58 protein-coding genes and 1 tRNA gene (1 of these 59 cut by a window edge) are annotated in these 53,939 nt (G+C 70.1%); 26 read left to right on the top strand and 33 right to left on the bottom strand.

Going from position 1 to position 53,939, the window contains the following annotated elements:
• On the top strand, nt 1–86 hold the 3' portion of the coding sequence (gene xerC / locus ACIBI9_RS55165) for a tyrosine recombinase XerC (RefSeq protein WP_397235455.1). Its footprint begins 1,150 nt before the window's first position; 86 of the gene's 1,236 nt are visible here — the last part of the coding sequence; its start codon lies off the left edge, out of view; its stop codon occupies nt 84–86.
• A gap of 697 nt (nt 87–783) precedes the next feature.
• Here xerC and ACIBI9_RS55160 read toward each other — a convergent pair.
• The 6 genes from ACIBI9_RS55160 to ACIBI9_RS55135 all read right to left on the bottom strand — a co-directional run bounded on the left by ACIBI9_RS55160 (nt 784) and on the right by ACIBI9_RS55135 (nt 6,346).
• A tRNA-Thr gene (locus ACIBI9_RS55160) sits at nt 784–856 on the bottom strand.
• Nucleotides 857–876: 20 nt separating this feature from the next.
• Nucleotides 877–1,839: a 23S rRNA (guanosine(2251)-2'-O)-methyltransferase RlmB gene (rlmB, locus tag ACIBI9_RS55155; RefSeq protein WP_397235454.1), complete on the bottom strand. Its 963-nt coding sequence runs from the start codon at nt 1,837–1,839 to the stop codon at nt 877–879.
• A gap of 31 nt (nt 1,840–1,870) precedes the next feature.
• Nucleotides 1,871–2,551, bottom strand: coding sequence for a winged helix-turn-helix transcriptional regulator (locus tag ACIBI9_RS55150; protein WP_397235453.1), 681 nt, complete (start codon nt 2,549–2,551; stop codon nt 1,871–1,873).
• Nucleotides 2,552–2,555: 4 nt separating this feature from the next.
• Nucleotides 2,556–3,485 (bottom strand): alpha/beta fold hydrolase, encoded by a 930-nt coding sequence (locus tag ACIBI9_RS55145; protein ID WP_397235452.1) that lies wholly within the window; start codon nt 3,483–3,485, stop codon nt 2,556–2,558.
• On the bottom strand, nt 3,482–4,486 hold the full coding sequence (locus tag ACIBI9_RS55140; protein WP_397235451.1) for an LLM class flavin-dependent oxidoreductase: 1,005 nt from the start codon (nt 4,484–4,486) through the stop codon (nt 3,482–3,484). The genes ACIBI9_RS55145 and ACIBI9_RS55140 overlap by 4 nt, the downstream gene beginning before the upstream one ends.
• Before the next feature lie 1,137 nt (nt 4,487–5,623).
• Nucleotides 5,624–6,346, bottom strand: a complete 723-nt coding sequence (locus ACIBI9_RS55135) for a TetR/AcrR family transcriptional regulator (RefSeq protein ID WP_397235450.1) — start codon at nt 6,344–6,346, stop codon at nt 5,624–5,626.
• A 139-nt stretch (nt 6,347–6,485) separates the two neighbouring features.
• Here ACIBI9_RS55135 and ACIBI9_RS55130 point away from each other — a divergent pair, with 139 nt between their 5' ends.
• Together ACIBI9_RS55130 and ACIBI9_RS55125 are read left to right on the top strand one after the other, a co-directional pair.
• Nucleotides 6,486–7,229: a siderophore-interacting protein gene (locus ACIBI9_RS55130; RefSeq protein WP_397235449.1), complete on the top strand. Its 744-nt coding sequence runs from the start codon at nt 6,486–6,488 to the stop codon at nt 7,227–7,229.
• 16 nt (nt 7,230–7,245) lie between these two features.
• Complete coding sequence (locus ACIBI9_RS55125; protein ID WP_397235448.1) at nt 7,246–8,349, top strand: FAD-dependent monooxygenase; 1,104 nt, start codon at nt 7,246–7,248, stop codon at nt 8,347–8,349.
• Nucleotides 8,350–8,405: 56 nt separating this feature from the next.
• On the opposite strand, the gene cysS is transcribed toward ACIBI9_RS55125, so the two are convergent.
• Both cysS and ACIBI9_RS55115 read right to left on the bottom strand, forming a co-directional pair.
• The gene (gene cysS, locus ACIBI9_RS55120; protein ID WP_397235447.1) at nt 8,406–9,797 is read right to left on the bottom strand and encodes a cysteine--tRNA ligase; all 1,392 of its coding nucleotides are present in this window, start codon (nt 9,795–9,797) and stop codon (nt 8,406–8,408) included.
• 64 nt (nt 9,798–9,861) lie between these two features.
• Nucleotides 9,862–10,248 (bottom strand): PPOX class F420-dependent oxidoreductase, encoded by a 387-nt coding sequence (locus ACIBI9_RS55115; RefSeq protein ID WP_397235446.1) that lies wholly within the window; start codon nt 10,246–10,248, stop codon nt 9,862–9,864.
• Nucleotides 10,249–10,306: 58 nt separating this feature from the next.
• Between ACIBI9_RS55115 and ACIBI9_RS55110 the strand changes: the two genes are divergently transcribed.
• The gene (locus ACIBI9_RS55110; RefSeq protein ID WP_397235445.1) at nt 10,307–11,248 is read left to right on the top strand and encodes a DUF2637 domain-containing protein; all 942 of its coding nucleotides are present in this window, start codon (nt 10,307–10,309) and stop codon (nt 11,246–11,248) included.
• 62 nt (nt 11,249–11,310) lie between these two features.
• Here the strand turns inward: ACIBI9_RS55110 and ACIBI9_RS55105 are convergent, their stop codons facing one another.
• From ACIBI9_RS55105 to ACIBI9_RS55090, 4 genes are all read right to left on the bottom strand, one after another.
• Nucleotides 11,311–11,580 carry a GlsB/YeaQ/YmgE family stress response membrane protein gene (locus ACIBI9_RS55105; RefSeq protein ID WP_397235444.1) on the bottom strand — a complete coding sequence of 90 codons (270 nt, stop codon included), beginning with the start codon at nt 11,578–11,580 and terminating at the stop codon, nt 11,311–11,313.
• Between the two features lie 97 nt (nt 11,581–11,677).
• Complete coding sequence (locus tag ACIBI9_RS55100; protein ID WP_397235443.1) at nt 11,678–11,965, bottom strand: GlsB/YeaQ/YmgE family stress response membrane protein; 288 nt, start codon at nt 11,963–11,965, stop codon at nt 11,678–11,680.
• A gap of 185 nt (nt 11,966–12,150) precedes the next feature.
• Nucleotides 12,151–12,621, bottom strand: coding sequence for a 2-C-methyl-D-erythritol 2,4-cyclodiphosphate synthase (gene ispF / locus ACIBI9_RS55095; protein WP_397235442.1), 471 nt, complete (start codon nt 12,619–12,621; stop codon nt 12,151–12,153).
• Nucleotides 12,622–12,638: 17 nt separating this feature from the next.
• Nucleotides 12,639–13,121, bottom strand: coding sequence for a CarD family transcriptional regulator (locus ACIBI9_RS55090; RefSeq protein WP_043624891.1), 483 nt, complete (start codon nt 13,119–13,121; stop codon nt 12,639–12,641).
• 275 nt (nt 13,122–13,396) lie between these two features.
• On the opposite strand from ACIBI9_RS55090, the gene ACIBI9_RS55085 reads away from it, so the two are divergent.
• A complete protein-coding gene (locus ACIBI9_RS55085; RefSeq protein ID WP_397235441.1) occupies nt 13,397–13,978 on the top strand; it encodes a copper chaperone PCu(A)C in 582 nt (193 codons plus the stop codon).
• Between the two features lie 64 nt (nt 13,979–14,042).
• On the opposite strand, the gene ACIBI9_RS55080 is transcribed toward ACIBI9_RS55085, so the two are convergent.
• Together ACIBI9_RS55080 and ACIBI9_RS55075 are read right to left on the bottom strand one after the other, a co-directional pair.
• Nucleotides 14,043–14,735, bottom strand: a complete 693-nt coding sequence (locus tag ACIBI9_RS55080) for a response regulator transcription factor (protein ID WP_185070431.1) — start codon at nt 14,733–14,735, stop codon at nt 14,043–14,045.
• The gene (locus ACIBI9_RS55075) at nt 14,732–15,904 is read right to left on the bottom strand and encodes a sensor histidine kinase (protein WP_397235469.1); all 1,173 of its coding nucleotides are present in this window, start codon (nt 15,902–15,904) and stop codon (nt 14,732–14,734) included. The genes ACIBI9_RS55080 and ACIBI9_RS55075 overlap by 4 nt, the downstream gene beginning before the upstream one ends.
• A 133-nt stretch (nt 15,905–16,037) precedes the next feature.
• Here ACIBI9_RS55075 and phoU point away from each other — a divergent pair, with 133 nt between their 5' ends.
• From phoU to ACIBI9_RS55060, 3 genes are all read left to right on the top strand, one after another.
• Nucleotides 16,038–16,682 (top strand): phosphate signaling complex protein PhoU, encoded by a 645-nt coding sequence (gene phoU / locus ACIBI9_RS55070; RefSeq protein WP_397235440.1) that lies wholly within the window; start codon nt 16,038–16,040, stop codon nt 16,680–16,682.
• Nucleotides 16,683–16,801: 119 nt separating this feature from the next.
• Nucleotides 16,802–17,239: a tyrosine-protein phosphatase gene (locus ACIBI9_RS55065; RefSeq protein WP_397235468.1), complete on the top strand. Its 438-nt coding sequence runs from the start codon at nt 16,802–16,804 to the stop codon at nt 17,237–17,239.
• Nucleotides 17,236–18,042: a carbon-nitrogen hydrolase family protein gene (locus ACIBI9_RS55060; RefSeq protein ID WP_397235439.1), complete on the top strand. Its 807-nt coding sequence runs from the start codon at nt 17,236–17,238 to the stop codon at nt 18,040–18,042. The genes ACIBI9_RS55065 and ACIBI9_RS55060 overlap by 4 nt, the downstream gene beginning before the upstream one ends.
• A 368-nt stretch (nt 18,043–18,410) precedes the next feature.
• On the opposite strand, the gene ACIBI9_RS55055 is transcribed toward ACIBI9_RS55060, so the two are convergent.
• From ACIBI9_RS55055 to mshA, 4 genes are all read right to left on the bottom strand, one after another.
• On the bottom strand, nt 18,411–18,686 hold the full coding sequence (locus ACIBI9_RS55055) for a hypothetical protein (protein WP_397235438.1): 276 nt from the start codon (nt 18,684–18,686) through the stop codon (nt 18,411–18,413).
• A gap of 225 nt (nt 18,687–18,911) precedes the next feature.
• Nucleotides 18,912–19,655, bottom strand: a complete 744-nt coding sequence (locus ACIBI9_RS55050) for a phosphoglyceromutase (protein ID WP_397235437.1) — start codon at nt 19,653–19,655, stop codon at nt 18,912–18,914.
• Nucleotides 19,656–19,678: 23 nt separating this feature from the next.
• Complete coding sequence (locus tag ACIBI9_RS55045; protein ID WP_397235436.1) at nt 19,679–20,158, bottom strand: YbjN domain-containing protein; 480 nt, start codon at nt 20,156–20,158, stop codon at nt 19,679–19,681.
• A gap of 37 nt (nt 20,159–20,195) precedes the next feature.
• Nucleotides 20,196–21,434, bottom strand: coding sequence for a D-inositol-3-phosphate glycosyltransferase (gene mshA, locus ACIBI9_RS55040; protein WP_397235435.1), 1,239 nt, complete (start codon nt 21,432–21,434; stop codon nt 20,196–20,198).
• 162 nt (nt 21,435–21,596) lie between these two features.
• On the opposite strand from mshA, the gene ACIBI9_RS55035 reads away from it, so the two are divergent.
• Nucleotides 21,597–22,340 carry an SDR family NAD(P)-dependent oxidoreductase gene (locus ACIBI9_RS55035; RefSeq protein ID WP_397235434.1) on the top strand — a complete coding sequence of 248 codons (744 nt, stop codon included), beginning with the start codon at nt 21,597–21,599 and terminating at the stop codon, nt 22,338–22,340.
• The gene (locus ACIBI9_RS55030) at nt 22,333–23,157 is read left to right on the top strand and encodes a class I SAM-dependent methyltransferase (protein WP_397235433.1); all 825 of its coding nucleotides are present in this window, start codon (nt 22,333–22,335) and stop codon (nt 23,155–23,157) included. Before ACIBI9_RS55035 ends, ACIBI9_RS55030 begins: the two co-directional genes overlap by 8 nt.
• Here the strand turns inward: ACIBI9_RS55030 and ACIBI9_RS55025 are convergent.
• From ACIBI9_RS55025 to ACIBI9_RS55015, 3 genes are read right to left on the bottom strand one after another with little or no spacing between them, the layout of a single operon-like run.
• The gene (locus ACIBI9_RS55025; protein WP_397235432.1) at nt 23,154–23,657 is read right to left on the bottom strand and encodes an O-acetyl-ADP-ribose deacetylase; all 504 of its coding nucleotides are present in this window, start codon (nt 23,655–23,657) and stop codon (nt 23,154–23,156) included. The genes ACIBI9_RS55030 and ACIBI9_RS55025 overlap by 4 nt on opposite strands.
• 16 nt (nt 23,658–23,673) lie before the next feature.
• The gene (locus ACIBI9_RS55020; RefSeq protein WP_397235431.1) at nt 23,674–25,428 is read right to left on the bottom strand and encodes a cytochrome c oxidase assembly protein; all 1,755 of its coding nucleotides are present in this window, start codon (nt 25,426–25,428) and stop codon (nt 23,674–23,676) included.
• Between the two features lie 3 nt (nt 25,429–25,431).
• Nucleotides 25,432–25,905 carry a DUF305 domain-containing protein gene (locus ACIBI9_RS55015; protein ID WP_397235430.1) on the bottom strand — a complete coding sequence of 158 codons (474 nt, stop codon included), beginning with the start codon at nt 25,903–25,905 and terminating at the stop codon, nt 25,432–25,434.
• A gap of 104 nt (nt 25,906–26,009) precedes the next feature.
• Between ACIBI9_RS55015 and ACIBI9_RS55010 the strand changes: the two genes are divergently transcribed.
• The 6 genes from ACIBI9_RS55010 to ACIBI9_RS54985 all read left to right on the top strand — a co-directional run bounded on the left by ACIBI9_RS55010 (nt 26,010) and on the right by ACIBI9_RS54985 (nt 29,475).
• Entirely contained in the window at nt 26,010–26,366 is a 357-nt protein-coding gene (locus ACIBI9_RS55010) for a BlaI/MecI/CopY family transcriptional regulator (RefSeq protein WP_185070420.1), read from the top strand.
• The gene (locus ACIBI9_RS55005) at nt 26,363–27,268 is read left to right on the top strand and encodes a M56 family metallopeptidase (RefSeq protein ID WP_397235429.1); all 906 of its coding nucleotides are present in this window, start codon (nt 26,363–26,365) and stop codon (nt 27,266–27,268) included. The genes ACIBI9_RS55010 and ACIBI9_RS55005 overlap by 4 nt, the downstream gene beginning before the upstream one ends.
• A 63-nt stretch (nt 27,269–27,331) precedes the next feature.
• Nucleotides 27,332–27,823: a helix-turn-helix domain-containing protein gene (locus ACIBI9_RS55000; RefSeq protein ID WP_394506456.1), complete on the top strand. Its 492-nt coding sequence runs from the start codon at nt 27,332–27,334 to the stop codon at nt 27,821–27,823.
• Nucleotides 27,824–27,826: 3 nt separating this feature from the next.
• Nucleotides 27,827–28,228 carry a hypothetical protein gene (locus ACIBI9_RS54995; protein WP_397235428.1) on the top strand — a complete coding sequence of 134 codons (402 nt, stop codon included), beginning with the start codon at nt 27,827–27,829 and terminating at the stop codon, nt 28,226–28,228.
• Between the two features lie 118 nt (nt 28,229–28,346).
• Nucleotides 28,347–28,715, top strand: a complete 369-nt coding sequence (locus ACIBI9_RS54990; RefSeq protein ID WP_397235427.1) for a DUF2516 family protein — start codon at nt 28,347–28,349, stop codon at nt 28,713–28,715.
• 25 nt (nt 28,716–28,740) lie between these two features.
• Entirely contained in the window at nt 28,741–29,475 is a 735-nt protein-coding gene (locus tag ACIBI9_RS54985; protein ID WP_397235426.1) for an alanyl-tRNA editing protein, read from the top strand.
• On the opposite strand, the gene ACIBI9_RS54980 is transcribed toward ACIBI9_RS54985, so the two are convergent.
• Complete coding sequence (locus ACIBI9_RS54980) at nt 29,472–30,383, bottom strand: TetR/AcrR family transcriptional regulator C-terminal domain-containing protein (RefSeq protein ID WP_397235425.1); 912 nt, start codon at nt 30,381–30,383, stop codon at nt 29,472–29,474. The genes ACIBI9_RS54985 and ACIBI9_RS54980 overlap by 4 nt on opposite strands.
• A 108-nt stretch (nt 30,384–30,491) precedes the next feature.
• On the opposite strand from ACIBI9_RS54980, the gene ACIBI9_RS54975 reads away from it, so the two are divergent.
• Both ACIBI9_RS54975 and ACIBI9_RS54970 read left to right on the top strand, forming a co-directional pair.
• Nucleotides 30,492–31,580 (top strand): FAD-dependent monooxygenase, encoded by a 1,089-nt coding sequence (locus tag ACIBI9_RS54975; RefSeq protein ID WP_397235424.1) that lies wholly within the window; start codon nt 30,492–30,494, stop codon nt 31,578–31,580.
• A 28-nt stretch (nt 31,581–31,608) separates the two neighbouring features.
• Nucleotides 31,609–33,216 carry a DUF2207 domain-containing protein gene (locus tag ACIBI9_RS54970; RefSeq protein ID WP_397235423.1) on the top strand — a complete coding sequence of 536 codons (1,608 nt, stop codon included), beginning with the start codon at nt 31,609–31,611 and terminating at the stop codon, nt 33,214–33,216.
• Nucleotides 33,217–33,276: 60 nt separating this feature from the next.
• Here the strand turns inward: ACIBI9_RS54970 and ACIBI9_RS54965 are convergent, their stop codons facing one another.
• Nucleotides 33,277–34,185, bottom strand: a complete 909-nt coding sequence (locus ACIBI9_RS54965; protein ID WP_397235422.1) for an asparaginase — start codon at nt 34,183–34,185, stop codon at nt 33,277–33,279.
• 126 nt (nt 34,186–34,311) lie between these two features.
• Between ACIBI9_RS54965 and dtd the strand changes: the two genes are divergently transcribed.
• Nucleotides 34,312–34,737 carry a D-aminoacyl-tRNA deacylase gene (dtd, locus tag ACIBI9_RS54960; RefSeq protein WP_397235421.1) on the top strand — a complete coding sequence of 142 codons (426 nt, stop codon included), beginning with the start codon at nt 34,312–34,314 and terminating at the stop codon, nt 34,735–34,737.
• A gap of 89 nt (nt 34,738–34,826) precedes the next feature.
• Here the strand turns inward: dtd and ACIBI9_RS54955 are convergent, their stop codons facing one another.
• The 5 genes from ACIBI9_RS54955 to ACIBI9_RS54935 all read right to left on the bottom strand — a co-directional run bounded on the left by ACIBI9_RS54955 (nt 34,827) and on the right by ACIBI9_RS54935 (nt 38,633).
• On the bottom strand, nt 34,827–35,765 hold the full coding sequence (locus ACIBI9_RS54955; protein WP_397235420.1) for a YgfZ/GcvT domain-containing protein: 939 nt from the start codon (nt 35,763–35,765) through the stop codon (nt 34,827–34,829).
• Between the two features lie 476 nt (nt 35,766–36,241).
• Nucleotides 36,242–36,655 carry a Fur family transcriptional regulator gene (locus ACIBI9_RS54950; RefSeq protein WP_397235419.1) on the bottom strand — a complete coding sequence of 138 codons (414 nt, stop codon included), beginning with the start codon at nt 36,653–36,655 and terminating at the stop codon, nt 36,242–36,244.
• A 621-nt stretch (nt 36,656–37,276) separates the two neighbouring features.
• Nucleotides 37,277–37,573, bottom strand: coding sequence for a DUF2470 domain-containing protein (locus ACIBI9_RS54945; RefSeq protein WP_397235418.1), 297 nt, complete (start codon nt 37,571–37,573; stop codon nt 37,277–37,279).
• A 6-nt stretch (nt 37,574–37,579) separates the two neighbouring features.
• Nucleotides 37,580–38,068 carry an FABP family protein gene (locus ACIBI9_RS54940; protein ID WP_394506437.1) on the bottom strand — a complete coding sequence of 163 codons (489 nt, stop codon included), beginning with the start codon at nt 38,066–38,068 and terminating at the stop codon, nt 37,580–37,582.
• Entirely contained in the window at nt 38,055–38,633 is a 579-nt protein-coding gene (locus tag ACIBI9_RS54935; RefSeq protein WP_397235417.1) for a class IV adenylate cyclase, read from the bottom strand. The genes ACIBI9_RS54940 and ACIBI9_RS54935 overlap by 14 nt, the downstream gene beginning before the upstream one ends.
• Nucleotides 38,634–39,033: 400 nt before the next feature.
• Here ACIBI9_RS54935 and ACIBI9_RS54930 point away from each other — a divergent pair, with 400 nt between their 5' ends.
• The 3 genes from ACIBI9_RS54930 (at nt 39,034) to ACIBI9_RS54920 (ending at nt 42,059) form a co-directional block, all read left to right on the top strand.
• Nucleotides 39,034–39,396, top strand: coding sequence for a DsrE family protein (locus ACIBI9_RS54930; protein ID WP_397235416.1), 363 nt, complete (start codon nt 39,034–39,036; stop codon nt 39,394–39,396).
• Nucleotides 39,397–39,934: 538 nt separating this feature from the next.
• Nucleotides 39,935–40,801 carry an RNA polymerase sigma factor SigJ gene (gene sigJ / locus ACIBI9_RS54925; protein ID WP_397235415.1) on the top strand — a complete coding sequence of 289 codons (867 nt, stop codon included), beginning with the start codon at nt 39,935–39,937 and terminating at the stop codon, nt 40,799–40,801.
• A gap of 70 nt (nt 40,802–40,871) precedes the next feature.
• Complete coding sequence (locus ACIBI9_RS54920; protein ID WP_397235414.1) at nt 40,872–42,059, top strand: NAD(P)/FAD-dependent oxidoreductase; 1,188 nt, start codon at nt 40,872–40,874, stop codon at nt 42,057–42,059.
• Here ACIBI9_RS54920 and ACIBI9_RS54915 read toward each other — a convergent pair.
• Entirely contained in the window at nt 42,011–42,724 is a 714-nt protein-coding gene (locus tag ACIBI9_RS54915) for a type 1 glutamine amidotransferase (RefSeq protein ID WP_397235413.1), read from the bottom strand. The two genes, ACIBI9_RS54920 and ACIBI9_RS54915, sit on opposite strands and share 49 nt — an antisense overlap.
• Complete coding sequence (locus ACIBI9_RS54910; RefSeq protein ID WP_397235412.1) at nt 42,714–43,943, bottom strand: MurT ligase domain-containing protein; 1,230 nt, start codon at nt 43,941–43,943, stop codon at nt 42,714–42,716. The genes ACIBI9_RS54915 and ACIBI9_RS54910 overlap by 11 nt, the downstream gene beginning before the upstream one ends.
• 181 nt (nt 43,944–44,124) lie before the next feature.
• On the opposite strand from ACIBI9_RS54910, the gene ACIBI9_RS54905 reads away from it, so the two are divergent.
• Complete coding sequence (locus tag ACIBI9_RS54905) at nt 44,125–44,538, top strand: YjdF family protein (RefSeq protein ID WP_397235467.1); 414 nt, start codon at nt 44,125–44,127, stop codon at nt 44,536–44,538.
• A gap of 58 nt (nt 44,539–44,596) precedes the next feature.
• On the opposite strand, the gene ACIBI9_RS54900 is transcribed toward ACIBI9_RS54905, so the two are convergent.
• Nucleotides 44,597–47,647 (bottom strand): ATP-binding protein, encoded by a 3,051-nt coding sequence (locus tag ACIBI9_RS54900; protein WP_397235411.1) that lies wholly within the window; start codon nt 47,645–47,647, stop codon nt 44,597–44,599.
• Nucleotides 47,648–47,718: 71 nt separating this feature from the next.
• Nucleotides 47,719–49,659 carry a hypothetical protein gene (locus ACIBI9_RS54895; RefSeq protein ID WP_397235410.1) on the bottom strand — a complete coding sequence of 647 codons (1,941 nt, stop codon included), beginning with the start codon at nt 49,657–49,659 and terminating at the stop codon, nt 47,719–47,721.
• A 170-nt stretch (nt 49,660–49,829) separates the two neighbouring features.
• Between ACIBI9_RS54895 and ACIBI9_RS54890 the strand changes: the two genes are divergently transcribed.
• From ACIBI9_RS54890 to ACIBI9_RS54880, 3 genes are read left to right on the top strand one after another with little or no spacing between them, the layout of a single operon-like run.
• Entirely contained in the window at nt 49,830–50,498 is a 669-nt protein-coding gene (locus ACIBI9_RS54890; RefSeq protein WP_397235409.1) for a hypothetical protein, read from the top strand.
• Nucleotides 50,495–51,139 carry a hypothetical protein gene (locus tag ACIBI9_RS54885; protein WP_397235408.1) on the top strand — a complete coding sequence of 215 codons (645 nt, stop codon included), beginning with the start codon at nt 50,495–50,497 and terminating at the stop codon, nt 51,137–51,139. The genes ACIBI9_RS54890 and ACIBI9_RS54885 overlap by 4 nt, the downstream gene beginning before the upstream one ends.
• Nucleotides 51,140–51,146: 7 nt before the next feature.
• A complete protein-coding gene (locus tag ACIBI9_RS54880) occupies nt 51,147–52,646 on the top strand; it encodes a hypothetical protein (protein WP_397235407.1) in 1,500 nt (499 codons plus the stop codon).
• Between the two features lie 36 nt (nt 52,647–52,682).
• Here ACIBI9_RS54880 and ACIBI9_RS54875 read toward each other — a convergent pair whose 3' ends face one another.
• Nucleotides 52,683–53,873: a hypothetical protein gene (locus tag ACIBI9_RS54875; protein WP_397235406.1), complete on the bottom strand. Its 1,191-nt coding sequence runs from the start codon at nt 53,871–53,873 to the stop codon at nt 52,683–52,685.
• Nucleotides 53,874–53,939 lie beyond the last annotated feature (66 nt).

Here is a 53,939-nt window from a genome sequence, read left to right as displayed (position 1 = left end):
ACGTCTACACCCAGATCCCGAGCCCGGAGACCCGCAAGGCGCTCAACCGCCTGAACGCTAGCCTCGACAGTACACACATTCCCTAACTGACCATGAGAATCAGAAGGCCCTCGCGGACACCCACCCGCAGGGCCTCTTACTCATTCGCAGACCCCTCAGGTGGGCCACTATGCTCCGGCATCGTGACAGCGCTCGCCATCATGGCTCTATTCGGTGCAACAGGCGGGATCGGGCCCTTACGCTGCGGCGCCTCTTTGAACGGCATCGCCGAGACACTCGGCCCGCCATGGGACATCGGTCGTATCAGCCAGCGGAGAAGGTGGCCCCATCTCTTCTCATACGGACACGTCGAACTATGCGTCTGCCACTGCCGCACCGTAACAATGATCAGCGTTCAAGCTCGACACGACCCCATTGAGCTTCCCGAGCCAGGAACGAACGCACTCACCGCCTATCCCTCTCGCATGACCTTGAGGGAGATCACGGCATCGTTGAGCGAGGCAGGCAGTCGTTGGCATACAGATCCGAATGACTCGCCCGACAGGCTTGAGCTTCGCACCGAACCAGCGGGGGTGGGCTTCGTGTTCCGCACCGGCCATGCGCCCGAACCCCTCCTAGAACAGGCTGGCCTCGGGATCAGCGGTCACGAGTGCGCTTCGCCGTCACATGGACTCCCCGACGATGGCTTCGGCATGTGACGAGCGGAACGGTTGCTGTACGACGCTGCTGTATGGAGATCAAAAAAGGCCCCTCCCGAATCCCGGAAGGGGCCTTCTACCTGCGAGCCGACGAGGGGAATCGAACCCCTGACCTTCTGTTTACAAGACAGATGCTCTGCCGATTGAGCTACGTCGGCGCGGCCTACCAGTGTAGACGCTAGAGGCGCCTGTGACGAGCGACTTCGTACAGCGCCACTCCGGCCGCCACTCCCGCGTTCAGCGACTCCGCGGCCGCCTGCATCGGGATCCGGGTCACCACGTCGCACTGCTCCCGGACCAGCCGCGAAAGGCCCTTGCCCTCCGAGCCCACGACCACCACCAGCGGCTCGGTGAGCAGGTCGACGTCGCCGATGTCGGTCTCGCCGGCGCCGTCGAGGCCGATGACGAACAGGCCCGCCTCGCGGTATTCGCGCAGCGCCGCCGTCAAGTTGGCCGCGCGGGCCACGCGCATGGTCGCGAGGGTGCCCGCGGAGGTCTTCCAGGCCCCGCCCGTGACTCCGGCCGAGCGGCGGGAGGGGATGAGGAGGCCGTGGGCGCCGAAGGCGGTGGCGGAGCGAGCGATGGCGCCGAGGTTGCGCGGGTCGGTGACCGAGTCGAGGGCCACGATCAGCGGGACCTCGGCGGCGTCGTGCGCGAGCTCCACGAGGTCGGTCGGGTGCGCGTAGTCGTACGCGGGGATCTGGAGCGCGATGCCCTGGTGGACGGCGCCCTCCGTCAGGCGGTCGAGCTTGTCGCGGCTGACCTCGAGCAGGGCGATCCCGCGCTCGGCCGCGATCCTGATGGAGTCGCGTACGCGATCGTCGTTGTCGATGCGCTGGGCGACGTAGAGGGCGTTGGACGGGACGCCCGCCTGCAGGGCCTCGAGTACGGGGTTGCGGCCGCCGATGTACTCGGGCGCGTCCTCGGAGCGCCGCTGCCGCGCGGGAGCGGGACGCCGGACGCCGCCGCGATCCTCGCGGGCGATGCGCTCGGCGCGCGCCTTGTCCTTGTACCAATGCCGCATTTCGGCAGGCGGGGTCGCGCCCTTGCCCTCGAGCGACCGGCGGCCCTGCCCTCCGGCGCCTTTGGACGGGCCCTTTTTCTTCGCGGGCCTGCCCGAAGCCCTACCGCCTGCTGCCATGCCAATAAGGGTACTCGGGCCGCCGGGCGCCTTATCCCACACCGGGAATGAGGCGTTCCTCCGGGGCCGGGATGCGGAAGATTCCGTACAGAGCGCCCAGCGCCGCCGGGTCGCCGGACGCCTCGGCGCGACGCTCCTTGACCGCCTCCGCGAACGTCGTACGCCCGGCCGCCAGGTCCACCAGCACCTCGTCGTCGGTCTCGATGACGGCGTCGGGACGCTGTGCCGGACCGTGCTGGGTGTCGATCGTCCCGTCCTCGACCAGGGCGTGGAAGACCTCGTCCCCAACCCGGAACTCGTACATCGCCCGCACGCCCCGCGCCGCCTCCGGGTCGAAACAGGCCCTCAGCCCCAGAACCGCCCAGCCGCCGTGGAACGCCTCACCCTCCCGGCGCTCCCCCATGGCCCATTTCATGCCCCAGCGCGCCAGGGCCAGCACGGCGGGGGCGAGTTCGGCGCCGGCCTCCGTGAGCGTGTACGCGGGCGTGCGGGCGGGCGCCGGGAGCGTGACCTTCCGTACCAGTCCTTCGCGTTCGAGATGTTTCAGGCGCGCGGCCAGCAGGCCGGTGCCGAGCCCGCGGAGGCTGTTCTGGAAGTCGGAGAAGCGCTTGGGGCCGGTCAGCAGGTCCCGCACGATGAGCAGCGTCCAGCGCTCCCCTACGAGGTCGAGCGTCCGCGCTGTGGCGCAGAACTGGTTGTACGTCCGATCCACTTCATCAGCTTAATCCCGGACTTCCGCTTTTCGAACCCTCGGCTACATCGACGAGGAGTTGGGTAAGCAGTTCCGGATGTTCGAGCATCACGTCGTGCGGGCCGTCGATCGGGATCGTCCGGTAGCCCAGCGACTTGGCGAACTGCTCGAACGGGAAGGTCTGGGGGCGGCAGAAGATGCCGGTCCCGGGGATCCGGTCGATCGCTCCGCCGAGGCGCGTCGTGTCCGTGAACGTACGCAGCGGGTGCGGGCGTAGTCTCTCGCGGAGCCAGGCCGCGTCGTCGGGGTCGGTGATGCCGAAGCGCTCCGGCGCGGGGGCGGGGATCAACCCGCCGTCGCCGGTCGCCCCGCCGTCACCAGTGGCCCCGCCGTCACCGGCGACCTCGCTGTCACCGAACACCTCGCGGCCACCGATCGCCCCGCCATCACCGTTCTCCCTTCCATCACCGCTCGCCACGTCGTCACCGCTGGCCACACGGTCACCGATCGCCTCTCGGTCACTGGTTGCCCCGGCGTCACCGGTGGCCCCGCTGTCACTCATCGCCTCGCGGTCACCGGTGGCCCCGCCGTCACTGGTCGCGGAGGCGCGAATGGCCTGTACGAAGGCGTCGGGGGCGAGGGTGAACATGCCGGCGCCGTCCCGGCCTGCCCAGCCCTCCACGAGTACGACATGGTGTACGCGTTCCGGCCGGAGGTCGGCCGCCTGGCGTACCACCAGGCCCGCGTAGCTGTGTCCGACGAGCACCATGCGGTCGTCGGGCGCGGTGTCCAGGGCGGTGAGCACCTGTTCGACGTGGTCGTGCAGGCCGGTGTCGGGGGTGCAGGCCAGGTCCGGGGTGATCGTGCGGGCGCCGGATCGTTCCAGGAGAGGTACGACGCGGTCCCAGGCCCATGGCCCGTGCCAGGCGCCCGGCACCAGGACGAACGTGGTCATCTCGCCCCCGTCCTGGGCAGCACCTGCGCGGCGAACTCCTCCATGGCCGCCCGATGATCGTCCACGGCGAGCCTGATCACCACATGCTGGGCGCCTGCCTCGATGTAACCGTTCAGCCAGTTCGCGGCCTCTTCCGGGGTTCCGGCGAACATGGCCTGGATGCTCTCGACGAACTCCAGCGGCGCGTTGTAGTAGCGCTCGATGCTGGTGCGGAGGCGGAGACGGGCGCGGTCGGGGTCCTCGTCCAGGCAGATGGTGGCGTACAGGGCTGGGGTGAACGGGTGGGCCGCCGAGGTTCTGGGGGATCCGTACTCGCTCGGGGGTGGGGCTTCGGGGGTACCGGACGAAGCGTGGGGCGTGCCGGCCGACGTCAGCACGTTCAGGTCTTCTGCGTAGGCCTTCTGCGTCGGCGGGTACGGCAGCCAGCCGTCGGCCAGGCGGGCCGCCCGCCGCAGCGCCCGCTCACCGCTGCCCGGCAGCCATATCTGCGGCCCACCAGGCTGTACGGGCTTGGGGGCGAGCGTCACATCGTGGAACGTGAAATGTCCGCCCTGGTGAGAGACCGTTTCGCCGGTCCAAAGACGTCGCATGATGTCGATCGACTCCTCCATGCGGCTGATCCGGCGCTTGAAGCCGACTCCGATCGCCTCGAACTGGGCCTCGGTGTTCGGGTGGGCGAATCCGCCGCCCATTCCGACGATCAGCCGTCCGTCCGCGATGCCGTCGAGTGTCGCCAGTTGGTGGGCGAGGAGGAGCGGATGGCGGAGGGCGGGGAGCAGTACGGCGGTGCCGAGCGTGATGCGGTTCGTGGTGGCGGCGGCTGCGGCGAGCATCATCAGCGCGTCGGCTCTGGGGCGCGTCACCGGGCTGTCGCCCGCCCACACCGAGTCGAACCCCAACTCCTCGGCCAGCTTCGCCTGATCGATGAGCGCGGACAGGTCATGGTTGCCGAGCACTGTCCAGTCGCGCGTCGGGAGTAAGTAGCCGATCTTCGGGCTCATGGCATCGCCTCCGGGTGGTGGATGGGGGTCGGGGTCGCCAGATGGCGGTGGTCGGGATCTTGTGAGTGGTCGAAATCGCAGGGATGAGGGATGGGAGGCGCCCGGACGAGGACGGTTGAGGTCGCGCTGACCCTGCTGCCGCGTTGGATAGCGGCTGAGCGGGGTTGTTGGGACCGGGTCTGAGGACGTCAGCGGGTTGGCCGCAGCAGTCTGGACCGCGTGCCACCGACGGGCTGTGCTGGCTCGGTACGTCTGCGGGCGTGAGTCTGGATGCCACCTCTCTTTCAGCATGTGGTGGTACCGCAATATTAACCATGCACTTCCTGATTTTGAAGTAGCAGATTTAACTTAAGAAGTGAGGGATGGTTCTCTAATGAGCTGGCACCGAGCGGTACGAGGCACAGGCGGCCAGAAGGCGACACGCTCCGGCACGGCGTACCAGCCACGGCTCTTCTGGACGCCGACCCGCGAGTGTTTCCTGGTCGCCGCGGGGCGCAGTTGAGGGTCCTCGCCGCGTGGAAGCGATCTCGGAGATGCCGGGCTTTCGAGGGGAGCGGCGACCTCTCAGAGACGGCTGAGCCATGCAGAGGTCACGAGCCTTGATACGGCGTCGGCGCAGATAGACGCGGTTGCCGCGGGAAGAGCACGCCCTATTGGCGATCACCGCGCCCGGGCGCCGGCGGCGGACCGACAACCGGGCCGGTAGCCGGGCCGGTAGCCGGACCGGTAGCCGGACCGGTAGCCGGACCTTGACATCGGCCAGGACGCGCGTAACTGCGGGCTGTCTCCAGCCTGGTCTGAAGTGAGGATGAAGGACAGCGGATGGCATCGCCGGTCGGCGGACAGGTGGATTTTGCTGCTCAGCCCACCCCGCGAGTGGCCAGCGTGGCCGCCTTCAGCCGCGGGCTGCGCCGCACTCGTAACCAACAGCGTCCGCCCCGGTCCTCGCCTCCGCCCTCGCCTCCGCCCTCGCCTCCACCCTCCTCCCCGCCCTCGTCCCCGCCCTCGTCCCCGCCCTCGTCCCCGCCCTCGTCTCCGCCGTCACCGTCGCCGTCGCCTCCGGTCCTCGTCTTCGCCCTCGTCTCCGTCTCCGCCCTCGCCTCCGTCTCCGCCCCCGTCTCCGCCCCGTCTCCGCTCTTAGGTGTTCGGGCGGCCCGGGTGGTCCAGGGCGAGGGTGGTGGCCAGGTCGCGTAGGCATTCCTCGAAGACGGGTTCCATGTCGGTGTAGGCGAAGTCCAGCTGGTGCAGGACTTCCATGCACAGCAGGCCGTACAGCCGGGTCCAGCAGGTCAGGAAGACGTGCGCGGCCTCAGGCGGCAGCTGTCCGTCGATGGCGGCGGAGTACGCGGTCAGTTGCTCGCTCAGGGAGGCGGGCAGATCGGCCAGGTCGGGCGCCGGGAACGGCCGCGTCCGCCACAGCTCGACCGTCAGGTCCAGCAGGACCCGCTCGAACCGCAGGGCGGCCTGGTGGCGCTCCGAGTCCGATCGGCGGTTCGGCGGGGTGATCGGGCTGGCGAAGATCCAGCCGAACTCGGCGGGATGGGCAATGGCCCAGGCGCGCATGGCGCGGCAGGCCGCCAGCAAGCGGTCGCCGATCGGCTCGTCGGCGCGCGCGTCTCGAGCCTGTTCCATCGCGGCGGCCAGCTCGCGGAAGAAGTCCGCGGTCACCGCGCCGACCAGCTCGTCGTGACCGGCGTAGTAGTGGTAGAGGGCTGGGCCGCTCATGCCCACCTGCCGGGCGACCGCGTTGATGGTGACCGCGGCCGAACCCTGCTCGACCAGCAGCCTGCGCGCGGCCGCGTGGATCTCCTCCAGGGTGGCCCGGCGGAGCCTCTCCCGTCTGCTGGTCTGGGCGGACATCGTCCTCCTCTTCTCGCTGCTTCGGCGCCGTTGACATCTTAGGGCATCTATGTTTCCTTAATGCCTCTAAGTAATCTAGAGGCAGTAGGAGGAGTTATGGAGCATCAATGGCCAGGCGGACGGCGGGAGGAGTCCTGACATGGCCCGTACCATGCGCGACCGCTTGTTCGGCAAGTACGCCATGGAGGCGGCCGTCACCGTCGTCGAGCAGGTCACGCCCACGATGCGGCGGATCCGGCTGGAGACCGACCAGCCGGTCGCCTTCCCCTACACCCCCGGCCAGCACATCAGGATCCAGCTGATGGACCCGTTGTCGGTGGCGGGCATCCTGCGCCCGTCCGAGACGCTGCGCACCTACACGATCTGGGACCTCGACCCCGGCAGGCGGGCGATCGAACTGCGTGTCCACCTGTACGAGGGCGACGGCATAGGGCTGAACTGGGCGCGTACGGTCCGGCCCGGCGACCGGGCGACCTTCTGGTGGCCGCAGGGCGACTTCTTCACCCGCGAGGCGGGCTACCACGTGTTCATCGGGGAGGAGACGGCCAGCGCCGCCTTCGGGCCGATGCTCCGGGCGCTGGACGCCTCGGCCGAGGTGTACGGCGTCCTGGAGGGCGAGACCCCCGAGCACGATCTGCCCATGCCCGGAGCCCGGCGCCTGCGGCGCGTCCACCGCCATGGGGCACCGGCGGCCTCCTCACAGGTGTTGCTCGGAGCCGTGGCCGAGCTCGATCTGCCGGGCAACGCCGGAGCGGCCTACGTGGCCGGGGAGGCGAGGACCTGCCGGATGGTACGCGACTTCCTGGTACGCGAACGCAACTGGCCGCGTACCTCGATCAAGGTCAAACCGTTCTGGACCCCGGACAAGCGGGGCCTCCACTGATCCAGGAGAATCGGCAATGAAAGCGATCATCGTGGGCGGCGGCATCGGCGGGCTCGCCGCGGCCGTCGCCTTCCACCGGCGTGGCTGGCTGGTGGAAGTACTCGAACGCGCTCCGGAGTTCACGGAGGTGGGCGCCGGACTGGCGATCCAGCCCAACGGGCTGCGCGCCCTGGACGCCCTCGGCCTGGGCGATTCCCTGCGCGCCGGCGGACTGGCCGATCCACCCGCGGGCGTCCGCAGTTCGGGCGGCGACTGGCTGATCCGCAACGACATCGACGGCCTGAAACGCCGCTTCGGCCAGTGGGTGACGGTGCATCGGGCCGACCTGATCGACCTGCTGCGCTCGGCCGTGCCCGGTCAGGCGCTGCGGCCCGGCGCCCACGTGCACCAGGTACGGCCCGACGGCACGGTCCTGCACAGCGGCGGCACCTCCACCGCGGATCTCGTGGTGGGCGCCGACGGCCTGCACAGCGTGACCCGGCGCTCCCTCTGGCCCCACGTCCCCGGGCCGCGCTACGTCGGCTACACCACCTGGCGCTTCATCGCTCCGCCCCAGCCCGTCGAAGGGAGCGTGGAAACGTGGGGCAGAGGCCAACGATTCGGGCATGTGCCGATGCCTGACGGCCGCGTCTACTGCTACCTGATGGCCAACGCCCCGACCGCCTCCCGCGCCGGCCTGGCGGAGCTGCGCGAACGCTTCGCGCGCTGGCACGACCCCATTCCCGCGCTGCTGGCCTCCGCGCGCGAGGACACAGTGCTCCAACACGACACCTACGAACTGCCGAACCTGCGCACGTACGTTCGCGGAAAAGCCGCCATCCTCGGCGACGCCGCGCACGCCATGGCCCCCAACCTGGGGCAGGGCGCCTGCCAGGCACTCGAGGACGCCGTCACCCTCGCGCACGCGGTGGACACGCTCGGCGTGAGCGCGGGGCTGGCGGCGTACGACCGCGCCCGCAGGCCGCGTACCCAGATGATCGTCCGCCGCTCCCGCCAGGTCGGCGCCTTCGCGCACTGGACGTCTCCGTCGCTGACCGCCCTGCGGGACGCGGCCATCCCGCTCCTGCCCAGATCGTTCTTCGACCGCTCGCTCGCCCCTGCTTACTCCTGGACGATCTGACGCGCGACTCAGCCCGGCTCAAGCGGCGCAACGCCTGGGCCGGGCTGAAGGACGGTCTAGCGGGTGAGCTCCCAGCGGGCCCCGTGCGGGGTGTCCTCCACCGTGATCCCCGCCGCCGCCAACTGGTTTCTGATCGCGTCCGCCGCCGCGTAGTCCTTGCGCTCCCTGGCCGCCTTGCGCTGTTCGAGCGCGACCGCCACCAGCGCGTCGACCACCGGCGAGAGGTCCGAGCCGGCACCCCGCCACTGGGGCGATCGGGGGTCGAGGCCGAGGACGTCCAGCATGTTCTGCGTCTCGGCGAGCAGCCGGGCCACGGCCTCCTTGTCGCCGCGCGAGAGCGCCACGTTGCCCTCGCGCACCACCTCGTGCACGACCGCCAGCGCCTGCGGCGTGCCAAGGTCGTCGTCGAGGGCGTCCACGAACGCCTGCGGCAGCGGCGCGTCCGCGTCGACGTCGTGGATGACCTCGGCGGCGCGCGTGACGAAGCCTTCAATGCGCTGGTACGCGGCGGCCGCCTCCAGCAGGGCCTCCTCGGAGTAGTCGATCGAGGAGCGGTAGTGCGGCGCCGCCAGGTAGTAGCGCAGCTCCACCGGCCGGACCTTCTGCACCATCTCGGGGATCAGCAGCGAGTTCCCGAGCGACTTGCTCATCTTCTCCGCGCCGATCTTGAGCATGCCGTTGTGCATCCAGTAGCGCGAGAAGCCGTCGCCCGCTGCCTGGGACTGGGCGATCTCGTTCTCGTGGTGCGGGAAGATCAGGTCGATCCCGCCGCCGTGGATGTCGAAGGCCGGGCCGAGGTACTTCGTCGCCATGGCCGAGCACTCCAGGTGCCAGCCGGGGCGGCCGGGGCCCCAAGGGGTCGGCCAGGTCGGCTCGCCCGGCTTCTCGCCCTTCCACAGGGCGAAGTCGCGGGAGTCGCGCTTGCAGGACTCGTCGTCGGTGTCGGCCGCGGCCCGCATGTTCTCCAGCTTCTGGTTGGAGAGCGAGCCGTAGCGATCGGCGTAGGACCGGACGTCGAAGTAGACGTCGCCGCCGGAGGCGTAGGCGTGGCCGCGGGCGATCAGCCGCTCCATCAGCGTGATCATCTCGGGCACGTGGCCCGTGGCCCGCGGCTCGACGGTCGGCGGCAGGCAGCCGAGCGTGTCGTACGCCCAGGTGAAGGCCCGCTGGTTGCGCTCGGCCACGACGAACCAGGGCACGCCCTCCTCGGCCGCCACCCTGATGATCTTGTCGTCGATGTCGGTGACATTGCGGCAGAACGTCACGTCATAGCCGGATCGCGCCATCCAGCGCCGGAGCACGTCGAAGTTCACGCCCGAGCGGATGTGCCCGATGTGCGGAGGAGCCTGCACGGTCGCCCCACAGAGGTAAATCGACGCCCGGCCGGCTTCGACCGGAACGAATTCACGGATGGCGCGCGTACTGGTGTCGTAGATGTGCAGGCTCACGAAGGCAAGGCTAACGCCTCAGAGGGCTAGTCACGCCGATAAATCCCGCCGTCACGTCGATAAATCAGCCTCGCAACGTTACTCTCTCCGGCGAGATCCGTACGATTACGCGCTCGACGCCCGGTTTGTCCTCCCATGGGAGTCCTCGGTACTTGTGCGAGAGCTCCTGAATGAGCGCCCCTTCCGGATCGGGCGTCATGGTCACGCGTCCGCGTACCTCCACATACCTGTATGGATTGTCCGGATCGATGACCAGCAGGCTCGCCCGCGGATCACGTTCGAAATTCCGCGGCTTCCTGCGCCCCCGCACGGTCGAGAACAGCACGTCGTCGCCATCCGTGCGCACCCACACGACCGTCGACTGCGGCCCGCCGTCAGGGTTGAGGCTGGTCACCGTCGCATAATTCGGGGCATCCAAGAGTTTGCGCGCATCTTCCGACAGCTCGGCCATGTGTCTCCCTTGATCGGTCCTGCCCCTCATTCTTCTGTAGGCTCGAACCGCCATGGACGTGACTCCCCCCTCTATGCTGCGCCGCCTGGGCATCGCCCTGGCCGGGCTCGCGGTCGCCGCCCTCGCCGGGGCCGCGTGCGCGCTCTCCTTCGACGACCTGCGCGCGCTGGCCATCACCGGCGAGGCGGGCCAGGATCTCGCCTTCCTCTATCCGGCGGCCTTCGACGCGCTCCTGGTGATCGCGCTGATCGACGTGCTGCTGCTGCGCTCCGCCCGGTTATTGGTACGCGTGCAGGCGGCGTTCGTGCTGGTCGTGCTCATCGTGGCGGCCGCGGCGGCCAACGTGGCGACGGCGGTGCGGTTCCCGTTCGACGTGCGGGCGACGGCCGTGGGCGTGGCCCTGGCGCCCTGGGTCATGCTGGCCGTGGCGCTGTGGCTCTGGCTGCTGCTGATCAAGCACGTACAGGCGCATCGGGCGGAGGCCGTGGAGAGCGCGGCCGAGCGGGACATCGTCCCCTTCCACCCGGATCCGGAGCCGCCGCCCGTCGAGATCTACTCGGAGCGGCTCTCCGAGACGCCGCCGCCCGAGCCGGTCCAGGAAGTCCCCGAGCCGGTCCAGGAGGTCCCCGAGCCGGCTCAGGAGGCTCCCGAGGCCCCTGCCCCGGTGGCGGCGCAGGTGGCGGAGTGGCCCGTGCAGAACGAGGAGCCGCCCCCGTCGCCCGAGCCCCCCACGCGCCCCGTCCGCTGGGGCGACCGGGTCAAGCCGACGGACGTCCTGGTCCACCCGCGCGCCGACGAGAAGGACGTGGACACCCAGCCCCACCCCGTGATCGAGGACGACGTACCGGATCCCGGGCACGGGCCCGAGCTGGCCGACGACGGGGAGCGCCCGCGGCAGGACGAGTTGGAGGACACCGTCCCCCACCCGGTGATCCACGACGACGACACCCCGGCCCCCGCCGAACGCCTCCGCAGCACCCCGCGTCCCCCGGAAGACTGAGCAGTCAGAAGACGTGAGTGGGCCCGCCCGGGCACGCCCCCGGGCGGGCCATCTATTTCCGCCTAGACGCTGGTGCCGCGCCGGAGCCCCGCGACCAGACCCACGCCGACGATGGCCAGCACCACCTGCATCACCAGCTCGATCCAGTCGATGCCGGGGGTCGTCTCGACGCCGAGCACCTGAGCGATCAGCGTGCCCACCAGGGCAGCCACGATGCCGACGACGACGGTGAGGATCCAGCCGATGGCCTGCCTGCCGGGAAGCAGGAGGCGACCGATCGCGCCGATCACGGCGCCGATCACGATGGCGCCAAGGATGGACTGGATAGTCATGGTACGAAACCTCCCCGTGAGAGTGAGCGGTTCACTCCCACGGAGAGCTGGCTACCCGATCTACCGCTTTTATGCGCGGATTTTATGAACGAGCAGGTCAGGTGGGTGTTCCGCGCGTACGTCCCGTGCGTCCCGGGCCGAAGCGCACTACGAGGAGCACACCGACGACCGCCAGCACGAGCTGGAGTATGTGCTCGACCCAGTCGATCCCCCGCGTGTCGGCCACGCCGATGCCTTGCGCGATCAGCGTTCCGATCAGGGCGGCCACGATGCCGACGATGAGGGTCAGCCCGATGGACATGTTCTGCCTGCCAGGAACGATCAGCCTGGCCAGGGCGCCGACGATGGCACCGATGACTACCGCGGAAACTATCGCGCCGATCATGTGTTGCTCCCCCCGAAACGTTCACATGTCGTGGGGACACATACCCTCAGAGCAGGCAAAACAACCAAAAAGGGGAGGCGGCGGTCCGTACCGCGCCAGTGACGAACCGCCGCCTCCTGATACAGCGGGCTTCGCGACGACCCGCCGGGACACCCTCACGCATCCACACGTAAGACGCCCGGCGTTCAGGAAAGGTTGACGACCAGGGCCGTCGCGACGGCCGCGATGCCCTCTCCCCGCCCGGTCAGCCCGAGTCCATCGGTGGTGGTGGCCGACACGCTCACAGGCGCGCCCACAGCGGCGCTGAGCGCCAGCTCGGCCTCGGTACGGCGCGGCGCCAGCTTGGGCCGGTTGCCGATCACCTGAATGGCCACGTTGCCGATCTCGTAGCCCGCGGCACGCACCTGCCGCGCGGTCTCCTCCAGCAGCGCGACGCCCGAGGCACCCGCCCAACGCGGGTCCGCGGTGCCGAACAGCTGCCCGAGATCACCTATGCCGGCCGCGGACAGCAGCGCGTCACACGCGGCATGCGCGGCCGCGTCGCCGTCCGAATGGCCCTCGAGCCCGGTCTCGCCCGGCCAGTGCAGGCCGACGAGGTTGAGCTCGCGCCCCGAGGATCCTGAAGCGAACGGGTGGACGTCGACTCCGACGCCCACCCGTGGAAGATTGGTGTTCAGGAGTTGAGAACCTCGTCGAGCAGGGCCTCAGCCTTGTCCTCGTTGGTCTTCTCCGCCAGGGCAAGCTCACTGACCAGAATCTGACGCGCCTTGGCGAGCATGCGCTTCTCGCCCGCGGACAGGCCGCGCTCGCGGTCTCTCCGCCACAGGTCCCGAACCACCTCGGCGACCTTGTTCACATCGCCGGAGGCGAGCTTCTCCAGATTGGCCTTGTAGCGACGAGACCAGTTGGTCGGCTCTTCCGTGTGCGGCATCCGCAGGACATCGAAAACCCGCTCAAGGCCTTCCTGGCCGACAACATCGCGCACACCGACGAGTTCTGCGTTTTCGGCTGGCACCTGGACGGTAAGGTCGCCCTTGTCGACCTTGAGCACCAGGTAGGTCTTTTCCTCACCCTTGATGGATCGCTTCGTGATTGCTTCGATCCGAGCAGCCCCATGGTGGGGGTAGACGACTGTGTCGCCGACCTGGAAAGTCATGTGACAAGTACCCCTTCCGCTGTACTCCAGGGTACCACGCATCCACAGCCTCCCGGAACAGTGAAATCATCATAACTGCAGGTCAAGGCCGCATATTAGGGCTTGACAAGTGCTCAACTCTATGTCTGGCATTTCCGGACATAGCGAATGACCTGCGGGGGCGTGGATATGACCATGGATTCGGATGGATATGGTGGGCGCTGCACATCACGCATGCGCGCCACCTGCGCTTAGCGCATGCGCGAGCCCTCCGCAAGACCAAGGAGAACCCGCCCGTGACCAGCCGTCGCTGGATTGTCGTCGCCGCCGCGTTCTTGGCAGCCCCCGTGCTCGCGGGCTGCGGGGCTGGATTCGACGCCACTACCAACAAGCCGTACGCGCCCAACGAGGCACAGGCATTGATCGAGAACGGTGCTTACGGCACGCGCGGCATTCAGATCCCGCAGGCGTTCATTCTCGGGCCCGACTCCGGTGCGCAGCTCGCCTGGCGCGGCTCCGCCCCGATCTACCTGAACATCCTCAACACCGCCGGCGCCCCCGACACCCTCGAGGCGGTCTCCGCGGGGAGCATGGGGACGGTCAAGGTCACGGCCCCGATCCAGCTCCCGAGCAACCAGCTCGTGAACACCGGCAAGCCCACCCCTCAGATCATGCTCGAGGCGATCCCCAAGAGCCTCAGGGGCGGCGAGAGCATCAAGCTGGACCTCCAGTTCGCCAACGCCGGGATCGTGTCCTTGAACGTCCCTGTGGTGACGCGCAGCCGCGAGTTCAAGGACTACCCCCCGGCGCCGAACGCCACCGCGGCTCCCACGCCCACCCCGACGCCGTCCGCGTCCGCTTCCGAAGAAGCCCACTGACCCTTTTCCCGGAAACGCCGAAACCCTTGTTCCGGTACGCGAGTCGTACCGGAACAAGGGTTTTTCACTCTTCGGTGGCGTCGAACTTGTAGCCCAGGCCGCGCACGGTGAGGATGCAGCGCGGGTTGGACGGGTCGGACTCGATCTTGGCCCGCAGGCGCTTGACATGGACGTCGAGGGTCTTGGTGTCACCCACGTAGTCGGCGCCCCATACGCGGTCGATGAGCTGGCCACGGGTCAGTACACGTCCCGCGTTGCGCAGCAGCACCTCCAGCAGCTCGAACTCCTTCAGCGGCAGCTGCACCTGCTCACCGCGCACGGCGACGACGTGGCGGTCGACGTCCATGCGGACGGGCCCGACGGCCAGCACGGCGGTCTCCAGCTCCTCCGTCACGTCGCCCTGTCGGCGCAGGACCGCGCGGATGCGGGCCACCAGCTCACGCGACGAGAACGGCTTGGTGACGTAGTCGTCGGCGCCCAGCTCGAGGCCCACGACCTTGTCGATCTCGCTGTCCTTGGCCGTCAGCATGATCACCGGCACCTTGGAGCGCTGCCTGAGGGAGCGGCACACCTCCGTACCGGGCAGACCCGGAAGCATCAGGTCGAGCAGCACCAGATCTGCTCCGTTGCGGTCGAACGTGTCGAGCGCCTCGGGCCCGGTCGCCGCGACCGACACCTCGAAGCCCTCCTTACGGAGCATGTAGGACAGGGCGTCGGAAAAGGACTCCTCGTCTTCAACGACAAGTACGCGGGTCATTGGGCTGTCTCCAGGGGAATCGAGGGTGGTACTGCCACCGCCGTGCCGCCGAAGGCGGGCAGGCGGAGCGTGAAGGTGGAGCCGGACCCTTCCTTGCTCCAAACGGACACTTCGCCGGCGTGCGCCGCGGCGACGTGCTTGACGATGGCCAGGCCGAGCCCGGTGCCGCCGGTCGCCCGCGACCTGGCCGCGTCGACCCGGAAGAACCGCTCGAAGATCCGCTCGAGCGCCTCCTCCGGAATGCCGATGCCCTGGTCGCTGACGCTGATCTCCACCGAGTCGCCCGCGGGCCGCACGCTGACCACGACCCGGGTGTGCTCCGGACTGTACGCGACGGCGTTGTCGATCAGATTGCGCAACGCCGTCACGAGCAGTTCGTCGTCGCCCCAGATGCGCAGGCCCTCGGTGCCGCCGGAGACGAGCGTGATGTCCTTGGCGGCGGCCTTGGTGTTGCAGTGGTCGATGGCGTCGTGGATGGACTCGTCGATCGAGACCTGTCCGGGGGTGGGGATGGGCTCGGCGCCCTGGATCCTGCTGAGTGTGATCAGGTCTTGGATGAGGTAGTTGAGCCGGGCGGCCTCGTGCTGCATGCGCCCGGCGAAGCGGCTGACCGCCTCGGGGTCGTCGGCGGCGTCCTGGATGGTCTCCGCCAGCAGGCTCATCGCGCCCACCGGGGTCTTCAGCTCGTGGCTGACGTTCGCGACGAAGTCACGGCGTACGGCCTCGACCCTGCGGCGCTCGGTCTGGTCCTCCGCGAGCACCAGGACCTGGCCGTGCGAGCCGAGCGGAGCCACGCGTACCGCGAAGTTCGTGGTCTCCTGACCGAACTTGTGCCCCGCGACGTCGATCTCGCTCTCGCGGATCTCGCCGTCGCGGCGTACCTGCCGGGCCAGCGCCAGCAGCTCGGCCGCCATCAGCCGGTCGCCCTTGACCAGCCCGAACGCCCGCGCGGCGGAGCTGGCACGCAGCACCTTGTCATGGGCGTCGAGCACCACGGCGGAGGAGGGAAGCACGGCCAGCACGGACGCCACGCCCTGCGGCAGAGCGCTCCCGGTCTGTGCGCCGTCCTCCGTGGCAGCGCGGTTGGGAGCCTCGATCTGGTTTCGGTAGAACAGGACCGCCAGGGCGCCCACGACGAACCCGGCCAGGGCCGCAAAGCTCATGGCCATCTCACTCATGTCTTCGATGGTAGGTGGCCTTCTCCCAGGGGCAGACCCTCTCATCAGGGGTGGAAGGCCCCTTTCCTGGAAAGTTCATCTGACGGTAGGGGTTCGTTCATCGACGGGCACGTACGGTGACGACATGCGCGACGCGTACCACGAAGAACTTGATTCGCTGACCGACAGGCTGGTCGAGATGACCAGGCTTGTCCGCTCGGCCATTTCCCGTGCCACGACGGCCCTGCTCGACGCCGACCTTCAGCTCGCCGAGAGTGTCATTTCCCGGGACGAGGAAGTGAACGCGACGTTCGCCGACATCGAGACCTCGATCTTCGACCTGATGGCCCGGCAGCAGCCGGTGGCCGTGGACCTGCGAATGGTCATCACGGCGCTGCGCATGGGCACCGACCTGGAGCGCATGGGCGACCTCGCCGTCCACGTCGCCAAGGTCGCCCGCCTGCGCCACCCCGAGTCGGCGATCCCGGCCGAGGTGCGCTCGACCATCGTGGAGATGGGACAGATCGCGGAGAACCTCGTCACCAAGACCGGCAGCTGCATCGCCTCGCGCGACGTGGACTCGGCCCTGGAGCTGGAGCAGGACGACGACGCTATGGACCGGCTGCACCGGCGGCTGTTCCGGAACATCCTGTCCAAGGACTGGGAGCACGGGGTGGAGCCGGCGATCGACATCACGTTGATCGGGCGCTACTACGAGCGGTACGCGGACCACGCGGTGCGGGTGGCGGCGGACGTCGTCTACCTGGTCACGGGGGCGCGCCCCAGCTGACAGCGCTTCGCGCGAAGGGGCTCAGGCTGTGTCTTGTGGGGGCCACGCCCCCACACCCCCGGGCGAGGGGACTCCCGTCCCCTCGCGCTCCCCTAGCCTCGGCCGTCGTGCGACCAGTCATGGCAGGCCGTGCCACATCCGGCCACACGCGATCCGACGGGCCGGAGATGGCGTTCGGTCGTCAGGTGAGCTTTGAGCGTGCATGTCGTGAAGCCCGAAGAAACAGCACAGATCCGGTACTGTGCACCCTGACCATCGGGATGGCGGGTCCCGATCGGCACCTCGACGGGGAAGGCTGCATCAGCGTTCGCGAACTCGACAGTATTTCTGTGACCAGCGGCGGAGTGATCCGGTGGGGTGCCGTCGTCCGGTCGGACACCCCGGAGCGGCTCACCACCGCAGGGTGGTCGGCTCTGGTCGCGCCCGGCGTCCGGACCGCCGTCGATCTACGCAACCATGACGACCCGTGCGCACGGCTACCGGCTCCCCGGACGGCAGGACCACGCGCGCAAGACGTCCCCGTCATTCGCGAGCGCTTCATCGGCGCCGCTGGATGAGAGTGGCAGCGCTCCAGGCGGAGCTCGCGGGATCGGCGGCCGGTGACCTCCCACGGGTGATCGAGCAGTGCGAACGAGCGCGGGTGGAGCTGCTCGTCCTGCCCGAGTGCTACTTCGGCGGCATGCCGCCGGACAAGCCGACCGCCGAGGCCGTCGCGATGTCACCCTCGTACGCGAACCCGATCTCGGCCCTGCGGGATTGCCCGCCCACGATGACCGTCGTCGCCGGCTTCACCGAGCGTTCAGCCGACGGGCGGTTGTACAGCTCAGCGGCGGTCGTGCGCGACGGGCGGCTGGTCGGCGAGGTCACCCGCAAGCTCTTCCCCCGCGAACCGGCCTTCAGCCCGGGCGAGGACCTGCCCCTGTATCACCTGGATGACCATGCCTTCGGCATCGTGATCTGCAACGACGCCAACTTCGTCGAGCCGGCCCGCCTCCTGGCCCTGGCCGGTGCGCGCATCCTGGCGTGCCCGCTCAACAACGACCTGCCCGTGGACGTCACTCGCGGTTGGGCGGTCAGGACCCGGTCCACGCTCATAGCCCGGGCGGTGGAGAACGACTGCTGGGTGATCGCGGCCGATGTCGCCGGCACGGCGGGTGGGCGTGAGGGAGGCGGGGCGACCCGGATCATCGCCCCGGACGGCCGGGTCGCCGCCGCGGCGCAAGCGGAGGAGACCGGCCTGGTCATGGCGGACATCGAGGTGCCGGGCCGCTCATTCCTGGAGCGCTGGAACGTGGCGCAGAACCCGGCGGTCTTGAGGAAGTGGCTCCACCTTGTGTCCGGACAACGCGGCGAAACCTGACCGAACGGCCCCTGAGGCTCTACCGTCGCGGGGCCGGCGGTTCCAGCCCGGAAGCGGCACGCCGATGAGCCGCTCGGCGGTGATGCAGCCGGTGGCCATAAGCCTGCCCCGCTCCGGGGTCTCCGAGTCGGCGTACGAGCCGCTCGACGACCGGCAGCACCCTGTCCGGGGTCAAGAGCGGCCAGATCCAGCTCGGTGAACGGTGGATCCCGCTGGAGCTGAAGCTGGATCGCCCGCTCGACGGCCGGGTTGATGATCGGCACCGGGTCAGATCTCCCCATTGACGGTCATTCTCTGCCTTGCCGAAGTCCTCACTGCGACCCAAGGCCGGAGGTGACCCCGGGCCCACCGCGCCGAACCACGAGGGTTCAATTACTGCTCGGCGGCCAGCTGTCCCAGGAGCGGCCCGATCCGCTCTCCTCGCTGTACTGCTTCGCCTTGTTCACGCAGTCAGGGCAGATGGGCTCGTCGACAGACCTGGCCACGGCTTCCGGTTTGGCTGGACGAAGAGAGCCCAGGACCGTGATCCCTGGCGGCATACGGGTCTCGGGATCGATCAGGAAAGTCGTGACTTCTTTCGGGTCGAACGTGAATGTGCGCTTGCATGCATAGCACCGGCCGGTCGTCTCGCGATGTTCGCTCATGCCTGCCTATCCCTTCCTGCCAGCACGCTACCTGTCGCCATGAAGGAATCCCGGCCGGGGCGGATGCTCCCACCCGTCAAGCCATAGGACTGACTCATCATCTATACCGAGAGGGCCCAGGCAAGGGGAGCGCGAGGGGACGGGAGTCCCCTCGCCCGGGGTGTGGGGGCGTGCCCCCACACGACACAGCCTGAGCCCCTTCGCGCGAAGCGCGCCTAGGCCGGGTCAGCGGCCCTGGTTGGCTACGGCTTCGATGGCGGACTTGGCGGCGTCCGGGTCCAGGTATTCGCCGCCCGGCCGCTGCGGCCGGAAGTCGGAGTCCAGCTCGTACAGCAGCGGAATCCCCGTCGGGATGTTGAGGCCCGCGATCTCCTCGTCGCCGATCCCGTCCAGGTGCTTGACCAGGGCCCTCAGGGAGTTGCCGTGGGCGGCCACCAGGACCGTGCGGCCGGCCGACAGCTCGGGGACGATCGAGTCGTACCAGTACGGGAGCATGCGGTCGACCACGTCCTTCAGGCACTCCGTACGGGGCATCAGCTCCGGGGGAAGCAGGGCGTAGCGGGGGTCGCCGGCCTGGGAGAACTCGTCGTCGTCCGCGATCGGGGGCGGCGGCACGTCGTACGAGCGGCGCCACAGCATGAACTGCTCGTCGCCGAACTCCTCGCGCGTCTGGGCCTTGTTCTTGCCCTGGAGGGCGCCGTAGTGGCGCTCGTTGAGGCGCCAGCTCCGCTTCACCGGCAGCCAGAGCAGGTCGGCCTCCGCCAGCGCCAGCTGGGCCGTCTGGATGGCCCGGGTCAGCAAGCTGGTGTGGACGATGTCCGGGCGCAGTCCGGCGTCCTGGAGGAGCTTGCCGCCGCGGCGCGCCTCGTCCTCGCCCTTGGCCGAGAGGCTCACGTCCACCCAGCCGGTGAACAGGCCCTTCGCGTTCCAGTCACTCTCGCCGTGCCTAAGCAGCACCAAAGTCGCCATATCGCCAATCCTATGGTCAGGGATTACCGGTCCGGGTCCGCGAAGCGGGCGAACGCCTGCAGGTTGGCCAGCGACTCCCCGCGCTTGGCCCGCCATTCCCACTCGCGCCTGATCGACGAGGCGAACCCCAGCTCCAGCGCCCGGTCGAACCAGTCGTCCGAGTACGTCAGCACGCATCCCAGCAGCCGGTCCACCTCCGCCTCCGTGACGGCGGTCAGTGGCACCCGGCCCACGAGGTACACGTCCCCCACGGGGTCGAGCGAGAAGTGCACTCCGTACATGGAGCCGTTCTTGCCGAGCAGCCAGCGGTAGAACTCGGTGTGGTTCTCGTCGGGCTGGCGGCAGAAGAACGCCTCGACGTGCAGCGCCTGCTCCCCCACGATCAACCACGTCATGGTGGCGAGCTTGTGCTGCCCGGGCAGTTTGACCAGGAACGCGCCCGGCCGCGGCTCGTCGTAGGTGACGTCCGCGGCCTTGAGCGCGGCTTCGACGACATCGCGCATGCCGACAGGATAGAAGGCCGCCAGAACAAAGGTCGGGCTAGAAGTTCAGGGCGATGGGCGTTTTGTGTAGGTTTGCGACGGCGGCCGCGTACACCTCCACCAGTCGGGAAGCGGTCGCCTGCCAGCCGAACGCGGCCGCGTGCGTGCGGGCTCCCGCCGACATCGAGTCGCGCCAGCGCGGCGAGACGACGAAGCGGCGCAGCGCCTGCGCCCACTCCGCCGGGTCGTGGCCGTCCACGAGGAGGCCCGAGACCCCGTCCCGCACGGCGGTGCGCAACCCGCCCACGGCGGCGGCCGCCACGGGCGTGCCGCAGGCCTGGGACTCCAGGGCGACGAGGCCGAACGACTCGCTGTACGAGGGCACGACCGTCACCGAGGCCGCCCGGTACCAGTCGGCCAGTTCCTCCTGGGGAGCCGGAGGAACGAGGCGGACGACGTCCGAGATGCCGAGTTCGGCGGCCAGCTCGGTGAGCAGGGACGGCCTGGCCAGGCCGTTGCCCGAGGGCCCGCCGACGCAGACCACGACCAGGCGATCACGGAGCGACGGGTCGTCGATGAGCATCCTGGAGGCGGCGCGGAGCAGCACGTCCGGGGCCTTGAGCGGCTGGATGCGGCCCACGAAGAGCAGGACGTGCGCGTCCTGCGGCAGGCCGAGCCGCCGGCGGGCGGCGCCCTGCGAGGCGGGCTGGAAGACGGTGAGGTTGACGCCCGGGTTCACGACGGCGACGCGCTCCTCGGTGGCGCCGTACAGGTCGATCAGCTCGCGGGCCTCGTCGACGGTGTTGGCCACGAGGCGGTCGGCGACCTGCACGACCTGTTCCTCGCCGACCACGCGGGCCCGGGGCTCCGGCTTGTCGCCCTGGGCGAGCAGGAGGTTCTTGACCTTGGCCATGGTGTGCATGGTGTGCACGAGCGGCACGCCCCAGCGCTCCTTGGCCAGCCAGCCGACCTGGCCGGAGAGCCAGTAGTGGGAGTGGATGACGTCGTAGCGGCCCGGGTCGTACATGGCCTCGGTCCGCAGCACCCCGGACAGGAAGGCGCAGAGCTGGCTCGGGAGCTCGCTGCGTTCCATCTCCTCGTACGGTCCCGCGGTGAGGTGGCGGACGAGGACGCCTGGGGCGAGTTCGGCCACGGGCGGGAGGTCGCGGGCGGTGGCCCGGGTGAAGATCTCCACTTCCACGCCGAGGTGAGCCAGCCGCTTGGCGGACTCCACGATGTACACGTTCATGCCTCCGGCGTCGCCCGTTCCGGGCTGGTCCAGGGGCGATGTGTGCATGCTGATGGTCGCGACCCGGCTGACCCGTCGTCGCCTCACTCGACACCACCTCCAAGCGGGTTATAACCATCCAAATTTTTGCGACATTCCCGACACATGGTCATAACTGGGTATTTAGGGCGGTCGTCAACGTGCCCCAGCAGGGCTGGCAGGATGAGGGGCATGCGGAGAACGGCTGTGGTGACCGGGGCGAGCAGCGGGATCGGCGAGGCGACCGCGCGGCGGCTCGCCGCCGAGGGTTACGAGGTGGTGGCGGGCGCGCGGCGGCGCGAGCGGCTCGACAAGCTCGCCGCGGAGGTGCCCTCGATCAGGCCGGTGACGTTGGATGTGACCTCCCAGGAGTCGGTCGACGCGCTGGCGGACTCGCTCGAACGGTGCGACGTGCTGGTCAACAACGCCGGTGGCGCCCTCGGCCTTGAATCGGTCGCGCAGGGGCACCTGGATGACTGGCAGCAGATGTACGACGTGAACGTGCTCGGCTCCCTGCGCATGACCCAGGCGTTCGTCCCCAAGCTCGTCGAGTCCGGCGACGGCGTGCTGGTGATGGTGACCTCGACGGCGGGCCTGGTGTCGTACGAGGGCGGCGGCGGCTACGTCGCGGCCAAGCACGCGCAGACGTCGATGGTCGAGACGCTCCGCCTGGAGCTGGTCGGTCAGCCGGTGCGGATCGTGGAGATCGCGCCGGGCATGGTGCAGAGCGAGGGGTTCGCGGTCACCCGCTTCCGCGGGGACGAGGCGGCCGCGGCGCGCGTCTACGAGGGCGTGCCCGGCCCGCTGACCTCCGAGGACGTGGCCGACGCGATCGCCTGGTGCGTGACCCGCCCCGCCCACGTGAACATCGACCGCATGATCATCCGCCCCCGGGCCCAGGCCGCCCAGCACAAGGTGCACCGCGTCAGTGGCTAGACCGGCCGGGGCAGCCAAGGCGGGGGGCAGACCGGTCGGCGCCATCACCAGGGGCACGACCGGGCACAACCGGCTGCGGCGCTCCGACCGGTGGATCGCCGCCGCGCACGGCCGGCTGTTGCGGGCCGCCGAGCGCCCCCTCGTCGTGGATCTCGGGTACGGGGCGTCGCACACCACGACGCTGGAGCTGTTCACCCGCCTGCGCCGGGTGGCTCCCGGCGTCGAGGTGGTCGGGATCGAGATCGACCCGGCGAGGGTGGCGGTGGCCGAGCCGTACGAGCGGGAGGGCCTCAGCTTCCGGCTGGGCGGCTTCGAGCTGCCCGTCCCGCGCCCGCCGACGCTGGTGCGGGCCTTCAACGTCCTCAGGCAGTACGGCGAGGCCGAGGCGTGGCACTACTGGGACGTGCTCGGAGCCCGGCTGGCCCCCGGCGGTCTCCTGGTCGAGGGGACCTCGTCCGAGAACGGGCGGCGTGCGGTCTGGGTGGGGCTCTCTCCGGAAGGGCCCCAGACGATCACGTTCTCGGCCCGTTTCGATGCTTTCGAGCGGCCTTCTGACCTGGCCGACCGGCTGCCGAAGACCCTCATCCACCGGAACGTGCCGGGCGAGCGGATTCATGCGTTCCTGAGCGACTTCGACCACGCGTGGGCGGTGAGCGCGCCGTACGGGGCCCATGGGCTGCGGCAGCGGTGGCTGGCCTCCGTGCGCGCGCTGTCGGGCTCCTGGCCCGTCGCCGAGCGGCCGCCGCTCGGCGGCCCGGCCCGGTGGCGGCTCGGCGAGCTGACCCTCCCGTTCTCGGCGGTGGATCCGCGCGCCTAAAGGCGCGCCTCGAACACGGCGTAGGCCGCGCTGTCGAACAGCACGAAGCGGACGTCCTCCACGGACGTCTCCGTCTGCCGCACCGCGTCCAGGGCGATCCGCGCGGCGTCGTCCATGGGCCAGCCGTAGATCCCGGTCGAGATCGCGGGGAAGGCCACCGACCTGGCCCCCAGCGAGTCGGCCACCCGCAGCGACTCCCGGTGGCAGGAGGCCAGCAGCTCCGAACGGTCCACCGACATGGAGTACACCGGCCCGACCGTGTGGATCACCCACTTCGCGGGCATGCGCCCGGCCGTCGTCGCGACCGCCTGCCCGGTGGGCAGCCCCTTGCCGTAGTGGGCGGCCCGCAGCTTCCGGCACTCCTCGAGGATCTCCGGACCGCCACGGCGGTGAATGGCGCCGTCCACGCCTCCGCCGCCCATGAGGGAGGAGTTGGCGGCGTTCACGACGGCATCCACCCGCTGCTCGGTGATGTCGCCTTTCACCAACGTGATACGCATCCCACCGAGAGTGGCATCAACGGCCGCCCCGCGCCAGCACCGCGGTCCCTCTGCCGGCCATGCGCACGGCCGGCAGGACGAGCGCGGGCAGCGGCAGGAGCATGGCCACGGCTCCGGCCAGGCGCTGGTCGGCGAGGACGCCGGGCGCGCCGGACGGGGCCGCGAGGGAGATCCAGTCGGCCGCGATCGGAGGCGCGAGCAGCAGGTACGTCCCGACGGCGAGGTGGGTCAGGGTCACGGCGGCCAGCAGGCGGGCACGGTCGCCCCACGTCACCGGGTCCGCCCCGGTCAGGACGCCGAACACCGCCAGGCCGAGGCCGAAGAACAGGAGCTCGGTGAGCAGGTGAGGGGCGTAGCCGGACAGCGACCACGACAACCAGGGCGTGCCGTAGAGGAGGACGAACGCCCCGAAGTAGGCGGCTGGATGCGCGAGGAACCGGTATCGGCCGGGGACGGTGAACGGGGCCCCCAGGCAGAGCAGGAGCGGTGCGACGACGGTGAGCACCGTGTGCTGGACCGCGTGGACCGACATCATCGCCCGCGCGTAGCTTCCGACCCCGCCGACCAGCACCAGCGCCGTCAGCGCCAGGCCCGCGTACCAGGCGATCGCGCGGCCGGCGGGCCAGGAGGCCGCCCTGCGCACGTTCATCGCGTAGGCGACCGCGGGCAGCATCAGGAGGATCAGTACGGTCGGGTCCAGGCGGAGCTCGCTGATCAACGCCCCGGGGGTGAAGGGGGCGAGCGCGTACTCCAGGGCGGACTGGTCGTGGCCCCCGCCGCCGCCGGGCGGTGGCGGGGTGCGGGACAGGCCGATGGCCAGGCCGACGGCCGCCGCCATCACGATCACCTCGCCGGTGGCCAGGCGGACGAAGGTCCGGCGTACGGACCGGTCGGCGATGCCCGCGACCGTGCGACGGCGGTGGGTCCAGCCGAACAGGCCGAGGAGCACAAGGGCCGCGGTCTTGGCCAGCAGGAGCTGCCCGTACGCGCTCTGCCAGAGGTCGGACGGGGCGCTGAGCCGTACCCAGGCGCTGGCCACGCCAGAGACGGCCACGGCGGCGAAGCAGCACAGGGCGAGGGCGCTGAACCTGGGCAGCACCGTCGGCAGATCCGGGGACCGGCGGAAGTGGACGAGCACCGCGACCAGGCCGCCGACCCAGACCGAGACCGACACCAGGTGCGACATGAGGGCGGAGACGGCGATGTCGTGGTCGCCGGCGGAGGCCGCATGCCCGACGTAGGCGGGCGGCAGCAGCCCGAACACGGCGACCGCCAGCCGGACCCCTGCGGGCAGCCGCCATGAAAGGCCCGCGACGACGGTGGCGGCCAGCACCACGAGCAGCGCCTGGGTCTGCGGGATGGAGGTGCCGAACTCCAGCAGATCGGGCGAGGCGAGCAGGTCGCCGGCGGGCAGCGGGATGAGGTTGGACAGGGTGAGCACGTAGCTGAGCGCGGTCGCCAGGGCCCAGCCGAGCGCCCACCAGCCGGCCGCGCGGCGGCAGGACCGGGACTCGGGCGAGGAGGCGGGGGCCAGGAGGGCGGCGGTGAGCGTTCCGACGCAGCCGACCGCGCACACGTCGAAGCAGAACCGGGCCAGGGGCAGCCCCCACTCGGTGAACGGCCCGGCGGTGGGCAGCCCGGGGAGCTCCGGCTTGATGGCCCCGCCGAACCGCAGGACGACGACCAGCATCACGACGCCGACGGCCACCGCCGCGCCGGCGTAGGTCCTGGCCGACTTCCCTCCCGCGACCAACGGGAACGCCCTGGCCATGGGTCAGCCCGCTTGCTTGGCGATCTCGGCCAGCTCCACCTTCTGGGCCTTGATGATCTTGTCAGCCAGCTCGAGCGTGGGCCCGTGCTTGCCCGACTTCTTGACGGTCTCGGCCATCATCACGCCGTGCTCCAGGTGCCCCGACAAAGCCGTCAGCCACTCCTTGTCGAAGCCGGAGCCGGCCTTCAGGTCCGAGCCCATCTGGGCGGTCGGCTCCGGCGGCACCGTCTCATTCCAGGACTGCAGCCACGACGACATCATGTCGATGTCCGCCTTCTCCTCCGCGATGAGCTTCGTGCTCAGGTCACGGACGTACGGGGACTTTCCGCTCTTGGCCGCCACCTCGGCCAGCTGGATCGTCTGCTGGTGGTGCGTGATCATCTCCTGGCTGAAGACCACGTCCGCCTGAACGTGTGTCGACGTGCTGTCCGCCGAGGCGGCGCACCCGGTCGCCAGCACGAGACCGAGCAGGGCCACAACCGCTGTACTCCAACGCATGCACGGAGATACGCACGACACAGAGACATGGTTCACACGCCCCAAATGCCAGCTCGACAGGTTGTAGAGCTACCCTGAAGGGCGTGAAGGGTCTTGGCGAGCTTGAGCGCAGCATCATGGACATCCTCTGGGCGGAGAACGGCGCGCTGACCGCCCGCGAGGTCGGCAGGCTCATCGCCGACCGCGACCTTGCCCCCACCACGGTGATGACCGTGCTCGACCGCCTCACCCGTAAGGGCTTCCTCCAGCGCACCCGGGACGGCCGCGCGTGGAGATATCTACCGGCCGAAAGCCGCGACGCGTACATTGCCGAGCTTATGCTTGAAGCCTTGGACATGACGGGCGACCGATCGGCTGCCCTGACTCGCTTCGCCCAGGCCGTATCGGGCTCGGAGGCGGAGATCCTGCGCAGAGCCCTTACGGAGCTGGAGGAAGAGTGATCACGGCAGCGGCGCTGGCAGCGCTCGCCACGGCGTGCGCGGTTGGCTCCTGGCGTTTCACGACTGCCCGGTGGACCTCACGCGCTCCCCGGCTGGCCATCATCGTCTGGCAGTCCCTGGGCGTGTCCTGGGGCCTGGCCACCACCGGCGCCATGCTCGCCTACGCGGTCCAGCCGTACGGCGAGGGGGTGCTGCCCGGGCTGATCGCGTTCGCGCAGGGCGAGGCGCCGCTGGAGGCGTGGGACCCGCTGCACGTGCTGGCTCTGATCGCGGGGCTCACCGCCCTGACCGTGCTGATCGCGGTGCTGCTCACCGCGGGTGTGCAGGCGCTGCGCGCACGCCGCCGGCACCGCATGCTGCTCGCGCTGATCTCCCACGACGACCCCGGCGTGCCCGGGGTGCGGGTGCTCGCCCACCCCGGCGCCGCCGCCTACTGCGTGCCCGGCCTGCGCTCGCAGGTCGTGGTGAGCGAGGGCGCGCTCAAGCTGCTGTCGGAGGACGAGATGGCGGCCGTGCTCGCGCACGAGGCCGCGCACGTGCGCGAGCGGCACGACCTGGTGCTGCTCCCGTTCGCCGCGCTGCGCAGGGCGCTGCCCTGGTCGAAGGTGGTGGCCGACGCGCAGGCGCAGGTGGAGCTGCTCATCGAGATGGCCGCCGACGACCGTGCCCGGCGCTACTGCTCGCCGCGCAGGCTGGCGACGGCGCTGCTCAGGTTCGGTACGGCGGGCGCCATGCCGACCCCCCACGGCATGCTCGGCGTGCACGCCAAGCACGTCATGGCCAGGGTCGACCGCCTGATCAAGCCGGGTCCCGAGCTGGCCGCCCCGGTGCGCTACGGCTACATCGCACTCTCTGTGACGTTGGTCACCTCGGCGCCTCTCCTGTGGGTCTTCCAGCTCTGACGTGCTTGCAGGTGTTAACTGTCCTGTTTGCAATTGCAAGCACTACGGGGCAGACTATGGGGCATGGCACTACCCAAGGTCGGCTCGATCGGTGAATACATCCGCGAGCAGCGGCAGCAGGCGAAGATCTCGCTGCGCCAGCTCGCGGCGGCGGCAGGGGTCTCCAACCCCTACCTGAGCCAGATCGAGCGCGGGCTGCGCAAGCCGAGCGCGGAGATCCTCAACCAGATCGCCAAGGGTCTGCGCATCTCCTCGCAGGCGCTCTACGTGCAGGCGGGCCTCATCGAGGACCGCGAGCCGCCAAGTGACGTCATCACGGCGATCAGGGCCGACACGCACCTCACCGAACGGCAACGCCAGGTGCTGATTGATATCTATGAGTCGTTCCGCAAGGAGAAGCGCGCCGAAGACGAGCAGACCTCCCAGAATGCTCATCCTCGACGCGACTCCGGATCGGACGACGAACCGCTGCCAGAGGAGTTTCTCGCCGCTCTTGAGCCCTATACGGCGACCTCCGGCAACGGCAACGTCACCCAGGAAACCAAGGAAGGTTAACCCATGACGCTCGCAACCGAGGTCAAGAAGCTTACGGAGTCCAAGCCGTTCTACGCTGTCGCGGGTGTCGGCGACTTCGCGGTCGAGAAGCTCCGCGAGCTGCCCGAGCAGCTGCAGAAGCTGCAGTCGCGCCGCACCGAGCTGACCAAGGACCTCCCCGAGATGGCCCGCGTCTACGCCGGCAAGGCCGAGAGCTTCGCCAAGGAGTTCCCGGAGAAGGCCCGCGGGTACGCCGACCAGCTCACCAACAGGGCCACCGAGGCCTACGAGGACTTCGCCACGCGCGGCCGCCGGGTCGTCAGCAAGACGAGCGGCGACGTGGCGCTGGAGCTCGAAGAGGTGTCGCAGGCCGCCAAGCCCGCCACGCCGGCCAGGAAGCCCCGCACCACCAAGGCCAAGGCCTGATTTGACGGAAAGCCCGCCTCCCGAGGGAGGCGGGCTTTCCGCTTTGGGGTGCCCGTCTGTCAGGGTCGCCTATTAGGCTGAAGCCGATTTCATTGCGGCGTGGTGCGGAGCCAACAACATGAATTTGATCAACAGTGTCCTCAATCTCCTCTTCCTGGTGCTCGCCGCCGTCATCTTCGGCATGTCGGCCTACGCGCTCGTGCACGCGGTGCGGGTGCCGACCGGCGCCTTCGTCTCGGCGGGCAAGCTGAAGAAGAACATCTGGCTGCTGATCCTGGCGCTGGCGACGCTGTTCTCGGTGGGCGGGGCCTGGAGCTACTTCACCGCCTTCCTCATCGTCGGCGGCATCGAGTTCATCGGCCTGGGCGCCCTGGGCTTCTTCTCGATCCTGGCGGCCATCGCCGCCACGATCTACATCGTGGACGTCAAGCCGGCCGTCAAGGGCATGGGCGGACGGGGCAACAACGGTCCCTACGGCCCCTGGTGATCCGACCCGGGCGTAGGCTGCCGACATGACCTACGACCTCCACGGACGCACGCAGCGGCTCGAACTGTCCGACCAGGTTCTCCGCGACTTCGAGGCCGTCGTGCTGGACGCGACGCCCGAGGGGATCGTGCTGGACAGGTCGGCGTTCTACCCGGGTGGCGGCGGCCAGCCGGCGGATCACGGAGTGCTGATCTGGCAGGGCGTCGAGACCCGCGTCGTGGGGGTGCGCAAGGGCGACGACCTCCAGCTGATCCCGGCCGAGGGCGACCCGATCCCGCCGGTGGGCACCGTGGTCCAGGCGGCGGTGGCCGACGAGCGGCGCTCGGCCCTCATGCGTACGCACTCGGGGCTCCACGTGCTGTGCGGGGTGGTGTTCAGGGACTACGGCTGCCTCGTCACCGGCGGCAACATGGACGAGCTCAGCGCGCGGATGGACTTCAACCTGCCCGAGGTGCCCGCCGGGTTCAAGGAGGCCGTCGAGGACGCCTGCAACGCCGAGATCGCCGCCGACCGGCGCATCGACGTACGCGTCCTGCCGCGCAAGGAGGCGTTCGAGATCCCCGACATCATCCGCACGGCCACCAACCTGGTCCCGGAGACCGTCCAGGACGTGCGGATCGTCGACATCGTGGGCCTCGACACGCAGGCCGACGGCGGCACCCACGTGGCCTCCACCAAGCAGATCGGCCACATCAAGGTGGCCAAGATCGAGAGCAAGGGCCGCGGCTTCCGCCGGCTGCGCATCCAGATCTCCGGCTAGTCGATCACCTTGGTGAGGCCGTCGAGCAGCGGGCCGAGCCCGAACTCGAAGAGCCGGTCCAGGTCGAGGTCGAAGTCGCCGTCCAGTTCGGTCACGACCGCGGCGAAGGCGCGATATTCGTTGGACTCGGCCACCCAGTGCAGGTGCTCCTCCTGCCCGGCCATGAACTCGTCGGCGCTGAGCCCCGTGGCGGCCTGGGCCTGCCGCTCCAGCTCGAGGTTGGCGGCGATGCCCTGCACGTAGCTGTAGACGAGGGTGTGCACGTGCATCTTGGCCGTGGCGTCGAGCTTCGTGCCCGCCAGCGCGGCCATGACCCACTCCGTGTGCCTGAGCAGGCTGGCCGAGGGCAGTGGCCTGGTCAGCGAGGTGACGCCGGCCATCCACGGGTGCGCGCGGTAGCCGGCCCACTGGAGGCGGGCCGACACCTCCAGCCTGGCCCGCCAGCCGTCCGGGGGCTCCTCGGGCAGCGGGAACTCGTCGATGACGGCTTCGACCATCAGCAGGACCAGATCGTCCTTGCCGCCCACGTGGCGGTAGAGGGACATGGTGGCCATGCCGAGCCGGTCGGCGAGGCCGCGCATGGTCAGCTCGGACAGGCCCTCGGCGTCGGCGATCTCGACGGCGGCCCGCACGATGCGCTCCCGCGTCACCTCATTTCCTGAAATATCCGGCCGCCGGGCCGCCGCCCTGCCCCCGCGCGGCTCCGCCACGATCGTCCCCACGCGCGGCTCGGCGACCACGACGCCCTCCTGGGCCAGGAGCGCGAGCGCTTTGGCTGCGGTGGCCAGGGCGACTCCCCGGTCCCTGGCGAGCTGCCTGGTGGACGGGACGCGGTCTCCGGGACGGAGCCGGCCGTCGGCTATGCGGCGCTTGATGTCGGCGACGATCTCGGCGTAGGGCGCTGCCATCCGGTCCTCCTGTACTAGTACAGATCTTGCCATCATACGCTTGCGAGCTGCTGTCTGTACTGCGTACATTCAGCGTACAACGTCAACCTTTGCGGCAAGGAGCAGATCATGAAGGTGCTCATCTCGGGTGCGAGCGTCGGCGGCCCCGTCCTGGCGTACTGGCTGCGGCGGCACGGGTACGAGACCACGCTCGTCGAGCGGGCCCCGGCCCCGCGCAAGGGCGGTCAGGCCATCGACATCAGGGGCGCCGCGCTGGACGTGGTCGCGAAGATGGGCGTCATCGAGCAGATCAGGGCCCTGCGGACGACCATGCGCGGCATGTCCATGGTGGACGGCGACGGCAACGAGCTCATGCGCAGCTACGAGGAGACGGTCAGCGGCGGCCGGTTCGACAGCCCGGACATCGAGATCATGCGCGACGACCTGACCGCCATCCTCACCTCGGCCTCGGGCGCCGAGTACGTGTACGGCGACTCGATCGCCGCCCTCGACCAGGACGCCGACGGCGTGGACGTGACGTTCGAGAGCGGCGGCCGGGGGCGCTACGACTACGTGTTCGGCGCCGACGGCCTGCACTCCAACGTGCGCAAACTCACCTTCGGCCCTGAGGCGCAGTTCCTCAACCACCTCGGCATGTACGTCTCCATCTTCACCGCCGACAACTTCCTCGGCCTGGACCACTGGCAGACCTGGTTCCGCGAGGGCGACACGGGAGGCGCCCTCTTCAGCGACCGGGACGCCACCGTGATGCGGGTCAACCTGGGCTTCGGCGCGGACCCCATCGACTACGACCACCGCGACATCGAGCAGCAGAAGCGCCTGATCCAGGAGCGCTGCTCGGGGCTGCGCTGGGAGGTGCCCAAGCTGCTGGAGGCCATGTGGAAGGCCGACGACTTCTACTTCGACGCCATGGCCCAGGTCAGGATGGAGCGCTGGTCGAAGGGCCGGGTCGCGCTGCTCGGGGACGCGGGCTACTGCGCCTCGCCGCTGTCGGGGCAGGGCACCAGCCTGGCGTTGGTGGGGGCGTACGTGCTGGCGCAGGAGCTCGGCCGGGACCCGATCGCGGCCTTCGACCGGTACGAGGAGCGCATGCGCCCGTACGTCGCGCAGAACCAGGCGCTCGCCCTCGAGAACCCCGGCCAGGGCGCCTCGCCCGAAAGCGTTCAGCGGGCGGCAACCAGCATCACGCTGGACTGACAGTCACGAACCGATACGATTTGCCGCCATGGGTATCAGACTCACGATGGTCGCACTCGGGGCCACCGCTCTGACGTTGACCGCCGCACCCGCGCACGCAGCGGGCGCCGGGATCACGGACGAGGTGACGCTGACCCTCGGCAAGAACGGCACCCTGCACGTGGTCGAGAAGATCAGCGGGGCGTCGGGTGAGCTCAAGCGGACGTTCATCACCCGGACGCGGTACGACGACGGCAACGACCGCGTCTACCAGATCTCGAACGTCAAGGGCGGCACCCTCGCCGGCGACGTGCTCACCGTGAAGGGCGATGGAACGGTCGAGTACGACGTCAAGGGGGCGGTGACCACCTCGGGCGGTGTCGAGGAGCTGCGCTGGTTCGCGGTGAACGGCTGGAGCCAGCAGGTCGCCAAGGCGACGGTCAAGGTGAACGGCCCCGGGCAGGTCCAGAACCTGTCCTGCTTCGCCGGCGAGCTGACCTCGGCCATCGGCTGCACGTCGGCCTCCATGGACCACTCGGCCACCGAGGCCGACTTCGAGCAGGACAACATCGCCCTCGGCCAGGCCCTGACCGTGGTCGTCGGCTACCCCAAGGGGTCCAGCTCCGGCACCCCCATCCTGGAGAAGCGCTTCTCGCTGGCCTCGGCGTTCACCCTGAACACCGTCACCGGCGGCGCCCTGGCCGGCCTGCTGGTGCTCCTGCTCGGCGGCGTCGCCCTGCTCTACTGGACGCGCGGCCGTGACGCCCGGGTCGCTGGCCACGCGCAGGGCCCGGTCGATCCGGTGCAGAACGGCCACTTCTCCCCGCCCGACGGGGTACGGCCCGGCCAGATCGGCACCTTGGTGGACGAACAGGCCGACGTGGTCGACGTGACCGCGACGATCGTGGACCTCGCGGTCCGCGGCTACCTGCGGATCGACGAGCAGCCGCGCCAGACGTACGACGCGCCCGACTGGATGCTGGTCAGGCTGCCGAACGCGCCGGTCAACGCGCTGCTGCCGTACGAGCGGGCCCTGTACGACGCCATCTTCGACGGGCGGGACGCGGTGCTGCTGTCGCAGCTGTCCGGCTCGTTCGCGGCCCACCTGGGCAAGGTGCGCGACGCCCTGTACGCCGACGTGGTCAAGCAGGGCTGGTTCGCCCGCCGGCCCGACACCGAGCGCACCAGGTGGACGACGATCGGCGTGGTGCTCATCGCGGTCGGCTTGCTGGCCACGGCGGGGCTGGCCTGGTTCACCACGTACGGGCTGCTGGGTCTGGCCGTCATCATCGCGGGCGGCGCGCTGGCCGTCGGCGGGCAGTACATGCCGGCCAAGACGGCCAAGGGCTCGGCGGCGCTGGCGCACACGATGGGCTTCCGGCAGTACCTGTTCTCCGGCGAGCTGGGGGACGTGCCGGAGCAGCATCGGGTGGAGCTGTTCTCCCGGTATCTGCCCTATGCGGTGATCTTCGACGGGGTGGAGCACTGGTCGCGGGTGGTGGCCTCGGTCACGGGGAACGGCCACCAGTCCGACAACCTGTACTGGTACCACGGGCCGGCGGAGTGGGACCTGTCCAAGTTCGCCGGGTCGATGCGGACGTTCACCACGACGACCTCGGGCGCCATCTCCGCCACCCGCCAGTTCCGCACCCTCTGACGGAACCGGAGCTCACCCACCGGTTGACGGAACCGGAGCTCCCCCACCAACCCCCGCCCGCTAACGGAACCGGAGCTCACCTACGGGCCGGCCGCCGCCGAACACCTGCGGGGCGGCCAGCTCGGCCAGCTCGGGCGCGTCCAGGCCGAGCGAGCGCAGGGCCGCGACCGTGACGGGGACGCGGGCGCGCTGCGACCCGTCCTCGATCTTGACGGTGCCCGCGCGCCCGTCCTCGAACACGAACGCGTCGAACGCCTCCGCCCCCGCCTTCAGCATCAGCCCGGGCAGCGCGCGCATCAGCTTGGCCTCGGGGCGGTCGGTGCCCGAGGTCCACTCGGGGTAGGTGCTCATCGCGTCGAAGATCTTGCGCTCGTACGAGTCGGGGGACGACATCGGGAACGCCCTGAACGCCTTCGTCACGCCCAGCATCGACACGAAGAACAGCGGCGCCCCGCACCCGTCCACCCCGGATGCCGCCACCCGCTCCCCCGTCAGGTCCTCCACGGTCTCGCGGATCGCCCGCTGGAGCGGGTGCTTGGGCTCGAGGTAGGACTCGGTGGGCCAGTCGTTCAGCACGCAGGTGGCCAGCATGGCGGCGTGCTTGCCCGAGCAGTTCATGTAGACGCGGCCGCGTTCCGTGACATTCCGGTCGAACGGGTAGTCCTCGGGGCACAGCAGCGCCGACTCCTCCAGCCCCGCGCCCGCCAGGATCTTCCTGACGCCGTCCACGTGGAACGGCTCGCCCGAGTGCGAGGCGCAGGCCAGCGCCAGCAGCTCACCCTCCAGCCCGAGCCCGGAGCGGAGCATGCCGAGCGCTTGGAGCGGCTTCATCGACGACCGTGGCGACGCGGGAACATGCACCGCGCCCTTCGCCTCGACCGGGCGTCCTTCCGCGTCCACGGTCAGCATGCGAGCCTGATGCGTGGACTCCACGAACCCGGATCGGACAACTTCCACAATCATCGACATTTCGCTTCCCCTTTCGGCTTGAGTCTACGGACCGTTCTTCCTGGCCCCTGCCTGGCTCCTTCGTGGTCGCTGCCTGGCTCCTACGTGGGCCCTGTCTGGTTCCTTCGTGGGCCAGAATGGGGTGCCATGCGAGCAGTGGTACAGAGAGTGAGTTCGGCGTCGGTGGTGGTCGACGGTCAGACAGTCGGGGCCATCGACGAGCCCGGCCTGCTGGTGCTGGTGGGCGTCACCCACACGGACACCCGGGCCGAGGCCGCGAAACTCGCCGCCAAGCTCTGGGGCCTGCGCATCCTGCACGGCGAGAAGTCCTGCTCGGACGTGTCGGCGCCGCTCCTGGTGATCAGCCAGTTCACCCTGTACGGGGACGCCCGCAAGGGACGGCGGCCCACATGGCAGGCGGCCGCCCCTGGGCCGGTCGCGGAGCCGCTGGTGGAGGCTTTGGTGGAGGAGCTGCGGGAGTTGGGGGCGCACGTGGAGACGGGCGTCTTCGGCGCCGACATGAAGGTGTCGCTCGTCAACGACGGCCCGATCACCCTCGTCCTCGACTTCTGACCGCCCTTGGGGGCCGTCCTCTCTGCCAGGCGCACACGGCACTCACGCCTGGCACGCGTACAAAGAGGCGGCCACCGGGACGCGGAAGGTCAGCGGATGCGACGCCGAAGGGCCGGGTCGATGGAGACGTTGCGCCCCGCGTCCGGCGGCACGATGACCTCCTGCGCGGCGGCCACCCCACCGGCCAGCAGCGGCGCGTCCACCGGCACCGTACGCTTGACGACCGCCAGCGCGATCGGCCCGAGCTCGTGGTGCCGGGCGGCCGACCCGACCACCCCGATCTCCTGGCTCTCGAAGATCACCGGATCACCGTGCGCCGGCAGCGTGTCGACACTGCCGTCGAGGTGCAGGAACACCAGGCGGCGCGGCGGGTGCCCGAGATTGTGCACCCGGGCGACCGTCTCCTGGCCGCGGTAGCACCCCTTGCTCAGGTGTACGGCCGCACCGATCCATCCCACCTCGTGGGGAATCGTCTTGTGGTCGGTGTCGAACCCCAGCCGCGGCCGGTGCGCCTCGATCCGCAGCGCCTCGTACGCCCAGAGCCCCGCCAGCGGCTTGCCCAGGTGGTCGGGCAGCTCGTCGCGCGGCACCAGGAAGTCCTCCGTGGCCGTGGACAGCACGGCCAGGTCGTCGGCCCGCGACACCTCGACCCGCAGCATGAACCGCATCCGGTCGAGATAGTCGATCAGGCTCTGCGCGGTGCCCGGCTCTACGTGCGCCAGCAGGCTCTCGCCGTCGTCGACGAGCGTCAGGTGGTGCAGCACGTGGCCCTGCAGGTCGAGATCGAGCGTCTGAGTCCACTCGCCCGGCTGCAACGTGTCGAGCTTCTGCGAGGTCAGGTCGTTGAGCCATTTCAGCCGGTCGACGCCGGAGATGCGGACGACCTCACGGTTGCTGCGGTCGACGACCGCCTCACCCTTGGCCAGCGCGCGCTGCTCGGCGAAAAGATCGCCGTAGTGCGCGGCAACGTCGGAATCCGGCCCATCGGCCGCGACGGCACCGGGGAGATCGAGCAGAGGGCTACGCATGCCCTCCAGGCTATCGGCACATACGCCAACGCCCGAAAAGACCCACCCATCCGCCAACCCCGGAAGCGACCACCCACCCGCCGAACCTGAGAGGAACCACTCGCCCACCTACGACAGCCGCCCGGCAACCGAAAGCAACCACTCACATACCCATGGCAACCGTTCACCACTCGGGCACGACCACCCGCGTACCTACAGCACCAGCCGCCCAACACCCCGGACACGCACTCGCGTACCTACAGCAGTCAACGCCCAAAAACCCAGGACACGACCACTTACTTACGTACCTACAGCAGCCGCCCGACCCCGGACACGGCAACTTGCGTACCTACAGCAGCCGCCCAACGCCCAGTCACGACCGCCCACCGACCTACGGCAGTCGCCCAACACCCGCGAACACCCACCGCCCCAACTCCCGGCAGTCACCGCTCCCGGCAGTCACGGCAACGCCCGCAGGCGGCCGTCCTCCCGCCCGCCTATCGGCAGTTGCTGCACCGGCCGAAGACGGTCAGATGGTGCACGTCCGCGACGAACCCCATCTCCTCGTCCAGCCCCTTGACCAGCCCATCCGCCAGCTCGGGCCGTACCTCGAACACCTCGTCGCACCCCCGGCACACCAGATGCACGTGATCGGCCTCAGCGGCCAGGTGGTACGTCGGCGCACCGTGCCCCAGATGCGTGTGGGTCACCATGCCGAGCTCTTCGAGCAGCTCCAGCGTCCGGTAGACCGTGGAGATGTTCACGCCGCGCGCGGTCTCGCGGACCTTGACGCAGATCTCCTCGGGCGTGGCGTGCTCCAACGTCTTGACCGCCTCAAGGACGAGCTGGCGCTGCGGGGTGACCCGGTAGCCCTTGGCGCGGAGTTCCTCATGCCACTGCGTCTCCGTCATGCCCTGAGTGTACGGCCCGGGGATATTCACTTGCCCCTTTTGAGCACGAGCGCATAGCGTCTTTGGTACGCGGAAAGGAGGTGGTCCAAACAATGGTGAATCATAGTTGGGCTAGCGAGGTGGTTGTCCGCTAAGTCGCGGACTGTTGTCTCGTGACGTATGCGAATACGAGGCAACCACCGGGGCCCCTGGTAGCCGGAGGGCGGGATCCTGATCCCGACCATGGTCCATCCGGCCCACCTGCCGAGCAGGTGGAGTTGGCCCGGGGCCCTTCTTCATGTTCACGTTGCGGAACCGAGCCGTTGCACGGGCGGCGACGGACGCACGAACGCGCCGCTCAGCGAAAGCGACGCCTGACGCTTCGGTGCAATGGCCGACCACCGGCCCCAAGAACACAATCTGGGTCGCTCACCCGGCCACCAACATCCCAGCCACCGATATGCCGCCATCGAGACCGCTACGCCATCGGAATCACTACGCCACGAAGAGCCGGCGCGGGGCCTAGATCGGACGCGAGGCGGAGCGCCAGGCGCGGGACGAAGATCAGACGCGGGGCGAACACCAGACGCGAAGCAAAGAACGGGCGCGGGACCAAGAACAGACGCCGGCACAAGCGCCTGTTCAGTGCTCACCCCGCGCCGCGATGCCGAGCTTCTCGCACGCGTCCCGATAGAGCTGCACCACAGCCGTACGCACCTGGGCCCGCTCGGTGAGCGTCTCCCCCCAGGGCACCCTCACCCGCTCCCCACCATCGATCGTGAACTCGATCGCCTCGGCATCCACGTCACTCGTCACCGCCGAGGTGGCGTCAGGCCGGCCGCCGAGCGCCCGCACGATGATCAGCGAGTCCTCGGCGTGGTCGTCATTCATGTGGCGCTTGATCGCCTCGACGGCGTCAGCGGTGAAAGGCGTGCTCATATCGGCTCAAGCTACCTTCTTCAGCTCCGCCGACATATGGTCCGTGAGCGGGTGCCCCACGGCCGCCATCTCGTACGCCCACATCAGGTTGCCGTTGACCAACCCGTACAGCCGGTGCCCCGCCGTGTACTCCTTGGCGGAGGCGGTACGGGCCACGACGTCCGTCCGCAGCTCGATCTTGTGGAAGACGACCTCGCCGATGTAGATCTCGACGATCCCGGTCGGGTGGGCGAGCACCACCTCGATCTGCCTGTCGGGCTGCACGCGCCAGTATCCCGACTCGGTGGCCAGCGGCTTGACCCGGTTTCCGTCCTGGTCGAGCAGCCAGGTGCGGCTCACGTAGCTCAGGAACGGCTTCCCGTTGTGCCCGAACTCGATCTCCTGCCCGAAGTTGAAGCTCTCGATCGTCGGGTAGCCGCCCACGCCGGCGCCTTCCCACCGGCCGAGCAGGAACGCGATGGGCTCCAGGTCGGGGTGCACCTCAGGTTCTTCCATGCTCCCCAAGCGTAGTGCTCCTGGCTCGCCGTACAGCCTCGGTGTACAGCTCGGTGGTGAGATCATCGCGGCCGATGCCGACTTCCGCCATCAGCTGCCCGATCACCCGCAAAGCGCCGGGCACCGCGTCGGGCTCGACCACTGCCTCGACTTCAAGGAACGTACCGTCCAGTTCAGGGATGGTCACAAGCGTGGCCAGCAAAGAAAGCCCCGACTTCAAAATCCGGTAGTTCCTACACCGCTTCTCGTACCGGATCACTTCCTCCAGCCCAAGCTTGCGCAGCACAGCCTCCATCGCCACCGGGTCCTCGACGCCGGTCTCGTACTCAGGCTTGGACCCGCTGACCGGCTCGACGCTGGAATCCTTGAACGTGAGCAGGCTCACCACACCACCGTCCACCACCCTCACCCGGATCTCCCTCCCATCCCGGGAGTACTGAAGATCGGGAGTGTCGTAGTACACATCGCGGTAAACGTTGACCGTCTCCGGCCCCCGCTCCCGCAACGCGGCCCGTACGCCAGCGGGATCCCGCACGACAGCCTTCAACTCAGCCTCGACCCGCATACTCCTCCTTCGGCACCCCTCCGGAAACCCGTGGGGCAGTGTCTTCGGCATCCCCGCGGGAGCCCGTGGCCGGTGCCCTTCGGCGTTACTTTGCGGCATCCCGCACGGGAGCCCGCGGGGCGGTGTCCTTCGGCGTCCCTTGCGGCATCCCATGGGAGCCCGTGGGGCGATATCCCCCAGCCTCCCTTGCGCGTCCCGTAAGACGGCGTCCCTCCATATCCCTTGCAAGAGCCCCTGGCGGGAGCCCATGCGGCGGTATCCCCTGGCGTCCCCTGCGGGAGCCCCTGGGGCGGTGCCCTTCGTGGCGCCTCTTCGGTCAAGGGGAGGTGTTTCCTGCGCGGGGCTGGTGTATTCGATTGGAGTCCTTCGTCGGGAGTTGGGGGGCGTTAGGGTGACGGATATGGAACGATCACTGGTGATCAAGGTGACCGCTGGGGCAGATGCCCCGGAGCGGTGCAACCAGGCGTTCAATGTCGCGGCCGCCGCGCTCGCGAGTGGTGTGCCCGTTTCCCTGTGGCTGACCGGCGAGGCGTCGTGGTTCGCGCTGCCGGGCAGAGCCAAGGAGTTCAGCCTGCCGCATGCCGCACCGCTCGTCGACCTCCTCGACGCCGTACTGGCGGCAGGGCGCGTGACACTCTGCACCCAGTGCGCGGCCCGGAGAAACATCACGGTGGACGATCTCATTGACGGGGTCCGCATCGCGGGTGCGCCGGCGTTCGTCGAGGAAGTGGTCAGGGAAGGCGCCCAGGCGCTGGTCTACTGACCCTTCGGGGCCGTAGACCGCACGTCACGCCCGAGGCCCATCCGTTGGCCTCCGAAACACGGGGCCGCCCAGCCTCGGCGCGCGTCCGACTATGGCCCACGTGCGACGGCGTGCGACGGCGTGCGACCGTGCGCAGGGGGCGTTTAGCGGGACGCGGCATATGGCGGCACGCGGGAACGGGCCCGTCCTCGGCCCCCGCGTAGTGGTATCCGACCGCCCACCCGTCATCAGGGCCGGTCGCGGCCACGTCCTCCAGGGACCTGGCCGGTTGCATGCCGTCGGGCTCCATCCGGTCCCACCTGGCGACCCGCGCTCGGCCGTCCTGTGCTGTCCGATCTTCAGAGGCGGGTGTGCACGCCACGAGCATGACCAAGCAGACGAGTCCCGCCCCAAGGATCTTCATGGCTCGGCATCAGCCCGCCGACCCGGCCGCCACCCCGATGAACGGCGTCCGTACGAGTCCTGACCCCGCCGTTCGGGTGGTCTGAGATGGTTTGCCTAGGATCGGGGGTCGATCGCTCTTCCAGAGGAGGCGGAGATGACCGGCGCGTTGGCACAGGCCGAGTGGGAGTCGCATCGCTCCGCGGTCTTCGGGGCGGCCTACCGGATCCTCGGCACCGTGACCGAGGCCGAAGACGTGACGCAGGAGGTCTGGTTGCGCGCCGTCGCCGCCGACCTGTCCGAGGTGCGGGATCTGCGGGCCTGGCTGGTGACCGTGGCCGCCCGGACGTCCTACAACGTGCTGCAGTCGGCGCGCGTCCGGCGCGAGTCCTACGTCGGGCCCTGGCTGCCCGAACCGCTGCTGACCGGGCCCGACGCCGCCGCCCGGGTGCTCATGGACGAGTCGGTGAGCACCGCGATGTTGGTGGTCATGGAGACGCTCACCCCAGCTGAACGCGTCGCGCTGGTGCTGCACGACGTCTTCGACTTCCCGTTCGCCCGGATCGCCGAGGTGCTCGACAGCACGCCCGCCGCCGGCCGCAAGCTCGCCTCCCGCGCGCGGGCGCGGGTCGCCGCGGTCCAGGAGCGGCCCCGGGCGTCCAGGGCCGAGACCGAACGCGTGCTCAAGGCGTTCAAGGCGGCCGCCGACGTGGGTGACATAGCCGGGCTCGTCGAGCTGCTGCACCCCGAGGCCGTGTACGTCGCCGACGGCGGCGGCAAGGCGACCGCGGCGCGCAGGCCGGTCCGGGGCGCCGAGCGGATCGCGCTGCTCGCGGTCAGGCAGATCGAGCTCAGGCGGCCCGAGGCGTTCGAGGTCATCGAGGTGAACGGGCACCCGGCCCTGGCGACCTACCACGGCGGCGAGCTGGTCTGGCTCGACACCGTGGAGATCGCCGACGGGCGGATCACGACGTTCAGGAGGCTAGTGAATCCGGAGAAGCTCGCCCGCATCGGTCACATCTGACCCCGCCGTCTTGTCTCCCTGCCGACCAGCCCCCGATCCCCCGGGGGCGAGGCTGAGAGAGGACAAGACAGTGGCGCACGTTGTGATCATCGGAGGCGGTTTCGCGGGCGTGTGGAGCGCGGCGGGAGCGGCGCTGGCGCGCGGAGCGGCGGACCTGCGCATCACGCTCATCTCACCGAACGAGCACCTGGTGCTGCGGCCGCGCCTGTACGAGCCGGAGCCGGACCTCGCCAAGGTGGAGCTCGGCAGGATCCTCGGGCCGATCGGCGTCGAGCACCTGCGGGCCTCGGTGAGCACGATCGACACCGGCCGCCGCGTGGTGGTGGCCGACGGCCAGGAGATCGGCTATGACCGCCTGGTGCTGGCGGCGGGCAGCAAGCTCGTTCAGCCAGAGGGCCTGCCCGGCGCCGAACGGCTCTTCGACATCGACACCCTGGACGGGGCCCGGCGGCTCACCGAGCATCTGCGCGACCGCGAGGATTACCGCGCCGTGGTCGTCGGCGCGGGGTTCGTGGGCCTGGAGGCCGCGACCGAGCTGGCCGCCCGGGGCCGGGTGCTGCTGGTGGACCGGTCGCAGGTGGTCGGCGACCAGCTCGGCCCTGGACCGCGCGAGGAGATCGAGGCGGCGCTGGACCGGCTGGGTATCGAACGCCGCCTCGGGACGACGGTGACGGAGGTCGGCGACGGGTACGCGGTCCTGTCCGACGGCACCAGGGTCGGGGCCGACGCGGTGGTCTGGTCGGTCGGGATGAGGGCCAGCGAGCTCACCCGGCAGATCTCCGACGAACTCGACCATCTCGGCCGGGTGCCGGTGGACCAGCGGCTGCGCGCCCTGCCCGAGGTGTTCGCCGCCGGCGACACGGCCGCAGCGGCGTTCGACGCCGAGCACACGGTCATGCAGGCCTGCCAGCACGCCACCCCGCTCGGCAAGGTCGCCGGGTACAACGCGGCGGCCGACCTGCTCGGCGTGCCGCTGCGCGACTTCACCCCAGGCCCGTACGTCACCTGCCTGGACCTGGGCGGCGCCGGCGGCATCTTCACCAGGGGCTGGGACCGCCGGGTGATGGCCTCGGGCGCCGCGGGCAAGGAGGTCAAGCAGCGGATCAACCAGCACATCCACCCGCCGGTCGACGACGCCGCGAAGATCCTCGCCGCCGCCGACCGCGTCCACCTCGAGCTGCCCTTCTTCCCCCGCGACGAGGAGACCGATCAGCCGGACAGGACGGCGGCCAGGCGTTCCTGGCGCAGGGCGTCGTAGCGGGAGTTGTCGAGGGGGGCCAGATCGCCCACCCGCCACGACAGCAGCAGGTCGGCCAGGGCCGGGTTGCGGGCCAGGGCCGGGCCGTGGAGGTAGGTGCCCACCACGTGGCCCGCGTAGCAGCCCTCGAAGCCGTCTCCGTTGCCCACCCCGACGAGGGTCCTGGACAGGGGCTTGACGCCGGGGCCCAGGTGGGTGACGCCCATGTGGTTCTCGAAGCCGGTCAGGGTGGGGAGGTTGAGCGCCGCGTCCACCTCGGCGGCCAGCTCGCCGACCGCTCGGGCGGGGCCACGGGAGCTGGCGATGTCCAGCAGCCCGATCCCGTCGACCGGCTGGCCCTCCTCGCCCCCGAACGTGCTGCCCATGATCTGGTATCCGGCGCACACCGCCAGCAGGGCGGCGCCGCGGGCGACGGCGTGGTGGAGGCCGCCGTCGCGGCGCAGACGTTCGGCGGCCAGGATCTGGGGGCGGTCCTCGCCACCGCCGATGAGGTAGATGTCGCCCGTCTCCGGCACCGGGTCCGCCGAGCGTACGTGGATCGTCTCGGTCGCGATCCCCCGGCGGTTGGCGCGCTGCTCCAGGACGAGCACGTTGCCCTGGTCGCCGTACGTGCTCAGCAGGTCAGGGTAGATCCAGACGATGCGAAGGGCGCTGTCAGACGGCACGGCCGAACTCCGTTCGGATCTGCTGGAAGGCGGTGTAGTTGGCGATGACGTCGACCCGGCCGGGAGGCTGCATGGCCAGCGCCTCCGTGAACGTGCCGCAGAGCGTGAACGGCACGTCCGCCACGTCGAGCCGGAGCGCCAGGTCGAGGCGGCGCTCGCCCGTCACGAAGACGGGGCGCCCGCGCAGGATGCGGTAGTCGACGTCCCACAGCCACGAGGTGTCACGCCCGTCGGGGCCGTTGGCGTTGACCGAGAGGATGATCGGCAGCTGCGGGTCGGCCACGTCGAACGCCTCCAGCCACCCCGCCGGGTTCTTCGCCAGCAGCAGTCGCGCGTGGCGGCCGTCGCGCTCGACCGTGGTGTAGCGGCCGGCCACCGAGGTGACCTGGCGCAGCCGCGGCAGCGCCCGATCCACCGGCACCCCGAACGCCTCGGCCACCGCCAGCGCCATCACCGCGTTGGAACGGTTGGCCAGGCCGGGAAGCTGGATGTCGAGCAGCCACCGCTGCCCGCGCGGGTCGACGGCCACCTCGTCGTCGATCGCCCACTGCGGCTCCGGACGGTGGAACGTGCACTCCTTGCACGCCCAGTCGGCGTCCTTACGGTCGAGCGGGCCGCCGCACTCGGGGCAGCACCAGGAATCTTCCTTCCACCGCTGCCCGCCGGCGACCCAGGTGACCTTGGCCGCGGTCGACGCGCCCCAGGTCACGAGCGGGTCGTCGCAGTTGGCGATGACGTGGGTGGGCTTGCCGGACAGGGCCCTGCGCCACTTCTGGGCGAGCAGCCAGATCTCGGCGGCACGGTCCATCTGGTCGCGGCTGAGGTTCATCAGGCACACGACGCCCGCGCCGGTGGTGTCGAGGACCTCCGGCAGGTATTTCTCGTCGACCTCGAGCACGCCGTATGGAGCGGTCTTGTTCTGGGAGAGCGCCGAGACGTGGCCGGCGGGCATGTTGGCGCCCAGCGCGTTGGTGGCGACGTCCCCGAGCTCGAGCAGTGCCGAGGTGATCAATCTCGTCGTGGTGGTCTTGCCGTTGGTGGCGCTGACCAGGGCCAGCTTGCGGTCGCGGGCCAGCTTGCGCAGGAGGTCGGGCTCAAGCAGCAGGCCCACTCGCCCACCGATCACCGAGCCGTCCCCGCGCCCGGTCATCTTGGACAGCGTGGCGGCACTGCGGCCCAGGGCGCTGGCGAGCTGGGCCCGCAGAGGAAGCTGGGTCATGCCCAAGGATCCTAGTCGGCATTGGCCGATAGTCTGGAGCTGCACACGAAAACGCGGCCCGGTTGGTAGCCCGGGCGAAGCTTCACCGTATCCGCCCTTCCATGGGATGTCCGGTGTGCCGGAAAGCGGCCTCGACAGGCCGTCGTTTCGGCATACGCGCATGGAGGGCGACGTGGTGACGATGTCTGTCTATCTGGACGGCCCGTTCTGGGTCGGCGTACTCGAGATCGTCGAGGACGGCACGGTCCGGGCGACCCGGTTCACGCTCGGGTCCGAGCCCACCGATCCGGAGTTGTACGAGTTCCTGCGGCGGCACGGCGTCGCGCTGCTCGAACGGGCGGCCGCTTCGCCTCCGGTCCCCTCGGAGGGGCGGGAGGTCAGGCGGGTCAACCCCAAGCGGGCCGCGAAACTGGCGGCCCGGGCGGCGGCCGAGGTGTCCCGCCGGAGCACGGCCTCCCAGGAGGCGTTGCGGCTGGAGCTGGAGAGCCGGAAGACGGAGGCGGCGGACGACCGGCGGGCCCGGCGGCGGGAGGCGGCGGAGCACAGGCGGGAGGTGGCCCGCCGCAAGCGCCTCGAACGCCGCCGTGACCGCTGAGACACCCCCGCCGTGGCCGCTGAGACACCGCCGCCGAACACCGGCTGAGACCCGGAGGTCAGGAGGGCGAGGGGGCGGTGTCGGCGAAGGCGATCTCCGGGGCGCCGCCGTGGTCGAACGGCAGGACGAAGCGGCGCGGCCACGACAGCACGCCCTCCAGCCACCCCGCCCCCATCGTCTGGCCGACATGCCGCAACCGCGCCGACGACTCGATCCCGATCGCCACCGTCGTGATGTCCCGCTGCACCCCTTCGTTCTCGTCGTCCCCCAGGATGACCCGCCAGGCCAGCGCCCGGTTCCGGTCCACCTCCATCGACAGCGGGTGGTGCCGCAGCGCCTTGGCGCGGTGCCCGAGCAGCTCGGTGTGGACGAGGTCGGGGTTGGCGCCGTTGCCGTTCGAGGGCTGGCGGAAGAGGGCGTACTCCATGGGCGGTGCCGGGCTGCGCAGGTTGGGGGCCGGGTGGCCGTACGGGAAGAGCCTGTCCACCTCGTGCAGCCACCGGACCTGCGGGATCACCCACGACGCCCCCGGCCGCTCGCCGCCCCCGTCGAGCCCGGCGAGCAGGCGCGTGGCGGTCTCGGCGGCCTTCTCGGTGAGCAGGGCGGGGTCGAACCAGCTGCGCAGCGACCAGGCGCGCCGCTGCACCGAGCGTTCGATCAGGGTCGCCAGCAGGCACTCCCCGCGCCGGGCCGGCAGCTCGGACCAGGCGGCGCCCAGGGCGCGCGGCACGCCGGGCAGCGGCCGGTTGCTGACGAAGGCGAGCACGACCGTGTCGCACCAGATCCGCAGCCAGGCCCACTCGGGGGCGTCGGCGAGCACGTCGGCCTCGCGCAGCTCCACCAGCGTGCACGCCTGCCCGGTACGGCAGGACGCGCCGCACGCCGCGGACCGGCGGCCGCGGATGGGCGGCGGCGGGCCGGGCAGCACCTTCTCGCGGGCCTCCCCCAGCGGCACGCGGACCCGCAGCGGCCGGTCCATCCCGTCGGCGAAGACCGCGGCCGAGCCCGGCTGCAGGGAGACCACGTGGCGGGACTGCTCGTCGCTGAGGTTCATGGCGGCGCCGACGAGCTTCCTGTCGTCCTCCGCCGGGAGCCGGTGCACGACCTTCAGCGCGGTGTTCTTGACGACGTCGGAGACGAGCTTGGTCGGGATCTGCTCCGCCACCACGATGCCCTCGCCGTACGCGCGGATCTCCGCAAGCATCCCGGCCAGCAGCTCCACCGCGTGCGTGGAGGCCCGGCCGTGGCCGCGGTCGCGCAGCAGCCGGTGCGCCTCCTCGATCACGATGACGTGGCGCAGCTCGTGGGACTTCTCCCGGCGGGCCCGCATCCGCAGGTGCTCGACGATCCGGATGATCAGCGTGCCCATGAGGAACGCCTTGTCCTCGTCGTTGGCCACGTCCTCGATCGCCAGCACGACGTCCCGCTCCAGCAGGCCGCCGATGTCGGCGGGGTGGCCGCCCTCGAAGAAGCGCCCCGCCGAGCCGACCCGCAGGGAGCGGAGCCGGAGCGAGATGAAGCCCTCCACGTCGGCCTGGACCTCGCGGCCGTAGCCGATCTCCTTGATCACGTCCATGGCGTGCTGCTGGAGCTGTTCGAGGGTGGGGACGCTGGGCGGGACGTTCGAGCCCGGCACGGCGCCGCCGGTGACGACGTCCCAGCCGGTGGCCTCGTAGACGCGCTGCAGCGCCAGCGACATGATCTGCGGGAACGGCTCCTCGGCGTCGAAGGCCGCCATGAACAGCGCCCTGACCATGTCGATGTGGGCCTGGACGGGGTAGCCGGGCTCGGGTTCGAGCGGGTTGATGCTGAACGGCACGCCGTCCGGCGCCGACGGGTTGATGACGGTGACTCCGTTTGATGGTCGCGCTCTCGACGGGTCCTCGCTGGTTACGCAAGCTGCCGCTCTCGGACCCTGTTCGCCGCTCCGCATATCGTCGAGGCGCCCGGCCATGGCCGCGTACTCGGACTTGGCGGGCTCGATGGCCAGCCACGGGATGCCGGCCCGGCTGAGCTGCTCCAGCAGGTGGCGGACCGTCTGCGACTTGCCCGAGCCGGTGGCCCCGGTGACGAACGCGTGCCGGTTGAGCGTGGCCAGCGGCACCCGGAACGTCCCGACCCCCCTGTCCTGCCCGTCGAGGATCTCGCCCAGCTCCAGCTCGCCGCTGTCAGCCTCGGACGTCACGTCGAAGAAGCCCGACTCGAGCACGCGTACCCCCGGGACCTCCCTCCTGGGCAGCCCGGCCAGCGCCGCGAGCGCCCCCGCGGTGGCGGCGAACGGGGCGGCGGCGCCGTCGGCCGGGTCCTGCATGGTCATGGCGAGGGCCTCCGACAGGCCGTAGGCGGCGCCGTGCGAGCTGCGCAGCCGGTACGGGTGGTGGCTCATCTCGACCGACCCGACCAGCACGGGCGCGATCTGCCGCAGCTCGTCGGCGGTGGCGCCCCCGGCCAGCACGCGAACGTTCCAGAGCCCCGCCTCCCTGAAGGCGTCCAGCTCCTGCATGCGCCGCTCGGCCCGCTCGGCGTCGAAGCGGGAGCGCTCGGAGGCGTCCCCGTACTGCCTGAGCACGTTGAGCTGGGTACGCAGGTGCGCCACCTCGGCGTCGAGCAGATCTGTCGGCTCGGCCACCACCAGCCAGGCGAAGGGCCGCGACATCAGCGTCACCAGCGTCGACTCGAACAACGTCGGCCGCCTGAGCTCGTCCGGGTCGAACTCGCGCCCCTTGCTCCCCAGCGGCGGCGCCTGGCGGCCCGGGCACGGCGTCCACACCAGGTCCGCCAGGTCGGCGAGATACTCCTCGTCGAGCTGGACCCCACGCGCCCCGCCCGGGAACAGCAGCGGCTGCGGCCCGCTCGGGCGGCCCGGCGCGTCGGTGGACCTGCGCGGCTGGCGCGGAGGCGACAGCGGCCCGGCGTTGGTGATGAGCTCGAGCGGCGCGCCGGATCCCCGCGACAGCCACCCGATGACGAACGGCCGGTCGCGTTGCGCCGCCGACAGCACCGCGGGCAGCACGGTGACGAAATCCCACTCGGCCGACGAGCTTCGCGAGGGCGCTGCGATCGACTGGATTCGATACCAGGGCCCACTCAGCGACACACTCGGCTGCATTTCATTCCCCCACAGACGGTTCTTTGTTAAATTCCGCCAACCGTCAGCTCGTCACGTTGACATTGACCATGTCATTGCCTGCCCTTGCGCCAGTCCAGGCGTGGCGGTGGTGGCCCGAGGTTCGGCGGGGGCTCCCCGTCGGTGCCCTGTGCCTGGGGGTCGAGCGCGAGCACGGCCTCGCGTACGTCCTCCAGCTCGCCGAGCGTGGTCTTGGGGAAGGTCAGGATGGCGGGGTTGGCGTCGGCGAGGCGTACGCGCCTGCCCTGGGCCGTGGCGTCGGTGACGATCACGGAGGTCGTGGGGAGTTGCTGGAGCTGGTGCGGCTCGACGAGGAACTCGCGGGAGCGCTGCAGCACCCGCTCCTTCTCCGAGATCTTGTCGGCGGTCCTGCCCCACTCGGTGGACTCGGTGATGTCGCCGGCCAGATCCGCGAGGTTGTCGTCGCGATCTTCCCTGTCGTCGTCCATCTGGGAGATCGTGGAGGTGTAGCCGCCGTCGAGCCCGGGCAGCGAGTCGCTGATCGTCTCGGTGAGCTGGGCCAGCTCCAGCCGGTGCTCGGTGCCGACGTGCTCGCTGGCGACCCGCGCGTCCTCGGCGTTGCCCAGCCGCATGAACGCCACCGCCGCGTGCCCCCTGCCGAGCCGCTCCCGCACCGTGGGGGTCAACGACCGATAAGTCAGGACCAGTCCGGTACGGGAGGTCTCGCAGGCGTCCATCAGCCGGTCGAGCACGTCGCCCCTGAGCTTGTCCGCGCCCGCCACGATGATCGTGTGGTACCACGGCCGGTCCGAGGCCGGGGACTGGCGCAGGATGTGGGTGAGCGCGGTGGCCACGTACGTGCCGAGCACCCGGTTGCCGAAGGCGCCCGCCTGCCGGTCCATGCTCACCACTCGCAGCCGCGCGGGCGGCAGCCGTACGGCCTGGGTGCCGAGCGTCTCCAGCTTGCGCAGCTGCGACTCCAGCGCCCAGGCCCGCTCGATCACCACCCGCTCGCTCACCCCGCGGCCGAACAGCGTGCCGATGCGCTCCAGCTGGGTGGCCGTGATCAGCCCGAACCTCAGGTCGTCGCGCGGGTCGCCCACCTGCGCGAGCGCCCGCAGCGCGGCCGTGACCTGGCTGATCGTGGCGTTCTCGCCGAGCACTTCGAGCACCCGCTCCAGGATCGCGTTGTCGAAGCTGAGGTCGCGCGTGGTGCGGTGTTCCTCGCTCACGCTCACCACGTGCGCCAGCACGTCCGCGAACGCCTCCGGCTTGAGCGTGGCGCCCAGGTCGAGCCTGGGCAGATCGACCGGCAGCACCCAGACCAGCGGGTCGTCGCCGCCCTTGCGGGCCAGCTCGATCAGGTCCTTGGCGATCGCGCCCTCGGACAGGTCGAGGACGGTCAGGTGGCCGCCGCTGTAGAGCCGCGTGGCGCCGAGCAGCGTGATCAGCGCCGACCAGCCGGGGAGCGTGCCACCCGCCACGTCGATGCGGTCGATCTCGTCCGGTACGGCGACCGCGTACCACGTGAGCTGCCGGTCGTGGCGTTCCTTGAGGTCCTGCCACTCGCGGTAGCGCTGGGCGTGCTCCTCCTGCGCGCGGAACAGCTCCTTGTCACGTTCCTCGCGCTGGCGCTCGTCCCTGGCCTGCTGCTCCAGCACGCGGTACTTCACCGCCCGGTCGCCCTGCAACAGCGCGTAACTGCAGATGCCCGCCACGCCTCCGGCGGCGGTGAGCCCGGCGAGCGCGAACGGCCACGCCAGGTAGCCAGCGATCCCGGCGGCCAGGATGAGCACGGCCAGCACCAGCATGAACGTCCGGACGAGCCGCACGGGCTTGTTGAGCATGTCCTCCTGGAGCCGCTCGCGGCGCAGCAGGTCCGGGTTGACGGGGCCGGGCGTGTCGGCGGGATCCTCGAGCGGAGAGGGGCGCTTGGGCGGCGGGCCAGGGTCGGGGTGCAGCAGGATGTACTGCCAGCCCAGGTAGATGCGGTCCGCCTGGAGCTGGGCATGCTCGGGATGCACGTCCGTCACGTGACCCTCCGGCCGCCGATATGTCGTTAGGAGTAAGGGCCAACCCTTTCCGCTCCGTGACAGCGTATGAGCTTCGAGGCCCGTAGCGGCAGGGTTTCTCGGCAATTCTCCCAGTCCGATGGGAGTATTGCGGCAGATGGGACAAGCGAGACCTACTACCATCTTTACCCATGACGGAGCCCTCCGGCGCAAGCAGTGACAAGCCCAGCCGCCCGGTAGTGGTGCCCGCCGTTGCCCTGGTGGCGCTCACCGCCATCGGCATCACCGCCCTGCTGGGCGGACTGAGCGAGGCCCCCGAGGAGCCCCAGACACTGGGCCCGGGCGCGGTGCTCGATCAGGGCCTGTACTCCACCAAGTTCGTCGAGTCGCGCGTGACGGTGGACAAGGCCGAGTCGCAGTGGGACGAGGACAAGCGGTTCGTGGAGCTGGTCTTCGAGGTCACCAACAAGGGCGACAAGACCTACCAGGTCGGCGTGCCCCCGGTGAAGCTGGAGCAGGCCTTCACGAGCGACTCCTTCGCCGGCTCCCTGGTGAAGATCACCCCCGCCTTCCCCAAGGACTCGGGGCCGTTCACGTTCGCGCAGGCCAAGGGGGGCGAGACCCGCCAGCTCCACCCGGGGCTGACCAGCCAGGTCATTCTCCGTTACCAGCTCAAGGACAACGAGCAGCCGCCGGAGAAGATCACGATGGACGTCGCGTCGTTCGAGTATGAGCCCGAATGGAACACCAACGTCCCGCGCTGGCAGATGATCGCCAACGAGAACCTCGACACCATGAAGTTCTACCCCGAGATCAAGGCGCGGGTGACTCTTGCGGTCAAGAAGGGTGACGCAACGTGACCGCCACGCAGCAAAGATCAACTGCCGCGCCCGGTCGCCGCAGCAGGAGGGCGGGCCGAGGGCAGGGGATCGGCACCCGGCTACTCAGCGTCGCCGCCGGGCTGGTGCTGCTGGCCGCGGCCGTCTGGCTGCAGACCCTGCACATGGCCGAGGGCGAGATCACCGACCCGATCACGTACACGGGCGCCAAGGGCGAGGTGGTGGACGCCCGGCGGTTCTCCCTGCGGCTCGACTCGTTCGCGGCCGCCAAGTCCATCCAGAGCGGCAGCCAGACGATCGGGACCGACAACCTCTTCCTCGTCGTCAACGTCTCGGCCAAGTCCAGCCTCAAGCCCTATCACCTGGCCCAGCCTGAGCTGGTGACCGCCGACGGGAAGCGGTTCGACGCCACCGACCGGGTCAACAACGACCTCACGATGGCCATGTCGTGGGTGCAGCCGGACATCTGGAAGAGCGGGCGCTTCTTCTTCGAGGTGCCGTCGTCCGAGCTGGCGGGGGCGCATGTCGTGTTCGGGCTGAGCCAGGGGTTCGTGGTGGAGCCGTACCAGCCGGAGGTCGAGGTGGATCTCGGCCTGGACGACGAGGGCGCGCGCAAGCTCGCGGCCTCGCCTCAGGACGTCTACTCGACCGACAAGAAGTGATCTCAGGATGAGCACGAACGAGCGCGACTGGTTCTCGCCCAGGAAAGACCCGCGGCGCGAGGACGATCCGGCCCCGCCCCCGCCCCCGCCCAGCCAGGAGCCGCCTCCCGGCCTCGGCGCCCACTCCGGCCGCGGCGCCCCGCCGCCCGGCCAGGGGCGGCACTCCGGGCACGGCCTGCCTCCCGAGTACGACCCGCGCTTCGATCAGGACCTGCTCGGCGAAGAGACGGCACCGGTCCCCCGGGTGCCGTCCGCGGGCGACCTGCGCGGCCGTGGCAGCCGTGGAACGCCGCCTCCGGGTTACGACGCGTTGGGGGGGCGGCCGAGCGGGCCGCAGGAGGCGATGGGCTGGCCGGACGCGCCCCGGGAGCCGATGGGCCGGCCCAACCCGCCGCAAGAGGCGCTGGAGTGGCCCAGCGCGCCGCAGGGCCCCGCATACCCCCACCAAGGCCCTGCGCACGCCCAGGGCCCCGCACACGCCCAAAACCCGGCGGACCCCCAAGGCCCCGCCCACACCCAGGGCCCGGCGCGCGGCCAGAGCCCGGCCCATGGCCAGAACCCGGCCCGTGGGCAAGGTCCGGCACACGCGCGAGGCCCGGCGCACGGCCAGGGACCCGCACATGCGCAGGGCCCGGTGCAGAGGCCGGGGCTGCCGCCTCGCCCTGCCCCGCCGCAGCCCCGCGCCCGGCACGCCGCCCAGTCCGACCAGCAGGTGTGGCCCCCGGCCCCCCGCGAGCCCGTAGGCGGCGCCACGCAGCCCCTACCGGCCATTCCTGCCGCCATGCCCGTGTCGCCGCAGCAGGGCCCCGGCACGCCCCTCCCGCGCCGGCAGAGCCCCGATCCGGAGCCCGCGGCCCACCAGGCGCCCGGGCCGGAGACGCCGCCCGACGCCCCGCAGGAGGCCCCGCCCGGGTCGCGGCGGGCCGCCGCCCCGCGCGGACGCAAGAAGCGCACGGTGCTGATCGCCGTGGCCGCCGTCGTCGTGTCGCTGGTCACCATGGGCGCCCAGTCGTACGACGGCTACCTCTTCTACGAGAAGACCACCACGAAGGAGACCAAGGAGACCGTCGTCCCCGCCGGCCAGGCGGGCAAGGTGAAGAACATCGAGTGGCGGGCCACGGTCACGCGCATCAAGATGCCCGACAACCTCCAGTACGGCCCCGAGGTGACCGCGCTGAGGGTGGACATCACCAAGAAGATCCTCGACGAGGGCAGCGTCACCAAGACCGGCCTGTTCACCGAGGCCAAGCTGGAGGACCGCGCCGGCCGCAGCTGGGTCGTGAGCGTCGACCCGCAGGCCGACCGGCCGACGGACCGGCTGGAGGTCGGCAAGGAGTACAAGATCCTGGCGGCGGCGGTGGTGCCGACCGCGGTGGCGGACGAGGTCGAGCTGTCCCTCAGGCCGAGCAACTACCGTTCGGACACGCCCACGGCGGACCTCTTCAAGCGGGACACCGTGTCCAAGCTCGAGGACGACGTCGACGTCCTGCGGTTCAGGCGGCGCTGAGCGGGCGCGGCCGGCGACCGCCCGGGTGTCGCCGGCTCAGACGTCCTCGAACGGCTCGCCCCTGAGGCGCGCCCTGGTGGCCGCGAGGTCGTACGTGGCCGCCAGCAGCGCCATCGTGAGCACGGCCACGACCGTCTCGCGCAGGAAGGTCAGCGGCGGCCCCTGGAACTCCCACACCCAGTCCCGCTCGGTGCCGATGAGCCACCGCAGCCCCCGCTCGGCGTACTCCCCGCCGACCAGCAGGCCCACGTAGCACAGGCACATCATGCCGAAAAGCGGGAGGCCGGCCTTGGCCACCATCCGCAGGGAGTTGGCCAGCGGCAGCCAGCGGTCCCTGAACCCGCCGGTGAGCTGGTTGAACGACTTCTGCGTGAGGTCGTGGGTGCCCTCCAGCCGGTCCACGCCCTTCTCCAGGCGGGTGCCCTTGAGCAGGGCGCGGGTCTCGTCGGAGTAGGAGCCGAAGACGAGCATCGCCACGGTGAGCCAGGCCAGCGGGACGGCCACCGCGTCGAGGAAGAACGGCCAGGCGTCGCCGAGGAAGCCGGTGACGGCTTCCCACAGCGGCACGTTCTTCTGCGCCTCGGCCCAGAGCTCCTCCGCGCCGGCCACCACGTTGCGGTGCTCGACCCAGTCGGAGCGAGCGGTGCCGATGTAGAGGGTCGCGTTCAGGCCGTAGAAGACGAAGGCGAACTCCGAGAAGGCCGCGCAGAAGCCGTAGAACTTGCCGTTGCCCTCGGTCTTCTCCAGGAGCTTGGCGAAGAGCATCTTCAGCCCGAACATGACGGCCATCGCCCCCAGCGACACCCGCCAGTCGAGGTCCGTGAGTCCCCGGCCGACCTGGGACTGCTCCCCGAAGAAGGACGCCTCCGTCTGGTCGTAGATGTGATGGAACAGGTCCATCTGGTAGATGTCCCTGGCATCCTCCGTGTGGAATCCCCAGGCCAGGTAGAGCACGGCGAAGGCCGGGGCCACCCGGTCGAGCACCCGGAAGAAGCGCTCGTCCTGCACGCCCTCCTCGGTCTTCGCGCGCATCTCCCACAGGGCGTTGCGCAGCGAGTAGAGCATGCCGGCGGTGACCGTCATCGCCGCTAGGATGATCAACGTGAGCAGCGTCATCACGAGGACCAGGCGGATCTGCCTGGCATCGCCGTAGGCGACCTCGGTGGCGGCGTAGAGCAGGACGTAGCGGGTCAGCTGACCTGCGGCGTACCAGAGGATCAGTGGCAAGGCGCACTTCCCCGCCAGCCGTAGGGCGTGCAGGGGCAGCGAATACGGCGACGGCATCCCCTGAGC

The organism is Nonomuraea sp. NPDC050451 (assembly GCF_044458585.1).
Note: the sequence above shows the minus strand (reverse complement) of the source record. Positions and strands in the feature narration are given on the sequence as shown.

Excerpts from the sequence above, each read along its gene's own strand:
- rlmB (WP_397235454.1), bottom strand. The coding sequence starts at position 1,839 with ATGGCAGCAGGCGGTAGGGCTTCGGGCAGGCCCGCGAAGAAAAAGGGC.
- ACIBI9_RS55145 (WP_397235452.1), bottom strand. The coding sequence starts at position 3,485 with ATGACCACGTTCGTCCTGGTGCCGGGCGCCTGGCACGGGCCATGGGCC.
- ACIBI9_RS55140 (WP_397235451.1), bottom strand. The coding sequence starts at position 4,486 with ATGAGCCCGAAGATCGGCTACTTACTCCCGACGCGCGACTGGACAGTG.
- ACIBI9_RS55135 (WP_397235450.1), bottom strand. The coding sequence starts at position 6,346 with ATGTCCGCCCAGACCAGCAGACGGGAGAGGCTCCGCCGGGCCACCCTG.
- ACIBI9_RS55130 (WP_397235449.1), top strand. The coding sequence starts at position 6,486 with ATGGCCCGTACCATGCGCGACCGCTTGTTCGGCAAGTACGCCATGGAG.
- ACIBI9_RS55125 (WP_397235448.1), top strand. The coding sequence starts at position 7,246 with ATGAAAGCGATCATCGTGGGCGGCGGCATCGGCGGGCTCGCCGCGGCC.
- ACIBI9_RS55115 (WP_397235446.1), bottom strand. The coding sequence starts at position 10,248 with ATGGCCGAGCTGTCGGAAGATGCGCGCAAACTCTTGGATGCCCCGAAT.
- ACIBI9_RS55105 (WP_397235444.1), bottom strand. The coding sequence starts at position 11,580 with ATGACTATCCAGTCCATCCTTGGCGCCATCGTGATCGGCGCCGTGATC.
- ACIBI9_RS55100 (WP_397235443.1), bottom strand. The coding sequence starts at position 11,965 with ATGATCGGCGCGATAGTTTCCGCGGTAGTCATCGGTGCCATCGTCGGC.
- ACIBI9_RS55090 (WP_043624891.1), bottom strand. The coding sequence starts at position 13,121 with ATGACTTTCCAGGTCGGCGACACAGTCGTCTACCCCCACCATGGGGCT.
- ACIBI9_RS55080 (WP_185070431.1), bottom strand. The coding sequence starts at position 14,735 with ATGACCCGCGTACTTGTCGTTGAAGACGAGGAGTCCTTTTCCGACGCC.
- ACIBI9_RS55075 (WP_397235469.1), bottom strand. The coding sequence starts at position 15,904 with ATGGCCATGAGCTTTGCGGCCCTGGCCGGGTTCGTCGTGGGCGCCCTG.
- phoU (WP_397235440.1), top strand. The coding sequence starts at position 16,038 with ATGCGCGACGCGTACCACGAAGAACTTGATTCGCTGACCGACAGGCTG.
- ACIBI9_RS55065 (WP_397235468.1), top strand. The coding sequence starts at position 16,802 with ATGGCAGGCCGTGCCACATCCGGCCACACGCGATCCGACGGGCCGGAG.
- ACIBI9_RS55060 (WP_397235439.1), top strand. The coding sequence starts at position 17,236 with ATGAGAGTGGCAGCGCTCCAGGCGGAGCTCGCGGGATCGGCGGCCGGT.
- ACIBI9_RS55055 (WP_397235438.1), bottom strand. The coding sequence starts at position 18,686 with ATGAGCGAACATCGCGAGACGACCGGCCGGTGCTATGCATGCAAGCGC.
- ACIBI9_RS55050 (WP_397235437.1), bottom strand. The coding sequence starts at position 19,655 with ATGGCGACTTTGGTGCTGCTTAGGCACGGCGAGAGTGACTGGAACGCG.
- ACIBI9_RS55045 (WP_397235436.1), bottom strand. The coding sequence starts at position 20,158 with ATGCGCGATGTCGTCGAAGCCGCGCTCAAGGCCGCGGACGTCACCTAC.
- mshA (WP_397235435.1), bottom strand. The coding sequence starts at position 21,434 with ATGCACACATCGCCCCTGGACCAGCCCGGAACGGGCGACGCCGGAGGC.
- ACIBI9_RS55035 (WP_397235434.1), top strand. The coding sequence starts at position 21,597 with ATGCGGAGAACGGCTGTGGTGACCGGGGCGAGCAGCGGGATCGGCGAG.
- ACIBI9_RS55025 (WP_397235432.1), bottom strand. The coding sequence starts at position 23,657 with ATGCGTATCACGTTGGTGAAAGGCGACATCACCGAGCAGCGGGTGGAT.
- ACIBI9_RS55020 (WP_397235431.1), bottom strand. The coding sequence starts at position 25,428 with ATGGCCAGGGCGTTCCCGTTGGTCGCGGGAGGGAAGTCGGCCAGGACC.
- ACIBI9_RS55000 (WP_394506456.1), top strand. The coding sequence starts at position 27,332 with ATGGCACTACCCAAGGTCGGCTCGATCGGTGAATACATCCGCGAGCAG.
- ACIBI9_RS54995 (WP_397235428.1), top strand. The coding sequence starts at position 27,827 with ATGACGCTCGCAACCGAGGTCAAGAAGCTTACGGAGTCCAAGCCGTTC.
- ACIBI9_RS54990 (WP_397235427.1), top strand. The coding sequence starts at position 28,347 with ATGAATTTGATCAACAGTGTCCTCAATCTCCTCTTCCTGGTGCTCGCC.
- ACIBI9_RS54985 (WP_397235426.1), top strand. The coding sequence starts at position 28,741 with ATGACCTACGACCTCCACGGACGCACGCAGCGGCTCGAACTGTCCGAC.
- ACIBI9_RS54980 (WP_397235425.1), bottom strand. The coding sequence starts at position 30,383 with ATGGCAGCGCCCTACGCCGAGATCGTCGCCGACATCAAGCGCCGCATA.
- ACIBI9_RS54975 (WP_397235424.1), top strand. The coding sequence starts at position 30,492 with ATGAAGGTGCTCATCTCGGGTGCGAGCGTCGGCGGCCCCGTCCTGGCG.
- ACIBI9_RS54970 (WP_397235423.1), top strand. The coding sequence starts at position 31,609 with ATGGGTATCAGACTCACGATGGTCGCACTCGGGGCCACCGCTCTGACG.
- ACIBI9_RS54965 (WP_397235422.1), bottom strand. The coding sequence starts at position 34,185 with ATGTCGATGATTGTGGAAGTTGTCCGATCCGGGTTCGTGGAGTCCACG.
- dtd (WP_397235421.1), top strand. The coding sequence starts at position 34,312 with ATGCGAGCAGTGGTACAGAGAGTGAGTTCGGCGTCGGTGGTGGTCGAC.
- ACIBI9_RS54955 (WP_397235420.1), bottom strand. The coding sequence starts at position 35,765 with ATGCGTAGCCCTCTGCTCGATCTCCCCGGTGCCGTCGCGGCCGATGGG.
- ACIBI9_RS54950 (WP_397235419.1), bottom strand. The coding sequence starts at position 36,655 with ATGACGGAGACGCAGTGGCATGAGGAACTCCGCGCCAAGGGCTACCGG.
- ACIBI9_RS54945 (WP_397235418.1), bottom strand. The coding sequence starts at position 37,573 with ATGAGCACGCCTTTCACCGCTGACGCCGTCGAGGCGATCAAGCGCCAC.
- ACIBI9_RS54940 (WP_394506437.1), bottom strand. The coding sequence starts at position 38,068 with ATGGAAGAACCTGAGGTGCACCCCGACCTGGAGCCCATCGCGTTCCTG.
- ACIBI9_RS54935 (WP_397235417.1), bottom strand. The coding sequence starts at position 38,633 with ATGCGGGTCGAGGCTGAGTTGAAGGCTGTCGTGCGGGATCCCGCTGGC.
- ACIBI9_RS54930 (WP_397235416.1), top strand. The coding sequence starts at position 39,034 with ATGGAACGATCACTGGTGATCAAGGTGACCGCTGGGGCAGATGCCCCG.
- sigJ (WP_397235415.1), top strand. The coding sequence starts at position 39,935 with ATGACCGGCGCGTTGGCACAGGCCGAGTGGGAGTCGCATCGCTCCGCG.
- ACIBI9_RS54910 (WP_397235412.1), bottom strand. The coding sequence starts at position 43,943 with ATGACCCAGCTTCCTCTGCGGGCCCAGCTCGCCAGCGCCCTGGGCCGC.
- ACIBI9_RS54905 (WP_397235467.1), top strand. The coding sequence starts at position 44,125 with ATGTCTGTCTATCTGGACGGCCCGTTCTGGGTCGGCGTACTCGAGATC.
- ACIBI9_RS54900 (WP_397235411.1), bottom strand. The coding sequence starts at position 47,647 with ATGCAGCCGAGTGTGTCGCTGAGTGGGCCCTGGTATCGAATCCAGTCG.
- ACIBI9_RS54890 (WP_397235409.1), top strand. The coding sequence starts at position 49,830 with ATGACGGAGCCCTCCGGCGCAAGCAGTGACAAGCCCAGCCGCCCGGTA.
- ACIBI9_RS54880 (WP_397235407.1), top strand. The coding sequence starts at position 51,147 with ATGAGCACGAACGAGCGCGACTGGTTCTCGCCCAGGAAAGACCCGCGG.